Source organism: Alkalibacterium iburiense, assembly GCF_039521845.1.
Taxonomy (GTDB): domain Bacteria; phylum Bacillota; class Bacilli; order Lactobacillales; family Carnobacteriaceae_A; genus Alkalibacterium; species Alkalibacterium iburiense.
The window spans coordinates 1-57671 of sequence record NZ_BAAACW010000017.1; the positions used below are offsets into that span (position 1 = coordinate 1).

Sequence of the window (57671 nt, forward strand, 5' to 3'; positions counted from 1 at the left end):
ATGTTAATTATAGGATACTCTCTCTTTTCTGTCATGGCTTAGATTGCGAAGCAATCATATTGTTTTTTATTTTTAGTCATCCCCTATAACAAAAAAAATACTGATCAGCAAAAGAAACTGATCAGTATTTTTGAAATTATAAACCTAAATAGGGTGCAGGATTAATTAGATTGCCATTTTTACGTAACTCTAAGTGTAAATGGACACCTGTTGCTGTCCCTGTTGCTCCCATTGTTCCAATCACTTGTCCACGAGACACTCTCTGTCCTCTGCTTACAACGATATTAGGTTGTAAGTGAGCATAAAGTGTTTCGTATCCATTGCCATGGTCAATTCTTATATAATTTCCTAAACCAGGGCTCACTGCAACAGTTGTGACTATTCCACTATCAGCGGCTGTAACAGGTCCACTTCCTGCGATATCTATACCATTATGCATCGTATAAACACCATGAATCGGGTGAAGTCTCATTCCGAAACGGGACGTTACTCTACCAGTGGCAGGGACATGCAACTTAGTAGAATGGCCTGCTGATGCAGGTGTTTTGGTCGAACTAGACGTTCCCACTTCTCCACTTGATACAACTAATCGCTGACCCACAAAGATAAGGTCACTTCTTAGATTATTGTCTGTTCTAATTTGAGAAACTGTTGTATTGTGTCGTCTAGCAATATGACTTAACGTATCACCAGCCATTACAATATATTCTCCAGATGTTTTTGGTGTTTCAACTGGTTTAGGTGTTGTGACAGTTGATTCACTCTTAATACCTGATACAACCAAGCGTTGATTTACAAAAATAATATCGCTACTTAAGTTATTATCTTTCATCAACTGAGCTACAGTCGTTGAATGTCTACGTGCGATTTGACTTAAGGTATCACCCGCTACTACGACGTATTCCCCGGATGTTTTAACTGTTTCTTCAGGCTTTGGTGTCTCAACTGGTTTTGGTGCTGGTACAGTTGGTTCACTCTTAGCGTTAGCTACAGTTAGACGTTGACCTATGCGAATAACATCACTCGTCAAATTATTGTCTGTTCTAATTTGAGAAACCGTTGTGTTATGTCTTCTAGCAATATGACTCAAAGTGTCACCAGCTACTACAACGTATTCTCCTGTCGATTTAACTGTTTCTTCAGGTTTTGGCGTTTCAACTGGTTTTGGTGTTGTGACAGTTGGTTCACTCTTGGCATTGGCTACAGTCAGACGTTGGCCTATGCGAATGAGGTCACTTGTCAAATTATTGTCTGTTCTAATTTGAGTAACTGTTGTATTGTGTTCTCTTGCGATACGACTTAATGTATCACCAGCCACTACAACATATTCTCCTGTTGTTTTTGGTGCCTCAACAGGTTTTGACGTTTCTACAGATGGTGCAGCTTTTGCATTAGCCACTATAAGGCGCTGACCTATTCGAATGAGATCACTTGTCAAATTATTATCTGTTCTAATCTGAGTAACTGTTGTATTGTGTCTTCTAGCAATATGACTTAACGTATCACCAGCCACTACGACGTATTCGCCAGTTACTTTTGGTGTTTCAACAGGCTTGGGCGCTTCTACAGATGGTTCAGCTTTTGCATTAGCCACTGTGAGACGTTGACCTATGCGAATGAGGTCACTTGTCAAATTATTATCTGTTCTAATCTGAGTAACTGTTGTATTGTGTTCTCTTGCGATTCGACTTAGTGTATCGCCAGCCACTACTATATATTCTCCAGCTGTTTTTGGTGTTTCAACAGGCTTGGACACTTCTACAGATGGTTCAGTTTTTGCATTAGCCACTATTAAGCGTTGACCAACAAAGATAGTATCTCCTGTTAGTTTATTATCGGCTTTTAATTTAGCTACCGTTGTTTTGTAATCTCTAGCAATTTTACTTAGAGTATCACCTCTGACAACAGTATAGGTTCCTTCAGCGACTGATGTTTCCTCTGGCTTGGTTTCAACAGGCTTCGCTGTCTCTCCTGCCACTTCTGGAACACGTAGTTGCTGCCCCACTCTAATTAAATCAGAAGTTAGAGTGTTTAACTCTTTTATTCTATTTACCGTTGTTTTATACTGCACGGCTAAGTGACTCAGTGTTTCACCTGATTTAACTGTATGAGTGGTTTGCTTTCCATTATGAACAGACGTATCAGGTTTGTCCTCTGGTTGAGGAGCCGGTGTTTCCACTTCTACAGTTCCCGGAACAGTTAATCTTTGGTTGACAAAAATCAAATCACCCGTTAGGTTATTTAATTTTCTAAGCTCCCCAACTGTTGTGTTAAAGCGACGAGCAATATGGGATAAGGTGTCCCCTCGTACCACAGTATAAGTTTGAGCAATTGGATTTGTCTTCTCTTCATCTACTGGCACGTCTGGTTTTTGAGTTTCTGGTTTTGGTGTTTCCGGTTTGCTTTGTTCAGGCGCTGGCTCAACAGGTTTAGGTGTTTCTGGTTTGGGTTGAGTTTCCAATTTAGGAACAGTTAATCTCTGATTCACAAAGATTAAATCTGATTTCAAATTATTTGCTATTTTCAAAGCTTGAACCGTCGTCTTAAATTCTCTAGCTATCTTAGATAGCGTATCTCCTCTCACCACTGTGTAAGTCGTCGTTTCTCCAACTGGTTTGGAAGGAGTCGTCGTTGGTGGTGTCGTCTCTGGTTTCGGAGCTGGGTTTGGTACAGGTTTAGTTGTGCCGTCTCTAGGTACATCAAAACGAGTAAGATTGTACAAAGATATAATATTGTTTAGTTTATTGGCATACGTCGGATCTGTTGCATATCTTCCTTGAAGCCATTGAGTAGCATCTTTATAGGAAGAAGTATTTTCAATCCAAGTACCGGAATAAAATTGCGGATTCCAACTGGTTCCTCTTCGAAGCAACCCGGCGTAATCTCTTAATGACTCTTCATAAGACGGGTACTTTTTGAAGTTATCAGTAATTGTTATCCATCCAGTATGCGAGTAATACTCTCGCGTACGCATAGCTACAGATTGTCCATTATAAGAGCCTTTTATTCCAAATAAATTGTGATTTGGAGGAGCGGATAAGCTGCTTCCTCCATAACCAGATTCTAAAATGGCTTGAGCAATCATGACTGATGCATATAAATTATGCTCAGCTGCAATTTCTTGAGCAAAACCAGAAATCTGGTTAATAAATCCTTGTGGTGTTTTAGCATTATGTAAATCACCTGGTGTAGAGGGCTGAGTTTTACCCGCTTGGGACACACCTGCTTCATTAATTGCTAAGACTTGACCAACAGAGATACGATTGACATTTTGAATGTTATTCAAAGACGCAATTTTACTTGCAGTAGTACCATATTGCTGGGCAATACGATTTAACGTATCACCGGATTTCACCACATAAACAATGGCTTTAGCGGCATCTTCTTTTGGAGTCTCTTTTTTCGGTTCTTCTTTTGGTGTTTCTTTTGGAGTCTCTTTTTTAGGTTCTTCCTTAGGAGCCTCTTCCTCTACTTGTTCCGGTTCTTCCGGTTCAGTTGCTTCCGTCTCATCTACGGGTTCTTCATCGTTAGTGACTTCATCAACGATTTCATCGGATGAATCCTCTTCCTCTGATTCTTCTTGAGCTCCGACTACTTGGTCTAGTTCTAAATCTTCTTGAACTACCACTTCTTGGTCTTGTTCTGAATCTTCTTGAAGTGTGTCATCTTCCTCGGATACTATGTCTTCAGTTTCCTGAACCTCTTCACCTTCAATGCTTGGATCACTCAATAAGCTGGAAGTGTCTTCTTCACTATCAGAGTCTTCTTGTATGTCTTCAGATAAAGAACTAAGCGTTTCTTCTGTTAATAGCTCTTCTTCCGTTATTTCCTCAGATACGAGAGATTCTGATTCTTCTTCCAAAGCTTCTTCTGCTTCTGGAGTATCTTCTGTATCGAGATTAGACACAGCTACAGGTGTCTCTACTTGATTTTCTAGCAAAGCGTTAAAGATAGTATCTAATTGGTTATAAGATAAACTATGCTGAGATAATTGATCTAAAATCTCTTGGCCGCCAGCTAGCTCTATCATTTTAACTAGTTGCGCTTTAATATATTCTAATTCCTCTGCCTCTTCATCAGATAAGACAGGTTCTTTTTCTTCATTTAATTCGTTAGATTCATCCTGCTTTGCATCTTCCATTGATGCTTCTAAAGCAGTATACTGTTCATGTAATTGGTGTAATTCCTCTTGGTTTATATTTAATTCTTCAGCATTTACTGCTTGAGAAAAACCACTTGTTGCGACAATTCCTGCTAAAAGACTGGCAGAAATTGAGACGGGTTTCGACATTCTTCTCTTTTGAAAAGAGGGTTGAAGGGGCATATATTTTTGTTTGCTCACGTTTATTCTGGCTCCTTTCACTTATGTAACAAGTTATTCTCTTATTATACCCTCACTTTATTTATTCTGGAACGGAAAGTTTGTTCTTTTTCACATTGTTATCAAATTGAAACACTAATCGTCACTTTTTGGACGAATAACGGGCCGTTTTAACATTAAAAAAACGGTTTGGTCTATTGTTTTGCATTTTATTTTATATTTATTAGCTATATTTTTAAAACTATTAATGGAGGTTGTCATAATTGTTACATAACAGTTTAGAGTTCACACATGAACTGATAAAGAAAAGGGTTAAGACTGGAGATACAGTCATAGATGCCACTGTTGGCAATGGAGGAGACACTCTTTTGCTCGCGCAATTAGTAGGAGCAGATGGAAAAGTCATCGGTTTTGATATTCAAGAAGAAGCCATTAACAGAACAACCGAAAAACTGAAAAATCACAATCTATTAGATCGCGTGGCTCTCTATCAAAAAGGGCATGAGCAGTTGCTATCAGTCTATCCGGAACGAGATTCTGTTTCAGCTATCGTCTTTAATTTAGGGTATTTACCTAAAGGAGATAAACGGATTATCACCTCACCGGATACTACCATTAAAGCTATTGAGGACGGATTGACTGTTTTAAAAGAGAATGGAATCTTACTCATCATGATTTATTATGGGCACGAAGGTGGCTTATTGGAAAAAGAAGCAGTTCTTAATTACGTGACTTCTCTTCCCCAAACCAACTATCAGGTGTTGAAATACGAATTCATTAATCAGAAGAACAATCCTCCTTTTTTACTTGCAGTAGAGAAAAGATAACAGTTTTTATTTGTCACTAATTTAAGAGGTTCTTTGTTTGGAGCGCTTATTCCTTTATGTTAGAATAATGTAGAAATCAAGACATTATTCTAGTTGAAGAAGGAGATTATTATGGACAGATGGACAGTCCTAGTAACATCAGTCGGAACGCCGATTGCCCATGGTATACTTAAAGGACTAAGAGAAATGAATGAAGATGTTACTATTATTGGTATTGAATCAAGAGCGGTGACAGCTGGAAACAAGTTTTGTGATCGAGTGTACCAAGTTCCTCGCTTTACTAAAGATAAAGAAGGCTACTTCAAACACTTAAATGACATCATTGAAAAAGAAAATATAGACGCTTTATTTTCATCTCATCCTCCAGAAATTTACCTCTATGAAGACTATAGTAAAAGACTTTCCATCCCCTTTGCTTTACCCAGTAGTCCCCATTACAGCAGGTTAAGAAATAAAGAAGCCTCCTATCAATGGCTCTTGGACAATGGGATGGAGAAGTATGTACCACGTTACTAAAGTTTCAATACAAATGACGAACTACTCAAAATTAAAGCAGACCATTTCCCCAATGAAAAACACATCATCGTCAAAGAGGTAGAGGGATACGGTGCTACCGGTTTTGCTTTATTAACTGATCGGGAAGAATTTTTACAGGCAATTAGAAAACAACAAACGCGTATTTATGATATAGAAGATTATGTAGAAGCCGCACCTGAAAGACGCCGCTTGGTGATGAAACAATTGGAAAAACCAGAATATAGTGTGGATACATTTGTACACAACGGTCAAATGGTTATCGCTGTTCCAAGAAACAGATCAGGGGTTTCCAGTGGTTTAGTCATTGAAGGGTCAGTCGTAAAGCAAGAAGAATTAATCGCTATTTCAAAAGAGATTGTGGAACTTTTTGTTGACGATGGCTTTATCAATTTACAATTCATGAAAGAGGACGGACAGTTTAAGTTAACCGATGTTAATCCGCGCTTTTGTGGAAGTCAGATCATGTCTTTAGGGGCAGGAGTTAATTTCCCTGAACTCTTTTTAAAGTATACCTTAACCGATAGCCGACCTATTCCTGAACCTATTTGGAATACACGCATGTATAGGTACCGAGACAGTTACTTTTATCATGAACCTTCTGAAAAAGCTAATGCCGATATAAATAAAGGCGCAGAAGTCTTTCCTCTTAAAAATATGTGAAATAAAAAATGACTATCAGCGTGTGATAGTCATTTTTTTTATTTTATTTAGATTTAATAAAAGTATTTCCTAAATCCTTAGGTGCTTCCGAACGTCCCACTACACCAACTAGGATAATGATGGTTAGTAAGTAAGGAAGGACTTGTAACCAGACAGATGGCACATCTTGAATGATTGGAATATAGTTTCCTACCCGGGCTAAACTTTGAGCAAAACCAAAGAATATAGCTGCTCCCATCGCTCCAAGTGGATTCCATTTACCAAAAATCATAGCGGCCATCGCGATAAATCCTTGTCCAGCAACGGTTAAAATTCCGAACTCATTATGAATCGCTTGAGCTTGAATGGCCCCACCAATTCCTCCTAAGAATCCTGAAATCATAACACCTGCATACTTCATCATATACACATTAATACCTAGTGTTTCTGCAGCATGAGGGTGTTCCCCGACTGAACGCAGTCTCAAGCCAAAACGCGATTTATAAAGGATAAACCAAGCAATAATGGCTGTTAAAATACCCAGAAAAGCTGGTCCTGATGTGTTTCCGAATAAAATCGGTCCTATTACAGGAATACGATGAAGCAAAGGTATATTAGAAAAGCCAAATGAACGAGCTAAAGGTCCTGTTTGAGCTGCGCCGTAAAAAGCTCTCGTTAAAAACACAGCTAATGCCGGAGCAGCCAAGTTAATAACCGTTCCAGATACAATATGATCAGCACGTAAATGAATAGACGCTACGCCATGAAGTAAGGAGAATAGTAAGCCAATAACTCCACCAGCTAGTAAGCCTAACCAAGGCGTCATATTTCCGAATGTACCGTAAAATTCTAGGTTAAAGATAGCTGACATAAAGGCACCCATCACCATTATACCTTCTAATCCGATATTAACGACACCACTGCGTTCTGAGAATGTTCCGCCGAGGGCTGTAAATATTAATGGAGCGGCATACATTAGCGAACTGGATACAATTAACTGTAAAAGTGTAGGTAAATTCACGCCTCTTCTCCCCCTTCTAAATCAGATTTCTTATTTGTTTTTACTTTATCAATAAGCAATCTGATGACATAATTGGCTCCTACAAAGAATATGATAGCTGCAATAACGATACTGGCCATCTCATCTGGTACGCCAGCACGGTTTGGCATAAAGCCTGAACCGACATCTAAAATACCAAATAAAATAGAGGCAAGGAAGGTCCCGAATGGATTACCTAATCCAAGCAGTGCAACCGCAATTCCATTGAACCCAATATTTGGAAGAGCATTTTGGGTAAACAAGTTCCCAAATGTTCCGATTCCGTGAATAGCTCCACCCAAACCAGCTAATCCCCCACTGATAAGCATAGATAATATAATATTTTTCTCTGCACTCATTCCAGCGTAAGTCGACGCATTAGGGTTTAAACCTACCGCTCGCACTTCAAAACCTGAAGTCATGTGAGTCATAAAGACCCAATATAAAACAACAACGGCTATAGCGATAAAGAATCCCAGGTTCAAGCGTGATCCTGCAGTTAAATTGGTTAACCAGTCAATCCTTAAACTGGCATTTTCACTGACTCGCTCTGTTGTGTTTCCTACAGCTAAGAAATTACGAATAATGTAGTTAGTTGTGTGAAGAGCTGTATAGTTTAACATAATAGTAACGATAACTTCACTCGTTCCAAAATAAGCTCGTAAGGCTCCGGCAATCCCTGCCCAAATAGCTCCAAACACCATACCGATAATTAATGTTGCCGGTACGAGAATGAGTCTTGGTAAATCAGGAAAGGCTAAAGCAAACCAAATGGCGCTAACCCATCCTGCCAATAATTGACCAGAAATACCGATATTAAAGAATCCTGCTTTAAATGCAATCGCAAAACCTAATCCGGAAAAGGTTAAGATTGTTGCCTGTCTTAATGCCTCACCAAAGAAATAGGGACTACCAAATACGCCCATTATCATGGCTTCATAAGCCGTAATCGGATTATATCCAAAGGCAAGCATGAGTATTGCTCCCAATATAAACCCGAAAATGATGGACAAGATGGGAACCAGTATGTTGTTTAATCGGTTTCTACTTACTTTTAGCAACGGTCTGTCTCTCCTTTCCATTGGAACCAGATAATTCTTCTTGTACTCGATCAGGAGAGACTCCTGCCATAAGCAATCCTAGTTCTTTTTCACTTGTTTCGTCTGCATTGACAATAGCTATGATATTGCCGTCATACATAACCGCAATCCTATCTGAAACATTCATAATCTCATCTAGTTCGTAACTCATCAGCATAACAGCTTTCCCATTATCTCTTTGTTCAATCAGACGTTTATGAATGTATTCAATCGCCCCAACGTCTAATCCTCGTGTTGGTTGTGCGGCAATTAATAAAGAAGGGTCTCTGTCGATTTCTCGAGCTATAATCGCTTTTTGCTGATTTCCTCCTGATAAGGAGGCCGCTGGTGCTTCTTCACTTGTGGTACGCACATCAAATTCTTCAATCAACTTTTTAGAGTACTGTTTAATTTCTTTATGCTGCAAAAATCCGTTTTTACTAAATGGTTCGTGATAATACGATTGAAGTGTCATATTTTCTTCCAAAGTCATTGGTAGAATAAGTCCGAATTTTTGTCTATCTTCTGGAATATGACCTAAACCTGTTTCTGTAATTTTTCGAGGTTTCATGTTCGTAATATCTTTTCCATCAAGTGTGATTGTCCCAGAGTCTACTTTTGCTAACCCTGTAATCGCCTGAATTAACTCAGATTGTCCGTTTCCATCCACCCCGGCAATACCTAAAACTTCTCCGGCCTTCACTTCTAAATTTATACCTTTAACGGCATCATACCCTCTTGCTTCTTTTACAACGAGGTCTTTTATAGACAAGACGGGTTCCTTCGGTTGGGAAGCACCTTTTTCCACTTTAAAGGAAACCGAACGTCCCACCATCATATCTGCCAGTTCTTGCTGAGAGGTTGTTTGAACATCCACTGTATCAATACTTTTTCCTCTACGGATAACTGTACAACGATCAGCTACTTGCTTGATTTCATCTAATTTATGAGTGATAAGAATGATAGATTTGCCTTCACTCACTAATTTTTTCATAATACCCATTAATTCTTCAATTTCTTGAGGTGTTAATACGCCAGTCGGCTCATCGAAAATTAAAATATCTGCCCCTCGATACAAGGTTTTTAAAATTTCCGCTCTTTGTTGCATCCCTACTGTAATTGATTCGATTCTTGCTTTAGGGTCAACACTTAAACCGTATTGATCAGATAGCTTTTGGACGTCTTTTTCAGCGTCTTTTTGGTCAATAAAACCAAAACGATGCTTTTCTTTCCCTAACATTATATTTTCTGTTACCGTAAATTTATCTACTAACATGAAGTGCTGGTGTACCATTCCAATCCCTAGTCTGTTGGCCGTATCTGGGGAATCAATTGATACAGTTTCACCATTCACTTTTATTTCACCGGATGTCGGTTCCAATAATCCAGACAAAATATTCATTAGAGTCGATTTTCCCGCACCATTTTCACCTAATAAAGCGTGAATTTCTCCTTTTCTAACTTCCAAATGAATATTATCATTCGCTTTAAAATCACCGAACATTTTAGTAATTCCTTTCATTTCGATGACTTTTTGAGTCTGTGACATTACCGATCCCTCCCTCTCTTCATATAATATAATACAGTCATTATTATTACTCATTCGAACCCTCTATGCAAGGATTCTCCAGTTATTTATGTGAAAAAAGCGCCAGCCCTCAGACTAGCGCTTAGTTTTATTCATTTTGTAAATTACTCGTTACACTATATTATTCTGATTCTTCTGCTTCTGGACCACTGTATGTGAATTCAGGCACTTCGATTTCGCCATCGATGATTTGTTGACGGGCTTCTTCTACAGCTTCCCACGCTTCATCTGACATGTTCCCGCGTACTAAGTCAACACCTTCATCTTCTAAACCGTAAGCGATATTTTCTGCACCAGGGAAACCTTCTTCAATTGTTTGGTCAGTTGCTAAGATAATGGATGTTCCTACACCTTTAAGTGTTGAAGTAAGAGTGAAGTTTCCACCTTCCCAGTTTCCTTCTTCTTCTTGGTCACGGTCAACACCGATTACCCAAAGCCCTTCTTCACCAGCTTCTAAACGGTTACGAGCTTCTGTAAATACTCCATTACCAACAGCTCCGGCTGCGTGATAGATGATATCTGCTCCATTTGTAAACATACCTGCTGCGATTTGTTGCCCAATTCCAGCATCACTAAATGATTCTGCGTATTGAACATCTACTTCAATGCTTTCGTCTACGTGAGCAACTCCAGCTTCAAAACCTGTTTGGAAACGGTCGATAACTTCTCCAGCAATTCCTCCAATGAAGCCAACTTGACCTGTTTCAGTCGTATGAGCCGCTGCTACACCAGCTAAGAATGCTGCTTCATGGTCACGGAATGTCAACGAAACGACGTTTTCACGGTCAGAAATAGCATCCACTAAGCCAAACCATTGATCTGGGTTTTGGTCAGCTACATCATTAACTGAATCCTCTAATAAGAACCCAATTCCGTAAATAATGTCATGACCATTAGCTACAGCTTGATTTAAGTTAGGTACGAAGTCTGCTGAGTCATTTGATTGATAATACTCAATACCGTCTCCACGTTCTCCACTGTACCCATTGTCTTCTGCCCATTGCATCATACCTTCCCAGGCTGATTGGTTAAATGAACGGTCGTCTACTCCACCTTCATCTGTTATCATTCCGATAGAGAAATCTGTCGTTTCAGTGACGTCCCCGTTGTCATCTGTCTCTGTATCTTCTCCGCCTTCGTCTACAGTTGTATCTTCTGTATCAGGATCTTCTGGTGTTGGATCTCCAGCGTCTTGCCCCTGACATGCTGCTAATACAAAAGCTGATGATGTTAAAGCAAGTAACATCTTTAATTTTGTCTTTGTCACAGTGTATTCCCCCTATAATTTTATGTAACTCTGAGAAAACTGTTCCTTCCCCATTCTCATTTAAATTTAGTGTAAAGAATGTTTCCGTTACCAGTTTCCTTTCAAAGTCATAGTAACACTTTCGTAATAAAAAGAAAAGTTAGAAATTAATAATTATTCTCATTATATTTTCGTTTTTGAAGAGCGGTTTAAGCTCCCTCTTCACTCGGTTCCTCTAACGACTCTTGTTGCACCAGTACTTCTCTCGGTTTAGAGCCTTCCGAAGGACCGACAATTCCTCTCATCTCCATCTCATCTACGATACGCGCTGCACGATTATAACCTATTCTAAATCGTCTCTGTAACAGAGAAATACTAGCCGTCTGCATTTCAACAACTAAAGCCACCGCATCGTCAAAGTGCTCATCTTCTGATTCTCCGGTACTTGTTTTCGGTTCATCTTTTGGAATCATTTCTTCCACATAATTGGCTTCTTGCTGTTCTTTAACGAAACTCACGACTGCTTCTACTTCTTCGTCTGAGATAAAGGCTCCTTGTACACGGTTCGCTTTATTCGCTCCCATAGGTTGGAATAGCATATCTCCTCGTCCTAGAAGCTTTTCCGCCCCGTTACTATCCAGAATGGTACGGGAATCCGTTCCACTTGATACAGCGAAGGCAATACGTGAGGGAACATTAGCTTTAATTAATCCGGTTATGACATCCACACTTGGTCGCTGGGTCGCTAGTATCATATGAATACCAGCGGCACGCGCCATTTGAGCCAATCTTATAACGGCGTCTTCCACCTCATTGGAGGCTACCATCATTAAGTCAGCTAACTCATCTACTATCACAACAATATAAGGTAAAGGAAGCAACCCTTCATCGGTTTCCTGGTTTTTCTTTTTAATAAAGGTGTTATAACCTTCCATATTACGTGTGCCACTTGCCGCGAATAATTCGTAACGGCGTTCCATCTCCTGCACCACTTTATGAAGGGCTTGGGCAGCTTTTTTAGGATTGGTCACAACGGGTGTCAGTAAATGAGGTATCCCATTGTACATATTTAATTCAACCATTTTCGGGTCAATCATCATCAGCTTCACTTCGTTTGGTTTAGCCTTTAATAATAAACTCGTAATCATTCCGTTAATGGCCACTGATTTTCCTGAACCGGTTGCTCCTGCAACCAGCAGGTGAGGCATTTTCGATAAATCAGCCATGGCGACATTTCCGGCAATGTCTCTTCCCAGAGGGACTTCCAGTAATTTGTCTTTATTATTGACTTGTCCTTCAATGACATCTCTAAAGGATACCATACTGACTTCTGAATTCGGCACTTCAATACCAATAACAGCTTTACCTGGAATGGGTGCTTCCATTCGAATATCTTTCGCTGCTAAAGCCAGCGCGATATCATCTGTCAGACCCACAATTTTACTCACTTTTACACCTGTTGCTGGCTGTATTTCATACTTCGTAACAGCTGGTCCAAGATTGGCTTTTGTGACTTTTGCTTTAACTCCAAAACTCTCAAAGGTTTCTTCCAATTTTTGAACATTTTGTTGAATAATCGTGTATTCATCCGACTGATCCACGGCTTCTCTTTTATTTAAGAGTGACACTGGCGGCAGTTTATAGGCTTCATTCTCTTCTTCTCCAATTTCAAAATCGACTGGTGAATCGTCTCCGTTATCCGGTTCTTCCGTTGCCATCGGTTCTTCTTGAGAAGAAGTCTGATCGGCTGCTTGATTTTCCTGCTGTTTCTGTAACTCTTGGTACCCCTCAATTTCAAGGACAGTTTGCTCAGAAGCTTGTTCAGGAAACTCTTGGACAGTTTGTTCAACTGTTGACTCTTCTTGTGCTTCTTCCTTCTGTTTCTTCTCTTTTTTCTTTTTCGGTTTCTTCGTTTGTTTTCTGTTCTTTATTGCTGAACCTATTTTTGACGCTATAGATTTTCCTGATTGCACGAACCAGGAGAAAATCGCTTTTAGTCCATGTCTGATTCTGTCAAACAGTTTTCGGTAAGACAATTGGAAAAATGTCATGATCCCTAAAAAGACTAAAGTCAAAATCATGATATAAGTCCCTACATAAGAAAACAAGAAATAACTGACGCTGAAAAATAATGCGCCTATCATTCCTCCTCCTAGGGTATTGCCTACACTATTGGAAGTAAACTGTGGCCAGAAAAAGCGCCACGTCGCCACTACGCTGTTAATGGATTCGTTCATAATAGGAGCGAACCATCTGGAATGTAGAAACACCAGCCATGCTGTGTAAAGTATGGCAACTCCTTTTGTTTTTGCCCCTTTATAACTGGGCCATGCTCCCTTTAAAATTAAATACACACCTGATGCTAATAATATAATAGCTAATAAAGTAAAGGTTTCCCCTACAAAAAATCTCAGGACATTTGTAAAGAACCTTCCTACAAATCCAAAGGATCCTAAAGCAAGCAAGCTGATAAATGATAAAATAAATCCTAATAATTCTGGTGCGACTGTATGCTGCTTTTTCTTTGGTCTCCCTCTTTTTCTTTTTCGTGCCATTTCGAAACTCCTTTCTCCTTTTCTGGTCTAGTATACCATGAATAAAAGGCTCAAGGTAGACTGCACTTTACTGTTTACATGATAGGTACACCTTATCTTTTGACCAATGTTCACTCCTAAAGGTACACTAAAGATAGAAGAAAAGGAGGCGGAGAAAATGGGTTCATTTTTTAAAGAGTTTTTGAATAAGGGGAAAAATAGAGAGTCTAATGGAGAAGTCATCTATACAAATGATCCGCAAACGGAAGAGGGGAAACAAAAAGCACGCATGGAGATTTCCGGAAAGGTTCAAGGTGTCGGCTTTCGGTTCTCTGCTAAGAATGCAGCAGATGAATTAGGGATTAAAGGACTGGTCCGTAATGAAAGTGACGGAACGGTGTATGTAGAAGCTATAGGGGATAAAGAGAGCTTATCCTCATTTATTGAAGCGATGCGCAAAGGACCTAGCCCAGCAGCTGATGTAGACAAGGTCGTAGTGACTTTTGATTCAAATATTGAAGAAAAACCTAATTTTTCTCAAGCGAATTGAATTTCCTTTTCCTTTAATGTATAGTGTGGAGTAGCGTGTTATCCAATAGCACAAATCAACTATTATTAAGGGATTGAATTATTTTGACAAAACGAATGAAACGGTGGCTCCTCTCCGGTGGAATGCTTACAATTGTACTCTTCTTATCCGGATGTATGAGAGTCGATCAGGAAGGAAATCCGACAGGTGGATTTTCACAATTTTTATATGACTATCTGGTTATCCCCACTCAGCAGTTTATTGAAATACTGGCTGATTTTTTTGGAAGTTACGGATTGGCTATTATTGCCATCACAATCATTGTCCGTATTCTGATTTTACCTTTATCTATTAAGCAACAACGTTCCACGATGGAACAGCAGGTAAAAATGGAAGCTATCAAACCAGCTACTCAAGAGATTCAAGAAGAAATGAAAGAAACAGATGACCCACAAGAAAAACAAGAATTGCAGCAAGAACTGATGGAAGTCTATCGCGAAAACAATGTAAGTATGCTCGGTGGCTTATCGGGGTGTTTGCCTCTCTTAATCCAAATGCCGGTCTTTACTGCGATGTTCCAAGCGATTCGAATGTCTGAATCCATCGCTTCTGCGACATGGTTAGGGATTCAATTAGGAGACAGAAGTGTTATTTTAGCTGTTGTGACTGGTCTTTTATACTATGTTCAATCAAGAGTAATGATGATGGGGATGCCTGAAGAACAGCGTAACCAGTCTAAAACAATGATGCTGATGAACCCAGTCATGATACTGATGTTTTCTATTACAGGTCCAGCTGGTTTAACTCTTTACTGGTTTGCAGGTGGAATCGTTGCTATCATCCAATCTCTCGTGACTAACTTATACTACAAGCCTAAATTAGAAAAAGAATTAAAAGAAAAACACGGAGACGTACAGGTTGTCGAACGAAAAAGACGCCCACGCAAACAAACGAAACACGTTCAGCAAGAAAGAACAGGAGCAAATCCAGCTCCTTCAGCACGTGACAGACGTCGAAATCAAAGTCCCTTTGAACAAAAAGGACGAAGAAACGCTGGAAAACAACAACGCAATAGATAGTCAGTCGTTTAAACGGATGACTCTCTGGCTTCTAGCCTAAGAGTCATCCGTTTTTTTTGTGTGAAAAACCCTCTTTAAAGTATGATTGTTTCTCACACTTCAAAGAGGGTGTTATTGCGTTTCATCTTCTTCGGTTAATTTAGGGAATCTCACTCTGAAGATGGACCCATGATCGAGTACACTTTCAGCCGTAATCCTTCCATGGTACCCTTCAACCAATTGCTTGGCGATGGATAAGCCTAGACCGTTTCCACCTTTATGGCGGCTTCGTGCTTTGTCCACTCTGTAAAATCGGTTGAATATTTTTTCTGTATCTTCTTGGGTCATCCCTTCCCCATAGTCTTGAATGGCTATTTGTATAGTCATTCCGTTGTCAGATACACTCAGATGTACTTCTTTGCGGTCTGTAGAATACTTCACAGCATTATCTAACAGAATAATTAAGATTTGCTCCAAGTGATTCCTATAGATGTTAATGGTCGTATCGTCGTCAATGTCATCGTCTAAAATGAATGTGAAATCCGGATGGACCAATTTGAAATTATTAAAAGTCTGAGTGACAATGTCTTTTACGACTGTCCGCTCGTGTTTGTAGTGAATTTCTACTTGTTCGGCTCGTGATAAATCAAGCATTTCCTGCACTAAACTCTTCATGCGTTCCATTTCTTGAAGAGATGCGCTCAAGGATTCTTCTAAAATAGCAGGATCATCCTTGCCCCATCGATTGAGTAATTTCATATGCCCCTCTACAACTGCGACAGGAGTTCTCAATTCGTGAGAGACGTCTTCCACAAACTGTTTTTGCTGTTCAATATTTCTTTGCATGCGGTCCAGCATAGCGTTATAGGCATTGGCTAATTCAGTCAGTTCATCATTTCCGTCTCCGACATCTATACGTTCATCTGATTCCGGTTCTTTTTCAATGATATGCATCGCTTCTGTTAATCGACGAATCGGCTGCAAGAAAGAAAAGGCAATGATATACCCTATTATTCCACTAAATAATAAAGCAATGACTCCTGTCAGCAAAATAGCTCCCAGAATGCTCTGAAACAATTGATGATAGGATGACAAAGTATTGATGACTTGAACATATCCTATACGTTGGTTGTTAAAAAAAGAGTTTATGGGAGATACGGCTGACAAGGTTTCCCCGTAAGGGCCGTCTTCAATCATTTCCATCTGCATCGTATCTCTAGGCACAAAATCAACGGAGTCCAGAGAGACTGTTTCATAAAGGGGTTCCCCATCTGAATTAAATATTCGGATGACAATACTGCCTTGGCTGCTACTCATTCTTCTATTTCTAAGGTTAGTTGACTCTTCGATGATGGGAAACTCAGGTGTAAAATAAAAATCCTGCTGATTTAACATCGAATTGACATCATCTTCCGACAAGTCATAGTAATTCTGACCAAGCCGTTCCGTTATATTATAAACGACGTTTCTAACAGCTTGCTGTTCATCATCTATCATAATTTGCTGAAACGTAATAAACAGAATCGCTGAAAAAATAGTGTACGTTAAAAATAGTGCAATTGCAGCCCCGATAGTCCACTTCCATCTCAATGAAATGCGTTTTGTTTTATTTATATTCGTCGTATCAATGGCTGCTTGTGTTCTCACGTACGCATCACGTATCCTGTTCCTCTTACGGTCTGGATGTAACTCTCCTTACCAGGGACATCTATCTTATTACGTAAATAACGGATATACACATCCACCACATTTGTTTCTACTTCTGTTTCGTAACCCCACACTTTATTCAAAAGAACTTCTCTTGATAAAACAATATTGACGTTTTCCATCAATTCAACCAGCAATTCGTATTCCCGTTTGGTTAACTCGATGATTTCATCTCCACGCTTCACCACTCGGTTCTCTTTCTCTACAACAATATCTCTGTACGTAATCGTTGTTTGACGGCTTACATTTTCTTCAGATTCAATATCGATTCGACGAAGTAAAGCACGCATGCGAGCAAGCAATTCTTCAATTGCAAAAGGTTTAACGACATAGTCATCTGCGCCATGATCAAAACCTGAGACTCGGTCAATGACAGAATCTCTCGCTGTCATCATAATAATAGGGACATTGCTGACTTGTCTAATACGACGAGCAACATCAATCCCATTTAATTCTGGGAGCATTAAATCGAGTAAAATAACATCCCATTTGACGTTTTCATTGGTCGCCGCTTCTAAACCAGATCGTCCATCAAAACGGACTTCCGTTTCAAATCCCTCATGAGTTAACTCTAACTCTACAAAACGAGCCAAGTTCTTTTCATCTTCAATAATTAATACTTTTGCCACCGGCTTCACTCCTACATTTTTCTATACTGTTTTTATCCATTCATCAGTTTACAATCCTATTATCATGCTCTTTTAGTTTACCATAATTTATTCATTTAGGAAATCGAAGAACTTTCAACTTAAACATGAAAATAGCAGGTTTCTAGAAAGAAACCTACTATTTTGTCTTGATTAAATTTTAGTCCCAGCGTTCTTCGCCATTGTCTCCGTACCAGTCAAAGTGGTAGCTTCCTTCTTTATCCACACGTTCATACGTATGAGCTCCGAAGTAGTCTCTTTGAGCTTGAATAATATTAGCCGGAAGACGTTCAGAACGGTAAGAATCATAGTAAGCAATCGCTGATGAAAAGGCGGGTACAGGAATACCATGTTGAACCGCTAAGCCAACCAAATCCCTAACGGACTGCTGGTAACGTTCAGAAATATCCATAAAGTATTCATCCAGTACTAAGTTCTTCAACTCCGGGTTGCGTTCATATGCTTCTGTTATTTTTTGTAAGAAGCGGGCTCTAATGATACACCCTGCTCGGAAAATTTTGGCAATTTCTCCGTATTGAAGGTCCCATCCGTATTCTTTGGAAGCAGAACCCATTTGAGCGAATCCTTGAGCATAACTCATAATTTTACTGAAGTACAGCGCCTCTCTCATCTTTTCAATGAGTTCTTTCTTATCTCCCGTGAATGCTTTCTTCTCAGGTTTAGGCAAGACTTTGCTGGCTTCTACACGTTCTTCTTTCATTGCTGAAATGTAACGAGCATAAACGGATTCTGTAATTAACGGCAGAGGCAAGCCTAAATCTAGAGCACTTTGAGATGTCCATTTTCCAGTTCCTTTACTTCCGGAACGGTCTAGAATAATATCAACAACCGGTTTGCCTGTTTCCGGATCGACTTTCGTCAAAGCATCCGCAGTAATTTCAATTAAGAAACTGTCTAATTCACCTGTGTTCCACTCTCTAAAGACTTCAGCCATTTCGTCGTTTGACAAACCGACTACATCTTTAAGCAAGTGGTAGGATTCAGCAATCAACTGCATGTCTCCATACTCGATGCCGTTATGCACCATTTTAACATAGTGTCCGGCTCCATTTGGACCAATGTACGTCACACACGGCTCTCCGTCTGCAGGAGCTTTAGCCGAAATTTCTTCTAACATCGGCGCGACTAAATCATACGCTTCTTTTTGTCCGCCCGGCATAATAGATGGGCCTAAAAGGGCTCCTTCTTCTCCACCGGATACCCCTGTTCCTATAAAGTTAATACCTGAGTTCGCTAACTCTTCACTGCGTCTCATTGTATCCTTATAGAATGTATTTCCGCCATCGATTAAAATATCCCCTTTATCCAAATAAGGCAGTAACTGCTGAATCACAGCATCTGTTCCTTTTCCAGCTTGAACCATTAATAATATTTTTCGAGGAGTTTCTAAAGAGTTAACGAACTCTTCAATATCATAGGTTGCGACAAGCTTCTTATCTGGATGTTCTTTCATGACATCATCTGTCTTAGCACTTGTACGGTTATAGATAGAGACTGAGTACCCTCTACTTTCGATGTTTAAAGCTAAATTTTTTCCCATTACCGCCATTCCAATGACGCCAACTTGCTGCTTGGTCATTATAAATCCCCTTCCGTCACATAAATAATTTAAAAAGCTCTTTCATTGACCACTCACTGTTCACTCCTTATAGTAACAAATATTGAACACTTTTGGAACTATCTTCTGAGCGCTTGCATTCTTTTCCCTATTTCAGTAAACTGTTAGGTGAATACGAAGATAAGAAAGTTGGTGTCAACTTATGTCTAAAAAAACAGATAAAAAAAGTTCAAGTAGTCTCGCTTCTAAATTAATTATATGGGTATTAGTTATTTCTATGGCCATTCCAGCCATCGCATCTTTCCTAGGTGTTATTTTAAACTAAGAATGAAAGCCTTCTGTTTCTAAAAAGAACAGGAGGCTTTTTTAATTGTCCTTTTAAGCTTTACGTCTTTCTTTTTTCTGCTCCGCAATTTTTAATAATTCTTCTGCTGTTTCAATCGTTAACTGGGTCAGTTCTTCACCAGACAACATGCGAGCGACTTCTTCCGTTCGCTCTCGGCCCGTAATTATCTCCACCAACGTACGCGTTCGATCGTTTTCTATTTTCTTCATAATATAAAGGTGCTGGTCAGCCATAGCGGCTACTTGAGGCAAGTGAGTAATACATAAAACTTGTGAATGCACTGCGACAGAATGAATCTTGTCCGCAATAGCTTGAGCCACACGTCCGCTGACACCCGTATCCACTTCATCAAAAATAATGCTGGTAATTCCTTGAGACTGAGAAAAAATGGTCTTCATCGCCAGCATCATACGCGATAACTCTCCACCTGAAGCCACTCGGGCCAAAGGTTTTAACGGCTCGCCTGGATTCGTCGCAACGAAAAATTCTACCTTATCCTGTCCATTCTCATTTAACTCTGAAGCTTGGTTGAAAACGACAGAAAACGTCACTTTTTCCATGTACAACTCTTTCAACTGATCTAAAATCGACCGCTGCAACTGATGAGCCGTCTGTCTTCTAAGTTCCGTCAATTCTTCTGCTAAAAGCAGAGCCTCTTCTTTACGGTCCTTGATTCGTTTACTCAAGTAGTCGACTTGTTCTTCCCTATTAGACAGTTGGTTCAATTCCGCTTCGGCCTGTTCGTAGTGAGTTAATATCGCTTCGACTGAGTGACCATACTTTCTTTTTAATTGCTGAATGAGATTGAGTCGCTCTTCGATTTCATTCAAACGTTCTTCATCATACTCCAACTGATCTAACTCATTATAAATCGCACTCGCAATTTCTTGCAGCTGGAAAAAAGTAGAGGACAAATGCTCCGATACATCCTTAAACTTCCCGTCCATGTCTTCTATGCTTTCCATCTGCTCCATCGCTTCGCCTACCAGGTCCAATCCTCCGCTGATTTCTTCTCCCTGCAAGGCCTTGTAACTGGCTGATAAAGCTTCCACAATGGATTGATAATTCGCTAGCAATTTCTCTTCTTCCAGTAATTCTTCTTCTTCGTTTGGTTGAAGCTGGGCTTCTTTAATTTCTTCTACTTGGTATTCCAGTATGTCTAACCGTTGAGCGAGTTCTTGTTCATTAAACTGCCAGTTTTTTCTTTCTTTTACGAGTTCTCTATATTCTCGGTACACTTTCTGGTAAGCTGCTTTTTTCAATGCCAATTCTTCTGATCCATACTGATCGAGCAGATGGATATGATTGTCGGTCACCATTAATTCCTGATGTTCATTTTGACCATGAATATCAATCAAATGGCTCCCCATTTCTTTTAAAGCCGCAATGGTTACAATGCTTCCATTCACCCGGCAGACATTTCTACCACTCGCAAAAATTTCTCTTTGAATAAGTAAGGTCTGGTCGGCTTCTTCAATTTCATACTGCTTAAATAAGCGTGTTAAAGCGGCCGTAGGGCTATAGGTGAATTGCCCTTCCAGCACACATTTCTTTTTGCCGTAGCGAACAAACTCAGTTGATCCTCTGCCACCTGCCAGTAAGCCTACCGCATCAATAATAATAGATTTTCCTGCTCCTGTTTCCCCTGTCAAGACAGTCATGCCTTGATTAAATTCCAGTGCCATTTCTTTAATGATGGCAAAATCTTTAATACGCAATGATTCTAACAAAGATACACCTCTATTCTTCACTATCTTCCTACGTGTGTTATTTATCTATACATGACATCTAACACTCTTAGCTTACCTATAATGATGTCTATACATAAGCCAAGAGTGTTAGGTCGTTTAAATAAAGGATATGATTCTTCTCTGGAAACGATTGGAACTGTCTTCATCCCGACAAATAACAAGGACCGTGTCGTCTCCTGATATACAGCCAAACACTTCTTGGTATTTAGCCGTTTCTATTAAGGTGCCCAATGCAAAGGCATTTCCCGGAAGAGTTTTAATCAGCACAAATTCCTTTTGAGTGTCAATGGAAACAAAGGCATCTTTCAAGAGACGTCCCAATTTTTTCGAAATGTTGTAATTCATTTCCGGCGGCAGATTGTACTGATAACCTCCGCCTTTCGCAGGCACTTTTATTAATTGCAGTTCTTTAATATCTCTTGAAATAGTGGCTTGAGTGACTTCAATGCCTCTATCTTGCAAAATAGCTACAAAGTCTTCTTGTTTTCTAATTGTTTCTTGTTGGACTAATTGTCTAAGCAATTGGTGCCGTTCTTTCTTTTTCAAGCTCCTTCACTCCTCTATGCTCGATGACTACTGGATTTAGACCAGTATAAATATACAGTATACTCTATTTAATTATACTTCTTTTTTAGTAAGGTTCCAATCATTAGCTTTGTTCTTAATCATTTATATTAATCATTCTATGCATAGAAGGGATGGCTCTGTCACCTATTACAGGGATTCATCTGTTTCCTTGAACACGATATTTTGGGTTGCTTGTTCGAGATGCTTCTCTTTAGTCAGTTCTTTTAAAGAGGTATTCCGAATATACGCAAGGAACTCTGTGTTCCCTTTTCCACCTTTTATAGGCGACGGTATAACCTCTTCCACTAAGAAACCTAAATCATAAAGATAATGAATGAGGGTCTCTACTACACGTCGGTGAACCTGTCCGTCTGTAATGATTCCCCCTTCACCTACCTCTTCACGGTCTGCTTCAAATTGAGGTTTGATTAAAGCCACAACCTCTCCTTCTTTTTCCAATATCGTTTGAAGGACAGGGAATATCTTTGTTAAGGAGATAAAGGAAACATCGATAGTAGCAAAAGTCGGCTTCCCTTTTTTAAAGTCTTCAACAGTCACATGTCTAAAATTCGTTTGCTCCATGACGACCACTCGCTCATCAATACGCAGTTTCCATGCCAGTTGGTTTGTCCCTACATCTAAGGCATAAACTAAACGGGCTCCATTTTGTAAACAGACGTCTGTAAAACCTCCTGTGGATGCGCCAATATCCAATACAATCTTATCCGTGAGGTCAATGGAAAAATGCGCGATGGCTTTTTCCAGTTTAAACCCACCTCGGCTCACATAGAGCTGTTCAGCTCCTTTAATATAGACTACTGTATTAAAGGGCCACTTTTCACCAGAGGTCTGGATTTGTTCTTCTTTTTCCGTATAGGCTTTTCCTGTCATGATGAGTCGTTTGGCTTTTTCTCGGTCTTCTGCCCAGCCTTGTTGAATGAGTAATTCATCTGCACGCACTTTTTTCATTTAGACACCTCTTTAGTAAATAGCCAAAGAATCAATAAAGGAGGCTAAAATTTCCTCATCATAGTCTGTTTCTCTTGATTTAATCAGTCGATTTAAAGAGTGGGCATCTTTTAATCTCTCTTCGAAGTAAGCTCGAGCTTCTTCTAAGCCCAGTAGTGCCGGGTATGTGCTTTTACCTAATTTGGCATCGGCGCCAACTCGCTTGCCTAGCTCTTCTTGATCGCCTTCGACATCTAAAATATCATCTCGAATCTGATACGCTAAACCTAAAATATAGGCCATTTCAATTAAATCATTTAACGTGTCTTCTTTCACTTCTGCCAACACACCTCCAGCAAAAAAGGCAAAATGGATGAGCTGACCTGTTTTACGCGCATGAATCGCTTCTAATTCGTCTAGTGTTAAATCAGCATGTTCGCCATCCATATCTGCATGCTGGCCTCCAACCATGCCTTCATTACCAGAAGCAAAGGCTAACTCTTTAATCAGTTTCACTTTTGTTTCAGCACTATGTTGACCCGTTGTCATCAGTTCAAAGGCTTTCGTTAATAGGGCATCTCCTGCCAGAATGGCAGTAGCTTCAGAAAAAGCAATATGGTTCGTTGGTTTCCCACGACGTAAATCATCATCATCCATTGCTGGAAGATCATCATGAATGAGAGAGTAGGTATGAATCATTTCCAAGGCTGCTGCATAAGGAAAAGCTTTCTCTACCTCTTTATCAAAGGCTTTTACTATAGCAAACAGGATTAAGGGTCTTAATCTCTTTCCACCTGCTTCTATTGAATAACGCATAGATTCTTCTAATTGTGTGCCGCTTGCGTCTTTTACTTGGCTAATCATGTAATCAATAAAAGCTGAGGTATACTGGTCAGTTAGTGTTTGAAATTTCATAAGTTTCTCCTTTATATAATCTGATTTTTAATCCAGAATGTCTTCTTGGCCATTCTCATTTATCATAGTCGTCACTGTTTTCTCAGCTTCTTCCACGATACGTTTGCAGTAACGGCTGAGCTTAATGCCTTCTTGGAACTGATCTAATGCTTTTTCTATAGGAACATCGCCTTGTTCCAGCTGATTAACGATGGATTCCAATTCTTTCATGGCTTCGTCAAAAGTTTTTTCGTTTTCCATTAGTTTTCTTCCTCCCTCTCTTCAGTCGATTGCACTTGAGCAGTTATCTGGCCATCTGATACGGTAATGGCTAAGACATCATTTTCTTTGACTTGCTTAATGGATTTGACGACTGTCCCTTCTGTCTGAGCAATCGCATATCCCCGGCTCAGTATTTTTAATGGGGATAGATAATCCAGCGAGTCGATTAAGTGATTGATTTGCTTGTCTTCATTTTGTATGACCTGCTTTGTCGCTCGAGTGAGTTGATGCGTCAGTTGAGTGATGTCTCTGTTTGCTTGATTCAAATGAGCGGAGGGGTTGTACCCCTTCAACTGCTGATTGAGCAAAGCCACCTGCTGTTTTTCATCTTTTACCTGCTGGTCAACAATCTGTATCAGTTGGGTCGTCAGCTGATCCAAATTCTGACTATAACCGTCGTATAATCGTCTAGGCTGTCTGAAAATATAGGACTGTTCAAGTCGGTCTACTCGCTCCTTTTGATGTCTGATTAAAGCCGTCATCGCCTGTATGAGTCGTTGTCTGGTCAGGTCTATTTTTCCGTTTTCTTCAATCAAAACGGGAACAGCCAGTTCAGCAGCTGCAGTCGGTGTCGCTGCTCTGACATCTGCAGCCAAATCAGCTAGAGTCGTGTCCGTTTCATGACCCACTGAAGAAATAATAGGCGTTTGCGCGTGGGCAATGGCTAAAGCTACTCTTTCTTCGTTAAATGGAAACAGGTCCTCAAAAGAACCTCCCCCACGAGCAACAATCAGTGTGTCCAAGTCGCCCATCTGATCAGCTTGTCTGATACTGTTCACTATGGAATCAGCGGCTTTATCTCCTTGTACGACAGTCGGAAAAAGATACAGCTGGACAATCGGAAACCGTCTTTCAATGGTTGTGCGAATATCTTGGATCACTGCCCCGCTCTGACTGGTGATGATTCCTATTTTTTTAGGAAAACGGACAAGAGGTTTCTTCCGTTCCGCATCAAACCATCCTTCTTCTGCTAATTTTTTCTTCGTTCGTTCATAAGCGGCGTATAACTGCCCCAGTCCCTCGGGTTCAATATGGTCAATGTATAATTGGTAGACGCCCGTTTTTTCATAAACAGACAAACGTCCGACTGCCAGTACGCTCATGCCTTCTTCAAGTTCAACAGCCAATCTTCTTTGTTCTTTTAAAAATAAAACGGCTGATAATTTGGCTCCCTGATCTTTAATGCTGAAATATTGATGACTGTTTCGTCTTTTGGGATTGTAATTCGATATTTCACCTTTAACAAATACCCTTTCTAAATAAGGGTCATAATCAAACTTTCGTTTCACGTAAGTGGTGAGCTGACTGACGGTTAAGTAGTCTTGTTCCATTGTTTTCATGCCTCCTTTTCCAAATATATAAAGAAGGGGTATATAAAAAGAGCAAAAAAATAGAATGCCTCGCACACTCTATTTTTCCGCCCTTACATACTGCCATCTCATTACTTTTGTATATGAACATCTAAATAGTCATACGCTGTTTGTTTCGTAGACAGCTAACGTGCTTACATCTGATTAGCGATACTTTGAAGTACGCCGTTAACAAACTTACTTGCTTTTTCATCGTTGTACAGTTTAGTGAGCTCAATCGCTTCATTCATGACGATACGCTTATCCACTTCCGGCTGATAAAGCAGTTCATACACAGCCAGTCGCAGCAACAATAAGTTGGTTCGCTCCAAACGGTTCAGCGACCACTTTTTTAAATTCTGACTAATGGCTTGATCAATCGCCTCTTTATTTGCCTGTACACCCGACACAAGTGTGTGAAGATAGCTCAAGGCATCTGTCACGATGTTATCGGTGCTTTTATCTTCTGGTAAAACTAATGACATAGCCTCTTCAGGCGTTCTTTCTTCATTCAGTGTCAACGTGCTGTCTAAAGATAATTGAATGGCTTCTTCAATCGTTAAATCTTCATGTGTAGATAGCTGGAAAAGAGACTGAAAGGCTTTTTCCCTAATTACACGCCTTACAGTAGTCACTATTCCTCATCTTCTTCCGTATCCAAGTCTAATAAATCTTGGAAAACTGTTTTTTCAGGCACGATATCAGCAATATGGATGTTGACTTCTGCTAAAGTGATATCAGTCATGTGCAGAACCTGCTCTCGTACCTTTTTTTGAATCGTTCGTGCTACTTTTGGAACGTTCACTCCAAATTTTAAGTAACAGTATATTTCGACTTTCAACCCATCTTCGTCGTTGACTAGATAGATGCCTTTTTTGTGGTTCGTTTTACCAAAAACATTCTTCATTTTCTTGGTTATCTTTCCTTGCATGGCATAAACGCCTTCTACTTCATTGGCCGCAAAGCCGGCAATGACTTCTAGTACTTCCGGAGCTACTTCAATTTCACCATAAGGATTGCTTCTGTTTGTGTCTCTTATTGTTTCAACCATTCTCGTTCCTCCTTTTACTTCATAGCTTATATAGGTTTATGCGCGAGAATCATAGCTGCCTTCAGCCGTGTTAATCACAAGGACATCATCTACGTTTACAAATAAAGGAACAGTTACGACAGCTCCTGTTTCTAATTTAGCTGTTTTCGATCCACCAGATGTCGTGTCTCCACGGATTCCCGGTTCTGTTTCTACAACTCTCAATTCGACCTTTTTAGGTAAGTCTACTCCTAAAACTTCAGATCCAAACATCATAATTTCGACATTCATGTTTTCTTTTAAAAATTTTGTTTCTTCAGTGATGCGTTCTCCAGGAATTTCTAATTGCTCAAAGGTCTCTGTATCCATAAACACGAAGTTTCCACCGTCTTCATATAAAAACTGCATCGTTTTGTGCTCGATATGCGCGGTTTCCATTTTTTCTCCAGCACGGAAAGTCTTATCTTGTAGAGCACCTGTACGCAAGTTTTTCAGTTTGGAGCGAACAAAGGCTGCTCCTTTTCCGGGTTTAACGTGTTGGAATTCGACTATTCTCCATAATCCCCCATCATATTGGATAGTTAATCCGGTTTTAAATTCATTTGTTGAAATCATTCATTTTCCTCCTAGTACTCAGTGCTTTATCATTCAAGAAGCCACACTTTTATGTAGTCTATTGTACCATGATTCAGCCCGAAAACCTATTTTCAAGTGCATAAATTATGGCTCAACTGATGTGTGTTTACAGTTGAATTAACTCTTTGGAAACAGTCATCAAGTTTCTGTTTCCATCTTTAGTAATGAGCAAGTCATCTTCAATTCTGACTCCACCTAGTCCTGGTATATAAATTCCCGGTTCATTCGTAATCACATTACCTTCTACTAATATTTTTTCATTACGGAAATGAATACCAGGCCCCTCGTGCACTTCTAACCCAATGCCGTGCCCTGTTGAGTGTCCGAACTGTTCCCCGTACCCTTTTTCAGTAATATAATCTCTTGCGACAGCATCCAATTCTTTCCCAGTGATTCCCGGCTTGGCTGCTTCAGTTACCCTTAAGTTGGCATCCAATACGATTTGATGAATTTTCTTAAGCTCTTCGCCCGGATCACCTAAAGAAATTGTCCGTGTCATATCGGAAACATAGCCTTTATAGTAACAACCGAAGTCAAACGTGATCATATCGCCTTGTTCGATTTTCTTCTCACTCGCTACGCCATGAGGCATGGCTGAGCGTTTGCCACTTGCGACAATGGTGTCGAAGGATACGCTGGTTGCCCCTTTTTCTCGCATTAAGAAATCCAATTTGTTTGCGACTTCAATTTCCGTTACACCTGGTTTAATAAAATTCAGTATTTCTTCAAACGCATATTCCGTAATCTTAATGGCTTCTTGGATCGTTTCAACTTCAGCCTCTTCTTTAATTTCTCTCAGCGATTCGACTAAGCCACTTACAGGCTTCAATTGAGCGGATAGTTTATCTTTCAACATTTCATATGTTGAAAACGTCACAAAGTCTTTTTCAAATCCTACTTCACTTATTCCTTTTTCCTGAAGAATTTTATCCACATCTTCATATGGATTGCCGCCATGTTTAATAATCTCAAACCCAACGGCTTGTTCGGCCGCTTGTTCTGTGTATCTAAAGTCCGTAATAAAATACGCTTTCTCTTTCGTTATCAAGCTGACTCCCGCTGTCCCTGTAAAACCAGAGACATAACGTAAATTATATGAACTGGTAACTAATAATGCTTCTAATCCTTCTTCATTCAATTTTTTTTGTATTGCTGATACTCGTGACATATAAACACCCTATTCTATTATTTTATTTCAACTGTCGTTTCTTTTCATTTATAGTAACAAACATTCCTTACTAATTATAGCAAAGTGAAACTTAAATTTGAACCTTTCCTTATGAGGTACTCCTTATTTCGTGCTTTATTTTAAACCAATGATACGTTACTCTCAGCAAAACGAAGTCAACACAGTTAAGACATTGGAAAGTCGGTAGGACTCTCTATCTTATACGCCCTCTCATCTAAACGATGACCCATTGCGGTCGCTTAACTATCTTTTATTCGACCGGTCACCCTCCCTACCTACTCGTGTCGTCTGATAAAACCGACTTATACGACCTGAATATACTTTTCTGACACTTTAGGTCGTATAAATGATTGCCATCAAAAGAACACCTACTCATCAAAGTAGGTGTCTTCATCTATTGGGGTCGTTTCTTCTATCACTGCTTCTGGCAAAATAAAAACAGACCGGCTCGTAAAATTGTTATTTAGGGTTGCTTCTATAGAATACTTTCGCTCCCCCGTTTGCTTAATTGTGACTGTTCCGTTTGAAAAAGCGAGACTCCCGCTGCTAATTGCTTCATTATCCTCATCCACTAATATCTGTTTGGTCATTTCTATCATGGCCTTGGCTTCATAGGTTTGGCTAATCAGATTATACTGGACGACTTGGTGTTTAATGACCAGAGAAGCGGAAGTGATCAAAAAGGAAATAAACAAAAGCAGCGCAAATGTAGACACTAAAATGCTCCCTTGATCGTCCTGTTTTAAATTCATGGATTGGCCTCATTTACTTTAATATTAGCCGTAAATTCTTCTCCATTATGAAACGTCACATTTAAACGCACGCGTTGATCGGATAGTTTTTCGTAATGTGCTTTTGAGACATTGATTAAAATGGGTTCATACCCACCCGTTACACTGCGAATCATTTCATCTCTATTTAATCGATACGTAACAGTCACTCTTTTATTCGTTTTCTCATCAACCGTGTAGACTGACAAGCTGGTCTGAGTCATCTGCCTTAATTCTGATTCTTTCATATCATTCTCCATACTGTTCAGAAACAAATGCCATTCGATTTGACGGTCATCTTTAACAGAAGCTCGGACTGTTTTAAATTGAGTCAGAGCTAATGAAAAGAAAAGGACGCAAATGCTCATAATAGAAAGAGTGAGTAACACTTCTAATAAAGTGAAGCCTTCTTCTTTATTCCGTCCATTTAATCGACTGGATTTTAGTTGACACACGTTCTTCTCCCTCCCAGATAATGGTGATAGCATTGGATTGATGTAGACTGTTGACTTCTACTCCATTGGAATGAAAAGACTCTTTTTTGACTCCTTCTCTCTCCCAAAATAAGGCACTTTCATATAAAAAACGTGTACTCTCAACCTGGGATTTAGCCAAGTTTCTTATTGAAAAAACACCCATGAAAAAAGGCAGGACAGCCCCCACAAAAAGAACGAGTATACTTAAACTGACTAGGCTTTCTAAAAGGACGAAGCCCTCTTCTCTAATCGTATTCAACTGTGAACCGTCCTTTCCCAAACTTGAATCTCACGTTGACTCTTCCCTTTGCGGTGTCGAATGGGATAGGAGAGATATTCGACTGATTGCCTGTGCTAGATGAGAATCGAAATTCTCTAGTTCCTCCTGGCATGCTGATTGAGTCCGGGAAAGAGATCCTGTGATTTATTGGATGATTATCCGTCCGCTTTCCTGCTCTGAATGACACCTCTCTCGTGTCCGGTTTGAATTCTATAAGGGGCCAGTCCTGATTTAAAATGGCATAGCTCTGGGCAAGTGTCAGGCTTGATCCTAATGTTTCAAAAAAGAGTTGGGTTTCAGCCTCAACTTGTAATGCTTTAAAGTGAACAATCGGCAGACTGAGGATAATAGAAACGATACTTAGAACGAGTGCGGTTTCAATTAACGTAAAGCCTTCGGATTCCTTTATATTATTCAGCATTTTTCACGACTATGCCTTTATCGTTAATTGTGTAATTTTTTGTATCTTCTAATTGTGCCGGTGTTAGATAGCCTTCTCTTTCCATATCTGCGAAACTGAATTCTCCGCTTCCATTATCCATTACGTACATTTCAACTTGTGACTGAAGAACAGTCTGAAAGGCTTGATTGCCAGTTGAGGCAGCACTTTCTTTATTACTGGACAAGTTAGGAATAAAAAGCAACAATAGAGCTGAAATGATAAACAGTACCAGGGACATTTCAATTAAAGTAAAGCCTTCTTCTTTGTTAAATAGTCTTCTCATTTTTTACTTTCCTTTCTCATTTTATTATAGTGTGTCCATCAAGCTGAAAGTCGGAAGCAACAAAGCAGCATAGATGGCGATGATAATCACTGCTACAAATATAAAAATAAAGGGTTGAATTCTTTCCATATACGCTTCTATCTGTTTATCCATTTCCTCCTCACAATGTTCGGCATAGAGTTCCAATTGGTAACCCACATTTCCTGTTATTTCTCCATGTCGGATAACTTCTATCAGTTCGGGTTTAAAGAAGGACAACGGACTTAGTGCTTCATGGAACTGTTGTCCCTTCTTCATTTCTGATTCTATCCATCTCCCCATTTCATTTATCAAGGGGGATAAGTTATTTCCTTTCATAATGCTGATAACTTCCAGTAAACTGCACTCACTTTTTAATAGGGTGCCCCATTCGTGAGCGAAAAACTGTGTCCAATATAGTTTAAAGAGGGATAAAGGAATAAGCTGACTCAAGAAGGTTAATCTGTCTAAAGGCTTTTTCCGATCTAAAAAATGTCTGAACAGGGTGTAAGATAAAGTCAAACCAACTAGACTGCCCATAATGAGTAATGGAGCCTGATACACGGCTTGCACAATGAAGCGGGTGCTGAAAGGCATCTGATTTCTATCAACCGTTAGAATGTGTTCAATATGAGGAATAAGAATATACCGCATGGCAAACAGCATCATGGTGATAAAAAGGAGAAGCATAACCGGGTAGTGAGTGACGGCTTTTAATTTTTTCTTCTTCTCGGCTTGCTGAATCAGATGTTTGCCAGCTGTGTAGACCGCCTGAGCAAACTGCCCATGATATAAAGAGAAATATATCTGGGAACAGGTTGAGTCCGGAAAGCCCGCTTGTTTTAATACAGTAGAAAACTCAATGCCTAAAGCTGTCTCTCTTATGATTTCTTGAAGAATCGGCTTAGATTTTTTATCTGCAATGGTTTCTAAAAAAGTGAGAGCTTCTCTCAACGAAAAACCATCTTCTAACAACTGACCTAAACGCGAAAGTAAAAGGCCCTTCTGGTTCAACTCTTTATTCGTTAGGGATAAGGTAGCGTTTGTACGTTTTTTCGGTAACATACCCATAGGTGTACACCTTCTCTAATAGTCGATTGAATTCCCTTTTCATGGGTGGTGTTGTCATAGACTCCTGCTGTCTGAGCCTTTCAAACAGTTCTGATAGACTCTCGTTTGCTTTTACTTCATATAAAGCGGCCCGCTTTCTGTCGCGCGGGTGATTCGTACAGTAGGTTTGGCAGTTGGCCTCACACAAAGGACAGTAAATGGGGAGAAGATTTTGGAAAGCTATGCCAATGAGTGTTTGTTCAAGTAAAGTTAAGCTGACTCCCAACTCCATCATGCGAGATAAGACTCCTTTTGCGTTTTTGGCATGAATAGATCCAACTATAAGGTGACCCGTTAATGCACCTCGAACGACCATTTTAGCTGTTTCTTCGTCTCTTATTTCACCCACTATGAGGACATCGGGATGATGACGAAGGGAACTCTTTAAGAGATGCTCGTAAGTTATCCCCGCTTTTTCATTCACCTGCACCTGTAAAAAGGAAGTCTCTTCTATTTCAACGGGATCTTCAACTGTAATGACCTGCTGCTTCTCTCCTTTCATTCTGTTTCTTACGAGATGATACATAGTTGTCGTTTTCCCAGAATCAACAGGTCCTGAAAAGAGTAAAAGGCCCGATTTGGATTCAATTAATGATTCTAATTGCTTCCATTCTTTTGAGAAGAATGAGGCTGGTTGTTGATTCCCTGTCTCTTTCTGCTTTAATAATCGAATCACTAAGGATTCCTGCGAATGATAGTTACTGATTGTTGAAAAGCGACAGTCCACTGATTTTTCTTTCAAAGCAAAGGTAGTCGAGCCACTTTGAGGCCGTCTCCTTTCTCCTACATCCATATGAGACAAGAACTTAAAATAAGAAATTAACTGAGTTCCTTCCTCTCGAGTTAAATAATACTGCTTTTCCATTTGTCCATTTAAGCGAAAGTAGACATCGTAATGCTTTTGTTCCGGTAATATATGAATATCACTTGTTTGATAAGCGCTGGCTATGGACAACAAATGGGTCGCAAATGATTCGGTATCCATCCCTTCCTTCCTCTCTCTTTTTGATTTTAAAAAATGTCTTACTATATATATTGTCTAAATAAATCGAAATCCACGAAAGAAAATAAAAAAACTTCAAAAAGTAGATTTTTGTCTACTTCTTGAAGTTATCCTTCATTCTTTATTATAGTTCAGCGTTGTGGTAAACCTCGTTTACATCATCATCGTCTTCTAAAGCTTCAATCATTTTTTCAAATACACTTATTTTGTCTTCTGGAACAGGAATAGTCGTTTGAGGAATCATCGTCAGCTCTGCACGATCTAGTTCAAAGCCTTCTGCAATTAAAGCGTCTCTAACGGCTCCAAAGTCTGTTGCTTCAGTATAGATTTCAAAGACATCATCAGATACCTCTAGGTCTTCTCCTCCTGCTTCCAGTACATGCATGAGCATAGTATCTTCGTCTACATCTAGCCCTTCACGCGCGATAGCAAGATAGCCTTTTCGGTCAAACATATAATTAACCGACCCTTTTTCTCCCATCGATCCGCCGTTACGGTCGAATGCAACGCGAACGTTCGTTGCTGTACGGTTAACATTATCCGTTAGTGTGTACACTAAAACAGCAATACCGTTCGTACCGTACCCTTCATAGATGACTTCATTATAGTCGTCACCCTGGCCTGCATCTGTTGCTCGCTTGATGGCCCGTTCAATGTTGTCATTTGGCATATTATCGGATCGAGCTTTATCTACAGCCAATCTCAATGCAGCGTTCATCTCAATATCTGATCCGCCGTCTTTAGCTGCCTGGTATATTAGTTTTGAATGTTTTTGGAAAATCTTTCCACGTTTCGCATCTTGGGCACCTTTACGATGCTTGATGTTACTCCATTTTGAATGTCCAGCCATTTCAATTCCTCTTTCCTGAATGTGTTTGCGTTATCCTTTGTTATTATACCAAATTTCGCTGTCGATTCAAGGTTTCCTTGAAAATGTGTCAACGATTGAATCGTATTTTCCGCTTACGTTTTTTGGGACCTCCTGTGGAAAAGAAAGCCATGAGTATTCCCGTTAATCCGCCTACTGTATCTAAAATGACATCTTGCATTAAAGCAGTCCGATTAGGATGGAAATTCTGTCTTAATTCGTCAAACGAGGCATAGCCTGCTGTTAATAGAAGAGACAGCAAAATAGATAAATAGATATTATTTACTCTGTTTCTTAAGCCTAGAAACCAAAAGAGTCCTAACGCAAAAAAGGAAAAAAAGTGAGCTCCTTTTCTGATGAAAAATTCGATAAAAGCTATATAACCACTAGACTCTACACTAACGACACTTCCAGCGTATGTAAATTCAATGCGTTCAAGCAAGCCTCTTAATGGTTCATTTTCCAACCATTGATGAAGCAGTGGTTGAACATTTTGTTCCTCATATCCCATGGACGAACTGTAATAAAGGATACCCATAATGGCAAAAGCCAAAAGTAAATAAATCGTATCTGCTGTACTTGTTTTTCTGTTCATTCTTCTTCTCCTTTTCAAATCTCCTTCCATTTTAACGGATGGTTCTGGATATGGAAAGGAAAAAACGGTACAATTAATTTAGTTTAATTAAGGGGAGAGATGAATCAATGACAAATAACATGAAATGGGACATGGAATCGGTATTCAAAGGGGGAAGCCGTTCCGAGGATTTACAGGAAAAGATGACGCTTTTGGGGAAGGCGATTGAGAGTACATTAGACTTAATCCAGCAATGGTCATTTGAAGAAGATAAACCTGAATATAATCAACTACATACGTTCCTAAATGAAAGAGAACGCATTTTTGATGGTTTAGCTGAAGCAGGAACATTTGCAAGAGGGCTCGCTTCAGCTGACTCGAAAGATACCCATGCTGCAAAAGTAGTCAACCAACTCAGTCAAGTGGGTAGTCAGTTAAGCGAAGTTGAAACACTATTCATGAAGAAAATTAAAGACATCCCTCAAAGTGAATGGAATGACCTCGTTGCTCTGGACGCATTTAAGCAAAGTGCTTTTCCATTAAATGAAAAACGTGAACAAGGACAAAAATTACTTTCTGAAAAAGAAGAAAAAGTGATTCAACAGTTATCATTGGACGGGATTCAAGGGTTCGGAAATATGTACCAGTCCTTAGTTGCTAGTGTGAAAGTTCCTTTTGAAGAAGATGGAAAAGTGTCTTATCTGTCTGCTGGACAAGCGGCTAACAAATTATCTGGTTCACCTGATCCGAAAGTGCGTCACCAGATGCTTGATGTATGGGAAAAAGCATGGAAAGAAAAAGCACCTCTCTTTTCTGACACTCTAAATCACTTGGCTGGTTTCAGACTTCAGACATATAAGCTTAGAGGCGAAGACGATTTCATGAATCCGCCACTCGAATATAACCGCATGAAAAAAGAAACATTGGATACGATGTGGAACACGATTACCGAAAACAAGCCGCGAGTGGTTGACTTCTTAAACCGCAAGGCGAAGTTAATGAATCAGGAAAAACTAACTTGGGCTGATGTCACCGCTCCTGTTTCCGTTGGGAGCTACGTTCCTAAGAAATATTCCTTTGAGGAAGCACAAGACTTCATCGTTGAGAACTTTGGAACCTTTAGTACCGAAATGAAGGATCTGGCTCAAAAATCCTTTGATGAAAACTGGGTTGAAGCAGAAGACAGAGACGGAAAGCGTCCGGGAGCTTACTGTGCTAATTTGCCTGAAAGCAAACAGTCTCGTATTTTTATGACTTTTTCTGGAACAGCTAATAATGTGTCTACTTTAGCACACGAATTAGGCCATGCTTTTCATAGTCATGTGATGCGTGATTTACCACTATTGAACCGTCGATATGCGATGAACGTAGCCGAAACCGCTAGTACGTTTTGTGAACTCTTAGTTTCAGATGCGACTGTTGAGGCTGCGGCTTCAAAAGAAGAAAAGATTGCTTTATTAGACAGCAAAATTTCACGTGCAGCTGTTATGTTTATGGATATTCACAGCCGTTATCTATTCGAGACTCGCTTCTATGAGAAACGTCAACAAGGATTAGTAGATGAAGAAGAACTGTGTCAGTTAATGGAAGAAGCACAAAAAGAAGCTTTCCAAAATGCTTTAGAAAACTATCACCCAATGTTCTGGGCAAGTAAATTGCACTTTTACAGTACAGGTATTAGTTTTTACAACTTCCCTTACACTTTTGGTTTCTTGTTTAGTTTAGGTATTTATTCAAAAGCGAAACAAGAAGGCCCTTCATTTGAGACTAACTACCGCAACTTACTAAGAGATACAGCGAGCATGACTACTGAAGACCTAGCTGCTAAACACCTAGATGTGAACTTAACACTACCTGACTTCTGGCAGTCAGCCATTGATGAAGTGTTAAAAGATATTGATGACTACATGACACTTACAGAAGAATTAGCTAAAGAAAAATAATCATCTACCAGCAAGGTTTCGTTTAAACGGAACCTTGTTTTTTTTGTAAAAATAAAGCACCTCATCACTAAATGTGACAAGGTGCTAGTTTAATAAATTATATTAATACCTTCCGTATCCTACAAAACGTGATCCCCAATAATAAGGATCATTAACGCTTGCATAGGCAACACCAGTACTTGACTGCGAACCAATAAATTGTCCGCCACCGACATATATACCTACGTGAGTAACACGACCGCCACCTTCTGAGAAGAATACTAAATCTCCTGGCTGTGGATTAGATACTTTTTGAGCTCCTGCATATTGACCTGCAGCTGACCTTGGTAATGATTTTCCAACTTTATTAAACACATAGCTTGTGAAACCTGAACAATCGAAACCTGAAGTTGTCGTTCCACCATATCTATATCTTATTCCTAATAAAGCAGTGGCGTGTGGTGATAAAGCTGACCAACTTGTTCCTCCACTTGGCGCAGGTGCTGGTGCTGGAGTTGGTTTTGGTTTAGCTTGTTCCTTCGGCTGACTTTGAGCCGGAGGGGTTTGAGTTTGAGATCCAGTTGATGAGTCGCTAGACAACTCATTTGATTCAGATCCGCTATTTGAAGCTGGCGGTGTATTATTAGTCTCTGTATTAGACTCTGACGAACTTGCATTGCTTGAGCTAGCCGTTGATGGCTCTGACGCATTCGTATTATTTGAGCTGGATTCTGTTTGACTAGATGATGCACTATTATCTGATGTAGAAGCTGATTCTCTTCCAGATGAAGCCACAGTCACTTCTTGCTGCGCTGCTTCTTGTGCTTGTCTTTCCGCTTCAGCCTCTGCTTCCGCTTGAGCTAGGCGCGCTTCTTCTCTTCTGCGTTCTTCCGCTTCACGCGCTGCCTGTTGGGCTTCTTCACGAGCAGCAACTAACTGAACAACTGCTTGTTCTGCTTCTGCTTTTTGAGATAAGAAACGGTTACGGTCTGCTTCTGCCGTTGCTCGTTCAGCGGCTAATTGAGCGACCAGGACTTCTTTTTCTAATCTTTGCTGATCCAATTCCTCAGAAATCATTTCTAATTCGGCGGCCAAAGCATTTTGTTGAACAATGGTCTGTTCTGTTCTATCTTGCTTTTCAACTACAGCTTCTTTATCTCTAACTTGCGCTTGAACGAGTTTACGATTGGATGAAACAAGACTAGCTACAACATCAATACGTCCAAAAATATCCGTTAACGATTCTGCATCAATAATGAATTCAATGTAATTCGTTGTTTGTCCTTCTACTTGAATTGTACGAGCTTGATTTTCTAATTGCTCTGTACGTTTCTCAATCATTTCTTCTAATTCCGCAATTTCTTCAAGCAACTGATTCATTTCAGCATGAGCTTTCTCTAAACGCTGAACTGTTTCTTTTATTTTATCTTCATTTTTTGCAATATCCGAATTTATGTTTGATAATTCTTCTTCGGTGTTTTGTACTTCCACTTGTAGAGATTGAATCGTCTCTTCCAAAGTATGTACTTGGCTTTCTGATTCCTGTATTCTATTTAAATTCTCTTGAATGTCATTTTCAAATTCATCCGCAAATACCTGTGGTGTGGCACCGATAGCTCCTAGTAGTAACGTGCTTGTTAATGTCGTTAAAATGAACTTATTTTTCAAGGTTTTCCCTCCATATAGACTTTCCTTTTGACAGTTTCGACAGTAATATATGCTATGATAAATCTTTCAGTTAGTCTGTTTGTTAATCTAACTTGGCTAAAGTATAGCACTTATAGGTCATAAATACGTTTCAGTTCTATTACACTTCAATTTCAGAGCGTGTAATTCACATTCCGTTCACAATTTGTCACATTTAGTCTTTTTAGATTACTTGCTTTTTATAAGTGAAAATACTATACTTTTTAATGATTCCATTCAGTGGAATAGCACAGTTACTCGAAATAGGAGGAATTTAAAATATGAGTGATTACCGTGTATTGTTGTATTACAAATATGCCAAAATTGATAATCCAGAGCGCTTTAGATTGGAACACCTTGAGCTCTGCCGTCGTTTAAATTTAAAAGGTCGCATTTTAGTGTCTGAAGAAGGTTTGAACGGAACGGTCTCTGGAACAACTGAAGAGACTGAACGTTATATGGAAGCTGTTCATTCCGATGAACGCTTTGCTGATATGATGTTCAAGATTGATGAAGCGGACGGTCATGCTTTTAAGAAAATGCATGTGCGTTATCGTCCAGAAATTGTATCTTTAAAATTGGGCGAAGATGATTTAGATCCAAACGAATTATCCGGTCAGTATTTAAAGCCCGTAGAATTTAGAGAAGCTTTAGAAGATGAAAACACGATTGTCTTAGATGCAAGAAATGACTATGAATATGATTTAGGCCATTTCAGAGGGGCTATTCGCCCGGATATTCGTAATTTTAGAGAATTACCTGAGTGGATCAAAGAAAACAAAGAAAAATTCATGGACAAAAAGGTCGTTACCTATTGTACAGGTGGTGTCCGCTGTGAAAAGCTAACAGGCTGGCTTTTAAAAGAAGGCTTTGAGGATGTAGCTCAATTGCATGGTGGGATTCATAACTACGGGACAGACCCAGAAACTCAAGGAGAGTTATGGGATGGTAAAATGTATGTCTTTGATGAGCGCATCAGTGTAGATGTTAATAGAAAAGAAAAAACAATCGTAGGAAAAGACTGGTATGATGGGACACCTTGTGAACGCTATGTCAACTGTGGTAACCCTTCATGTAACCGCCAGTTCATTACTTCTGAAGAAAATGAACACACTTATTTAAGAGGATGCACACATGAGTGTCGAGTGTCTCCTGAAAACCGATATGTCAAAGAGCATCAGTTAAGCCGCGAAGAGGTTGCTCAACGCTTAGAAGCCATTGGTGAATCTTTGCCAGAAACAGTTTAATTCACTTCTCCCCTGTAAAAGGTTTCATCCCTTTTATAGGGGCTTTTTCTTTTTCTCCTTAACATTTTCGCCATACTCAGCAGAATTTCACCCAAAAAACGCTTCCTATATTTTACTTTTAAGCTGGTTTTGCTATAATGTAGCAAGCTATAAATAAAAATAGACATTTTTAAAAAGGAGTCAAGAATGAAACGTACTGATAAAAACAATCATACAGATACAGAAGAAACTAATGAATCATCCCGTTTCCAATCTTTCCTTTATTACTTTGACATTTTCTACCGAGTGGTAAAAGCACTCGTTATTTTACTTGTAGTCATTCTATTAATTGGAGGAGCTCTTGGAGCAGGCGCAGGTCTTGGTTATTTCGCGTCGCTTGTACATGATACTGAAATTCCTGATCAAGAAGTCATGGCTGAGCAAATTAATGATTATAATGAAAAGTCGACCATGTATTATGCTGGCGGAGAGGTCATCAGTGACTTGCGTTCTGATTTGCTTCGGACACCCATTAGCTTAGACGAAGTCTCCCCTTTCCTAGTAGAGGCACTCGTCGCAACAGAGGATGAATACTTCTTCGATCATGAAGGAGTTGTTCCTAAAGCAGTTGCTCGTGCTTTGATACAAGATATCACGGAAACAGGTTCCACTGGCGGTTCGACTTTAACGCAACAGTTAGTTAAACAACAGATTGTTGGTGGAGAAGTCTCCCATGAACGTAAAGCGAACGAAATATTATTAGCGATGCGTTTAGAGAACCACATGGATAAAGATGAAATTTTGGAAGCATACCTAAACGTATCCCCTTTTGGACGAAATAATAAAGGTCAAAATATTGCAGGGGTGGAAGAAGCTGCTCAAGGAATCTTTGGCGTTCCTGCTTCCGAGGTAACGTTGCCACAAGCAGCCTTTATTGCAGGCTTGCCTCAGCGGCCCATTGTATACAGCCCATACACACAGTTTGGCGAGATTAAAGAAAGCCATAACTTGAGTATTGAAAGACAAAGTGAAGTTTTATTCCGAATGTATCGTGAGGGCTACATTACGTATGATGAATACCAAGAAGCTTTAGCCTATGACATTACTCAAGACTTTATCAGTCGAGAGGAAGTTGAAGAAGACGGTTTATCATATGCGTATGATATCGCAGAATCAGAAGCAAAAGTTTTATTGATGAACAGCTACCTAGAAGAAGATGGGATTACCTCTGAAATGCTTAATGATGACCCTGATATTCGAGCTGAGTATTATGAGCGAGCGGATTATGATTTAAGAAATCGAGGCTATAAGATCTATACTACTCTAGATCGTACCGTTCATCATACATTAGAACAAGTAGTTTCCGCTAACTTAGACTATCTAGGTTCGGAACAAACCGTAACTACGACTGATGATGAAGGGAATACGCATACTGAAACTTATCCAGTTCAAATTGGAGGAGCTTTAACTGATAACGCTACAGGAAGAGTTATCGCTTTTATTGGTGGTCGTGATTATGAGGAATCTCAGTGGAATAATGCCTTTCAAAGCAGACGTAGTCCAGGTTCAGTCATAAAACCATTAGCTGTTTTCGGACCGGCTATTGAAGAAGGCCTTATTACCCCAGCTACTATTATTCCTGATACTGAGTATGCCGTACCTAATTGGGATGCTACAATAGGGGATTATGTTGATTTTTACCCTAGTAATTACGGAGAAACAACTGATATTTGGATGTCTGCACGTGAAGCCCTTTACCGTTCACAAAATATTCCAGCCTATCGTCTCTACATGGAACTGCTGGAAGGTGAATATGATATTGGTCAATATATCCGTCGAATGGGATTAGGTCCGGAAGCTATCCGAGATAATGAATTTCAGAATCCTGCCTTTTCAATTGGAGGAACAGACGAGGGACCGACCCCAGTTGAATTAACAAGTGCTTTTGCCTCTATTGCAAATAACGGTGTACAAGTTGAACCCTTTATTATAGAACGAATTGAAAATAGTTCAGGTGAAGTGGTCTATGAACATGAATTAGCAGAAACAGAAGTATGGAGTCCTGAAACAAACTATTTATTACTAGATATGCTGCGCGATGTTCAAACTGAAGGAACAGCTAGAGATGTTAGAAATCAAATTAATTTCAATGCAGACTGGATTTCCAAAACTGGTACCACACAAAATTATACAGACGTATGGTATGTTGCCAGCACACCTCGAGTCAGTTTTAGTACGTGGTTAGGTTACGCTAATCAACAAGTTCAATTACGTCGTGATAATGGGATACACCCGAGTTTGAGAGTACGTGCTATGTGGGCTCGCCTTGTTAATGCGATTCATAATACGAATCCAGAAATATTTGGTGTGGATCAAACCTTTACTCGTCCGAGTGGTATCACGACAGATTCTGTTATCCAAGCGACCGGTATGAAATCCGGAACAGTTGAAACTCCCGATGGAGACACTTTCTCTTATTCTGGCCCAACCTATACCGAAATATTTGATTCAAATAATATACCGGGGTCAACCGTTTATGATTTTGCTATTCAAGCATCAGATGAAGATTACGAAGATTTTTGGAGTAACTATATTCGATCTAGTTCTCAAGATGATGATGATAGTATTGAAGAATCGAATGATTCTTCTCCTGCTCCAGACACATCTAATGATGAACTTTCTGACGAGGATGACGATTCTTCTGATGAGGAAGAAACATCTAATAATGGGAACAATAACGGAAATGGTAACGGCAGTAACAATGATAATGGGAATGATAATTCCAATAACAACGACAATGATAATGGAAATGGAAATGCCAATGGCAATGATAATGGCAACGGGAATGGTAATGGGAACGGAAACGGCAATACCGATGACGGTGACAATTCCAATGGGAATGGGAACGGAAATTCTAATGGAAATGGCAACGGAAACGGGAATGACGATGAGGAAGACGACCCAGCCGATGAAAATGGCGACAGCGACGAGGAATAAATAGAAAAAACCTTTCAGAAGAAAATTTTCTGAAAGGTTTTTTTAGATTATAAGTTAGGTGATTCTTTAGTTGTTCCTTTTGCTTCGATACTATAAGGTAAAGTGACTGTTTTTTCGTCTACTTCTTCTTTGTTCATCATTTTTGTTAATAGACGCATCGCCACGGCCCCTATGTCATATAAAGGCTGAACAACAGTACTCAACTGTGGACGAGTCATCTCAGTTAAACGAGAATTATTTGAAGTGATGATTTCAAACTCTTCAGGTACTGAAACACCTCTATCTAAAGCCGCATTTAATACCCCAACAGCTAACTCATCATCAGCTATAATCGCTGCTGTCGCACCTGTTTTAGTGATTTGGTCATATACTGCTTCTCCTACTTTATAGGTATATTCAGATTGCAAGACCAGACTTTCATCAAAGTCAATAGATGCTTCTTCTAAGGCTTTTTTATATCCGTTTAAGCGGTAGATACCATTAATTGGCTCATCATGGCTTTCAGAAACAAAAGCAATTTTTTTATGGCCATTTTGGATGAGTAATTCTACACTGTCTTTCGTTGCAGATTCATAATCAATGTTTACACTGCCTACTTGCTGATCTGGATCAACTGTACCAGCTAATACGACTGGTGTGCGTGAACGTGAAAACTCTGCACGTAACTCATCTGTAATCGTGTTACCCATGAAAATAACACCATCTACTTGTTTCGCTAATAATGTGTTTAGCACTTGTACTTCTTTCTGATCGTTTTCATCAGAGTTAGCTAAAATGATGTTATACTTGTACATTGTCGCTATATCATCGATTCCACGAGCTAGTGACGAGAAGTATAAATTAGTTACGTCAGGAATGATAACCCCAACAGTGGTTGTTTTCTTGCTTGCTAGTCCTCTTGCTACTGCATTCGGACGGTAATCTAAACGGTCAATAACTTCTAACACTTTTTTTCGTGTAGTTGGTTTTACGTTTGGATTCCCGTTTACTACACGAGAAACCGTAGCCATTGAAACGCCTGCTTCACGGGCTACATCATAAATAGTAATAGTTTGCTTGTCCATTTGTAAGCTCCTTTATGTCTATATTTTTTAAGATTGCCAATTTTCTTTGTTAGCGCATACTTACCTAACTAGAATAACAGCAAACCTCCTAAATAGCAATCATAAACAATCAATTTTCATGTAATTTTCATAACTCATTTTCAGAAAAGGCTTACTTTGAACTCTTTTCGCATTACTCCTTCATTTTTGATAAACTATAAATCATATATTAACGAGGAAGAAGGTTCATTAATGACTATTATTGCTCAATTACAAGATGAAATGAAAAGCGAAAACCTAGATTTGCTCTACTATGATGACCCTCTAGTGGTTTCTTATCTGACCGGATTTGAAAGTGATCCGCATGAACGTGTATTAGCTGTTCTCTTATTTCAAGATGCCCTATGGATGATTTGTCCAGCTATGGAATATCCCAGTGTAAAAACTATAAAAGAAGCTCAACTGGTTTTGCCTTATAAAGATGAAAATTCCCCTTGGGCTATTTTAAAGGAAGCTTTAGACCATTCTCCTAAACAGGTGACCCGAATCGGAATCAGTGAGGATACTTTATCTGTCGCCCGTTATCACTCACTCCGTTCCGTTTTCAAAGAAGCAGAGTTTGAAAACAGCACCTCACTTATTCAAAACAAGCGTGTCATCAAGCAGCCTCATGAGATAACCATCATGAAAGAAGCTGGCGACCTTGCTGATAAAGCTTTAAAAGTAGGAATGGACTACTTGAAGAATGGTATTAGCGAAGAAGAAGTTGTGGCAAAAATTGAATATGAGATGAAAAAAATTGGCGTAGCAGACATGAGTTTCTCCACTATGGTCTTGTTCGGCGACCACGCTGCCAGTCCCCATGGTACCCCTGGAAAGAGGCAATTACAGCCTGGAGAGCTCGTTTTATTTGATTTGGGTGTCGTTCATAAAGGGTATACAAGTGATGTGACACGAACCGTTGCTTATGGAGAAGTCAGTGAGAAAGCCAAAGAGATTTATCATATTGTTTTAGAAGCTCAGGAAATGGCTCAGAAAGCTGTTAAAGCTGGAATGACAACGGGAGAATTGGATGCCATTGCCCGAACTGTGATTAAAGAAGCTGGTTACGGAGAATACTTCACCCATAGATTAGGACATGGTCTTGGTAAATCTGTCCACGAATTCCCTGATGTAGCGCCAAATGTAACAGTCGAATTGAAAAACGGTATGTGCTTCTCCATTGAACCAGGCATTTATATAGAAAACTCTGTCGGTGTTCGCATTGAAGATTGCGTTTATGTCACAGATAATGGTGCCATTCCGTTCACTCATACCCCTAAAGAGCTGATTGTTTTACCTGTTAAAGAATAATATCATGTTATCTCAATTCATTCAGATTTTTTTGGATTATGATTTAATCGAGCTGGTTTTATCTCCATTCACTCAAGTGAAAATATGAAATGAGTTGATTGAGCTTGAAAGGGTAAGCATAAAAAAGGAGCGCATTTCCGTGTGCTCCTTTTTCTCTGTTTAATTATCTACACCAATTGTTTCTGTCGCTCCATTTTCAGCAGCATTAAGTAACATAGCGGCATATCCTTGGAACTTTTCCGATGTTCCTGTCGCCCCTGAAACAACATCCACTTCAGCCACATCCTGAGTGCTCACCAGCTGATCATTTAATTCTGGTATTACATCTTGAGGGCCTACACCCGTTTCGGCTGCCATCGCTTCCTGGTAAGCGTCATCCTCTGTTTTAGGGTTTCCTTCTTCGTCGTATTCGTTATAGTCAGAAGAGACGACTTCACCCTCTTCTACTTCAATGGTAAACTCTACTCTCCAACCATTTTCATCCGTGTTATTTTCTACCAGTTCGTACGTGCCATCCAGGAGAGTCCCGTGAGTCACTTCGACATCAGTGGTTCCTTCTTCTACCCCAGTCTCTCCGTCTCCTACTTCAGACGTTGGTTCATGATCTTCAACTTCATTGTCACAAGCAGTTAAAAGCAGTCCTGAAAAAGCGACTATACAGATTCCTTTTACCCATTTCATGCCTGTCTCACTCCTTTTAATAATCGAAAAAAGGATGCCAAAACTCGGGCATCCTTTTAGTTTACTAATTAATTATCTGAGTCGTAGTCGACACCTTTTGTTCGAGACGTTTGTCCCGGTTTATTCGCTTGTAGTGAGTCTTCTTTATCTTTACTATTCATTGAGCCTTTATTTGGACCAAAATCTGAATCTTCTCTCGCATCTTCTTTTTCTGGTTCTTTAGCTTCTCTTGTATCTGTTACGTCTAAAGGACCGTCTTCCTTTGATTGAGATGAAGAATCGGAAGAAGAATGAGATGCTTCTTTTTTCCCGTCTTCTACTGTGTCCTTCATTTCTTTTCCGGTTTCTTTAGTAATTTCCATACCTCTTTCGGTTCCCTCTTTAAGGGTTTCTTTCATATTTTCAGCCGTTTCTCTTGCTTCTTTTTTAATTTGATCCAAGTTCTTTTTGCTCTCGTCCATGTCAGAGCCTGCCTGATTGGTTAATTGTTCATATGTGGCAGAAGCATTTTCTAAATACTCTGATCCTGCTTTATTAGCTGTATCTTTTAATTCTAATCCTTTATCTTTAGCTAGTTGAACATAATCTCTTGCCTGATCTTTGGCCTTATCTGCTTGCGTGCCAATTTCATGGCGCATATCTTTACCTGATTTTGGCGCAAATAGTAAAGCCGAGATTCCTGCTACTGCTGCTCCTACAAATGTCCCTAATACAAAACTCTCTGTGTCAAACTGCTTCTTCATTATTGATTATCTCTCCTTCATTTCTTTTAAGTGATTTTAATCTTTAACTGATGAGCTGACTTTTTTCGCAATGCCTAAAGACGCACCTTTTTTAGAAGCACTGGATAAGTGAGTAGTTAAATTACGAGTAGACGCGTTCAAGCTAGATACCGATTCTCCTAAGTCGCCTATCGCTCGGAATAGTGGGTCTGTTAAACCAAGTTTCCCATTCACATCATCCAAGGTCGTATTTGATTTATTTAATAGTCCTTCCACCTCGATGAGTAAATGATCCGCATCTTTTGTTATCGTGCTAAGGCTCTTATTCGCTTCCTCAATCGTTGTATTCAATTCTTTTACTACATTGGCTACTTTAAATAAAACATAGCACAATCCTAACACGAGTACTGCAAAAGCAATTGCGGCAATTAATGCTGCTATTTCTCCACCTGACATAATTATCCCTCTTTCTGTTTTCTGATTCTTTTATAAGATAAGAGTACCACTCTCTTAGGATTAAATGCAAACAAGAGGGGTTATGAAAATTAAAATAATTGAAATTGAATCTTTTTCAAAACCTGTTAAAATGTAAGAAATACAAAAGGATTTTTTCAGAAAGGATAATAGTATGGACAATAGACCAGAAACGATTGATAACATTGGAGATGGAATAGGTGAAGACCTTGGGGCTTTTGAAGAATTCTGGAATGCTATTGATTGGAATGCTCTAGCCGCGAGTGTTATTATCGGCGCCTTGAAAATACTTCTTGCTGTTATTCTATTTTTTGTGGTGAAGAAAATAGGTAATGTCGTAATCGAATCTGTTTTTAAACGCTATATGAAAAATAAAAACACCGTACCTAATCGTTTAAACACCTTATATAAATTAGCTAAAAATATCTTTCATTCCATTCTCTATTTCTTTTTAGTTTATTCTATATTAGAAATTATTGGAATTCCTGTCGGTACACTTGTAGCCAGTGCGGGAGTCATCGGATTAGCTCTATCCTTAGGAGCACAGGGTTTTGTTTCTGATATTGTCAATGGATTTATGATTTTATTAGAAAAACAACTGGATGTGGGTGACGTGGTGACGGTTGGGGATGTAACGGGGACGGTCGAAGATGTCAATTTAAAGACCACAAAATTAAAAGACTTCGACGGGACGGTTCACTTTATACCTAATCGGGTTATTGAAGTCATAAGTAACCAGTCACGCTCGGATATGCGGGTCCTTATATTGCTCCGTCTTTACCCTTCGACTAATTTGGATAAAGTAAGAGAAGTACTGGAACAAGTCAATGCCGAACTGATTCCTAATCAATCGGATATAACAGCCGAACCAACCGGCGTCTCTTTTGTTCCAGTTGGTTCTGGACAAATGGCTGCTCAAGTGATTATGTATACGAAAGCCGGCAGTCAATGGGGTGTCAGAAATTTGTTCTTTGAAGAGTACGTGGAGGCTTTAAGCCAAAACGGCATTGAACTGCCCGAGATTAATCTGGATCTAACTGGTCAATAATTAAAAACAGGCCTCATGCTTTCGTTTAGATAAAAACGAAGAATGAGGCCTGTTTTCTTTAATGGGCAATCGTCTCTTTTTCAGTTACATGATAAACTTTTTCAAAGTCGTGCGCTATCCGATTGGTTCCTTTGAGTATTTCGCTCCGGGTGATAATCCCCTTGAAGTAATTGTCGTCATCGACAACGGTAATGAATGCATGATTGACTAGCATCCGTAAAACATCTTCCAATTCAAAATCTTCTTTAACGGAAGGATAATCTGTATCCATCACTTCGCCTACTTCAATTTCACCTAATTTTTCAAAATGGACATCTTCTATATCCATTATCGCATGCATGATGGTCGGCATGGAGATTAACCCTTTCATTTTTGAGTCACTGTCCAAAACCGGCACCACAGCATATTTATCCGTTGTTAATAAAAGTAAGGCATGATTCAGTCTGTTTTGCAAGCCAACAACAGCTACTTCATTAGCGGGTTTAACTAAGCTATTTTCATCTTCAACCAAAAAACGTTTCATTTTATCACTAATCATTTCTTCACTCCTTGTAAACGCTCTATTCTCCTTTATTCTACCAATAATCCGACGGTTTCCAAAATAATCCCGGCAATTAAGAGAAAATTCTTAGATTCAGTTAAAAGAGGATTATCATAATTCCAAAAACATAAGGATTATATCATTATAATGATTGGAAAATAATGAGAGATATTTAAGCGATTAGTTCAAATGAATAGACTGGCTTATTTCTGGAATGCTGTTGTGGTCCTTATCATAGAAATCAAAAGTGGCTGTCGTTTTATCTTCATCAATAGTGAGTACAAGATATGTACCTTTGTGTCGATCACGGGGCTGAGTCAAACTGCCTGGATTGACAAAGTAGATGCCTTCTTCTTCCGCTACTTTTGCAACGTGGGTATGTCCATAGAACACAAATCGGCATCCGGCTTTCTTAGCTTCTTCTTTTAACCGATCATAAGACTGTTTCACTTTATGCTTATGCCCATGAGCAATGAGAAATAACTCTCCTTGTATTTCTTCTAAGCGACTTAATTTTAATTTGTTTGCAAAATCCATGTTGCCTTCTACTGTTTGGTAATTCTGGAAAAGAGGATGATCTTCAGGCAGTTCTGAGTCCCCGCAATGAAACCAAGCATCTGTATCTTCTGAGTGAATAGATAGCAATTCTTCCATGTAATACGTATCTCCGTGATTGTCGCTTACTACAACGATTTTCATCCTGTTCCGTCCTTCCTATTTAAAAATCCTTCATCCAATCTGACCAGTTCTTTTCCAATTTTTCTAATGCTCGTGCTCGGTGACTGATTTCATTTTTTTCCTCTTCTGATAATTCAGCTAAAGTCTTGTCTTTTTCAGGCACATAAAATAAAGGATCGTAGCCAAAACCGTTCAATCCTCTTGGCACACCAGCTATTTGTCCTTCTAATTTACCGTCAACCACTAGAGACTCTTTTTCAGGATGAGCGATGGCTAGTGAACAATGAAAGGTTGCTTTGCGATTCTCATCTTTTACATCAGCTAGTTCGTTCAGCAACTTCGCATTGTTTCTGGCATCATTCTTTTCCTCTCCGGCATATCTGGCAGAATAAACTCCAGGCTGGCCATGTAACGCTTCAACAGCTAATCCAGAATCATCTGCAATAACAACTGTTTGCAGTTCTTTTGCAATGGTTTCAGCTTTTAAGAGAGCATTTTCTTGAAAGGTCTCTCCCGTTTCTTCTACATCTTCCAACTCTGGAAAGTCAAGGAGAGTTTTAATACTGTATCCGTATCTTTCAAATAACGCTTCAAACTCTTTTGCTTTTCCTTTATTTTTTGTTGCTATAACAACGAGTTTATCCTTATTCATCTTTTTCCAACCTTTCTAAAGAGACCGTTTGACAATCAAATTCATCCGTCCCCATCCAGTCTGTTGCAATACGCTTAAATAGGTCAACCGATTCATCTGTTGTATATAACTGTATTGTAGATGGAGACAGACTGTCTGCTAATAAGTCTTCTGACGTTAAAATATCTTCTATCTTTTCTGAAGTTAGAACACCCGGATCAATTAAGGTGACCTCTTCCCCCATGGCTTCTTGGATAAAAGGAGACAAGAGAGGAAAGTGTGTGCAGCCTAATATGAGCGTATCCATGTCTTCTTTTTTAAACGTATCCAATTGAGCGAGTACCGCTTCTCTCGCTTGTTCTGATTTGTAGAGATTGCTTTCTACTATATCTACAAAAGATGGACAGGCCATTTGTGAAAGGACCACATCCTCACTGAACTGATGGATGGTTTTGGTATAAAACCCGGATTCCACTGTGCTTTTTGTTGCTAGCACTCCAATGTGTTTAGTGGTGCTCGTCTTGACAGCTGCTTCACTCCCAGGTGAAATCACGCCAATAACTGGAACAGACACGTGCTCTTTGACTCTGTCCAAAGCTTGAGCTGTCGCCGTGTTGCACGCAATGACAATCATTTTGACATCACATTGCATTAAAAAATCAGCCATTTCCAATGTGAAAGCAATAATTTCTTCATTTGTTCGATTTCCATATGGACATCTGGCTGTATCTCCCATATATACGTAAGACTCATGTGGCAACCGTTCTTTTGCTGCTTTTAAAACCGTTAAGCCGCCTGCACCTGAGTCTAATAACCCTATTGGTTTATTATTCATTTTATTTCAACCTATTCTATATCTATCTCTATTTTTTACTTATAAATTCACATTATGTGTAGTATCACCTGTCAAAAAAAGGTAAAATAAGTAAGTATGGTTTTACCCTCTCTTATTATTATAAAGAATTATTTGAAAAATATAAAGGTAAACTAGGTTGAGTGAGATAAAGTTCGTTAAAGGAGTACATTGAAGCATGGAACAGGAAGCAACCCCTCACGTGCAGGGCATTACGTTACTTAGAGATCAATTATTACCGAAATTATTAAAAGAAGACGAAGAAAGCATATTATATTGGGCTGGGAAAGAACTCGCTCGCTCATATGACTTTTCATCCGTAGAAGATATTTTACAGACGATGGAAGAGGTTTCTTTTGGAACAGTCGAAATGGTGGAAAAGAAACGCTCCTCTTATCGTTTTCATTTATTCGGGTCTGTTGTTACCAGTCGTTTAAATGGCAACAAGAACGCAACGTTTGATCTGGAAACAGGCTTTTTAGCTCAAGCGGTCCAACAGGTGAGCCAGGTTTATTCTGAAGGAACGTATCGCCTAATAAAAAAAGGAAGCCGAATAGAAATACTCATACAGACAGACCGGAAAGAATCCCTTACTGAATAGTAAAAGCCTTAACGCTCAGTTCAAACGGAGCGTTAAGGCTTTTTTATATTACAGATGCTTCTAGCATAGACTGCACCCCAGTTATAGCACTTTGAGATACCAAATCGACATTCGTATTGCCGATTTGTATACCTGAAGCCAATTGACCATATACTTTAAAGAAGGGGCGGACTTTACCTGTGCCATCCTTTATTGACATAGAGGGATAGTCAATAGCTACTCCACCAAATGGGTAGGGTAAGACGAGTTTATCCTCCAATAATTGTCTGATTAAAGGCTGTTGATGTTCTGTTTGAGAAAGAAGATGAGTTCTCTGTCCCGTTGCATTAATTAAATAATCAATCTGTGTAGGCTTCTCATTTTGCGTGTGGATTAAAAATTCTTTTTCATTATGATTGATAGAAGTGATGGCATTATGCATACGAATCTTTCCTTCTTCATGCCCATCGAGTATGTCTTGTGCTACTTTTTGAGGAATGGGAATTTTGAAACGAGAAAAATGGAGCTCTCTGTGTTTTTTAAACACCCTTTTTTCACTATCTGGCAAAGCTAACCATATATAAGGAAAGGTCTCTTTCAATTCCCCAATCAATTTCTGAAATCGGCCTAATTCTTTTAGATGATGGAGGTCTTTTTTCAACCCCTCTATATCTCCCGATCCAAGATTCTCCCATATCCATTTTATATTAATCTGGTAATCTAGCCCTATCTTGATAAACCATTCTTCAACACCCTTTAAGGTGAGTGTCCTGTCTGTTTGAAGTAAGGCATTCAGATAAGCATCCTTTTTTTCTTTTGTGAGTAGGGTGTCAGGAAAATATCCTCTAATGGAAGAAAACTTACTGTCCAATGAAAAAAAGTGAAATGTCGCTTCTGGATTTTTCTTTTTTAAAAAGTGCATCGCGTCCAGTGCTGTTAACCGAGACCCCAGTATGCCGATGGATGCCTTCTTTGTTTCAAACGCTAACTGCTTAGTAGCCGGATAAGGATGATACACATACTGGGATAGTCCTTTTAACTGGAAAGGATCCTGGTAAGCCAAATGACCGACTGCCAGGTGCACAACGTCGACTTTTTTTATATAGTCTTTTGTTTCAATAAGATAAGAAGCATGATCCCCTATTGCCCTGATACGTGTCACTTTTTGATAAATAACTGTCACAGGTAAGTCAATAAGCCACTCCTCCAGTCTTTCTTTTACATACTCACCAAACCATGCTCTGGGAACGTGAAGAGACTTCGCATCTGTGATAGGTTTGTTTTGTTCAATCCACTGTAAAAAGTCAGTGGGATGTGAAGGGTCTATGGTCATGGACTCTGCGTACTGATTCAATACTAATGCAGAGTCATCCTGCTGATAAGGAAGACCTGTTCCAAATAATTCACTATCAGAAAAAATTATGAGTTCTACTTTTTTTAATTGAGTCTGACTCAATTGCTTTTTTATTTCTCTTATTAAACTGACACCTGCTACTCCCATGCCAATGATGGCTATTTTCATATAAATTGACCCCCTCTTTCTGTTCTTTTATAGTTTATCAGATGACGTGTAAATTTATAGTAAAGGAGTTAACGAGACCATTACAACTTTGCTCCAATTGAACATAAAAAAACGTTCTCTTACTCTTTCTTTTCAGAAAATAAGAGAACACTTAACTCAAATATTAATATTCATTGGAATGCGGTTAATAATAGACAAGCCTTCTTCCATTACTTTCACAAACCTAATCTCTATTGCGTCCCATGTCATCAAATCATTAAACGAGTAGTCATTTTTACGCAAGACAACATCAAGCGGGCAGTCGATTTCATCATCTGCATTTTGAATGACATCGCGGTCATCCACTTCTAACTCCACTGTTTTCTCTTTGCATTCAATTATATATCTGTACTCAACCATTTTTACAGGTGCCGAGGGACTCATTCCATTTTGTGACATACCATCACTCTCCAACATTACATTTTCATTTGAATCATTGAATAGGATTTCCACTTACTGCTTGGAAAAAAACAACACTTAGTTTCTTACCTTTTATGTGACACCATTCTATATCAGATAATAGCAAAAAGACAGAACTTTACAACGAAATATGTATGATAGTTCGTAAGTGTCATAGAAAAGTCACAATTCTCCCTTAATTCTTCCCTTTTATTGTCCGTACAGCGGCCCAGACTGCCTACACGATTCGTGTTAAAATATTAAAAAACGAGGCTTAATTAAAAGCCTCGTTCACTCGGTATTATTGATGCTTCGCTAGGGCTGCTTCGATTTGCTCTTTGCTGTGGTAGCCGATTAATTTATCGACAACTTCCCCATCTTTTGTCACAAGTAAAGTCGGAATGCTCATGATGCCAAACTGACTTGGTGTTTCTTTGTTAGCATCCACGTCCATTTTGAAATAATTAACACTGCCATCTGATTCTTCATTTAATTCATCAATAACAGGTGACTGCATACGACAAGGTCCGCACCATGTTGCCCAAAAGTCCGTTAAAGCTAAGCCAGAACTTGTTTCTTCATTGAAATTTTGATCTGTTAATTCTCTTACCATTGTAAAACCTCCTATTAATTCCACTTACTTATTAAAAGTAAGTTTCCCGCTTAATTTTCAGTATAGCAAAATTCACTCTCTTTGTCCATAAAGGAATACTCAATCTCTTATTTAAAGGTAACGATAGTCGCTCCATTTCCCCCTTGGTTAGCAGGAGCATCTTCAAATTTTTTAACTTGAGAATGTTTCTGCAAGAATTGATGGACCCCTTTTCTGACGGCCCCAGTGCCCATACCATGAATGATTGTCACTTTAGGGTAATTTTGTAACAGCGCCTGGTCAAGATAGCGGTCGACTTGTTGAACAGCTTCTTCTACTCTTTCACCCCGCACATCAATTTCTGTCGATACACCTGGACCAGAAGAGCGACGGATAGAAACTCGCTGTTTCGGCGCTTCCTCTTCTTCAGACTGAACTAAATCGGCTTCTGGTAACTTCATTTTCAGCATACCCATTTGAACGACCCATTGGTTCGCATCAGCTTTTTCAATGATTGTTCCCTTCTGTCCAAAGGACTGAACATGTACAGCATCTCCGACTTTTAACGTCTTTTTCTTTTTCTGTTTTTGGAGAACCTTGTTTTTTCTAAGAGACTCTTCTTCTGTCTTCAATCGAGACAATCTGGTTTGTGCATCAATAAATTCATGCTCTTTCAAAGGGCCTTGATGCGTTCCTTCAAGCTGCTTATCTCTTAATTCTTTAATGATAGCCTCTGCTTCCGATTTTGCTTTTTCCACAATCGCATTGGCTTCTGTTTCAGCTTTTTTCTTTAAACTCACTTTTTCATTTTGGTACTCTTTATGTGCTTCTTTTAATTCTCTATGCAGTTTTTCTGCTTCTCGTAATTCCACTCGTGCTTTTTCCGCTTGATTTTCTGCAGACTTCCGTTTGGCTTCCAAATCTTCTATCATGTGATCGACGCTTTGACTTTCGCCACTCATTAATTGCTTGGCTGTATCAATAATACCATCCTCTACGCCAAGGCGTCTGGCAATTTCAAAGGCATTACTCCTACCGGGTATCCCAATAAGCAAACGATAAGTCGGGCTTAAGGTGTCGACATCAAATTCCATACTCGCATTAATGGTTTCTGGGCGATTATAGCCATAAGCTTTCAATTCAGGATAGTGAGACGTAATCATGACATAGCTGCCTTTTTGAGCAATCGCATCTAGCAAAGCTATAGCCAAGGCGGCTCCTTCTTGAGGATCCGTCCCTGCTCCTAACTCATCCAGTAAAATCAAACTCTGATTATCCATCTGCTTTAAGATAGAGACAATGTTTGTAAGATGAGAAGAGAAAGTCGATAAGCTTTGTTCGATGGACTGCTCGTCTCCGATATCCGCAAAGACACTTGAGAAGATACCCATCGTACTGTCTTCCTCTACCGGCAAGAATAAGCCAGCCTGACCCATCAACTGAAGAAGACCCAATGTCTTCAGAACGACGGTTTTTCCCCCTGTGTTGGGTCCTGTCACTATCATGGTTTTGTAGTCTTCTCCCAGAATAATATCGTTGGCTACCACTTCTTCTTCCGTAAGTAACGGATGACGGGCTTGGAAAAGGGACACAGCATTCTCTGTGCTGACACGTGGTTTGACGGCTTTTATGCTTCGAGCGTATCGCGCCTTGGCTTGAATAAAATCTAATTCAACTAGCAAAGAGAGATGCATTTCCAAGTCTTCTCTGTAAGGCGCAATGTCTTGTGTGAGTTCTGATAGTATCCGTTCTATTTCTGTTTTCTCTTCTACTTGGTATTGGCGTAATCGGTTATTCAAATCAACAATACTTTGCGGTTCAATAAATAATGTCTGGCCTGTTGAACTTTGGTCGTGGACCACTCCCCCAAAAGTCGTACGGTTTTCCTGTTTGACGGGAATCACGTACCGGTCATTTCTCATTGTAATAATCGCATCGGTTAGAAAGCGTGCTTGGGGCCCTCTGACAATGCTTTCCAGCTTTTGACGTGTACGGCTTTCCGTTAATTTGATGCCTTCTCTAACCCCTTTTAACTTAGCACTGGCATCGTCAAGGACGTATCCCCCTTCGTCAACTACACGATTAATCTTTCTTTCTAAAGAAGAGAAGGCATCCAGGTTTTCCACCTTATCATACAGACGATGTAACGTAATGGCCTCTTCTTTCGCTTGATTGAAAAAGCTCTTGATTTCTCTAAGGGTGCGGATAATTCGTCCAATTTGAGCGACTTCCTGCCCATTGAGAGTGCCATGGATACGTACGCGTTTCAGATGAGGACGAATGTCTTCAAAAGCCGCAACCGGAATCCCTCCTTTTAATCTCAATAATAAATAAGCATCGTCTGTTTCTTCTAATTGTGTTTTGATTTCCTGTTCTTCTTTTGTAGGAAGAAGCGTCAGGGTCTTTTCTTTTCCCAATCGGGAAACAGTATGCTCTGCCAATTGACGAATGACTTTTTCATATTCTAATTTTTTATAGGATGATTTAAATGGTTCTGTCACTATTTTCTCTCCTTCAATTTGATAAAAAAGTTGATTGTAAGGAATAGGCTCATTCCCCTCAATCAACTTTCACTTTTTTATTAACTTTCTTCGACTGCTTCCTCTACCCACCAATCATAAAACTGGGTAGACAATTCTGGAGTAGTGGTCACTATTCCTCTCGCTAAACTGCTGGTTTCAAACTGATTTTGAATAAAGTCAATAGGTATCGTAGATAGGACAAATAAAATAAGAAACAGTCCCACATAATGAACGAATAAGCTGACAATTGCTCCTCCTATGGCATTTACGACGCGAATGACGGGTAAGTCAGCCAGGAAGTTTATAAGACCGCCTATCAAACGTGTAGCGAGCCAACCGGCAAATAAGATGAGGATAAAGGACAGCCCTCTGTAGAAGGCCCCATCCAATTGAAATAGCAAATCCATCCCGTATAACACAAATGGATTTTCAGACGATGAACCAGGTGTCGGGTACGGCACAATCATTTCTACGTAATCACTGACAAACTGGTAATAATTTAAAGCAAACCAGAAGGATACGGCATAGCCTATGGTCAGGATAAGCTGAAGGATGAGCCCTCTTCTGGCTCCACTGTATAATGCAATGAATAAGATAAATAATATAAGTCCGTTAAATAACATACGTGTCTCCTTGTTTCAAACAGAGTCAGTCCCTCTGTTTATTTTCTGAATCTTTGATTTTCTCTTTTATTTCTTCTAACTCTTTCCGCATAGCCAATTGGTCAGAAACAGCATTGATAGCCAGTAAAACGGCTCGCTTTTCTTTACTCATGCCTTTAGTCATTTCTTTTAATTGAGCTAATTGTTCATCAACAGTTTCCGCTACGACTTGCATATGCTTTTGAGATTTAGGACCAACAATCGTATACGATTCCCCGTCAATAGTTGCTTTATATCTGCTCTTTTCTTCCGGCATAAAAAAGCCCCCTTGCTACTCAAATTCTTTATTATAATACCATGAATGGTTTGTTTATGCATTATCTAGAAGGATTTATTTCGTAGAGTTCAAGCTTTCTTTTTTGAACAAACCCAAAAATAAAAAGCAAAGAGGCCCTCTCTGCTTTTTATCTTTTCTTTAATTATCTAATTTCTGCCTGGAAGGCCTCTATCAGTGCATTCTTCACCGCTTCAAAGTCTCTAGTGACTTCTTCTTCTTTCAGTGTCGCCTGCGGGTTCAAGTAAGCTAAGCTATACGCCATGGACTTTTTACCCTCTTGGATATTCTCTCCCTGGTATAAGTCAAACAAGCGAATAGACTGGAGCCACTTTCCTCCGTGCTCTTTCATCACAGATACAATCTCTTCATGCAAGACGCTTTCCTCTACCACTAGAGCAACATCTCGTGATGTACCCGGGTATTTCGGCACACTTTCGTATTTAACGTCTCCTTTATCAATAGCAAACAATTTCTCCATATTGATTTCAAATAAGACGGTGTCTTGCAAATCACGCTCAGCGGCTTCAACGGGATGAAGCTGTCCAATGAGTCCCACCACTTGATCTTTCCATTTGATCTCAGCTGTTCGTCCTGGGTGCATTTTCTCATAAGATTTCGTTGGAACATAGTGTATATCTTCCGTTAATCCGAGATGATCCAGCCATTCATCTACAATGCCTTTCATAGCAAAGTAGTCAACCGGCTGTTCAGTCTCTTGCCACGTATTGTCTACTACATTTCCGGTCATCATGCCCGCGACATGATTGATTTCGTCCGGCAGAGTGCTGTTTGGATTGTGATGGAACACATGTCCGATTTCGTATAAAGCAACATTTTTAATCTGACGCGCCACGTTATACTGCACGTTATCCAACAGACCGCTTAGCAAACTCTTACGCAAGGCGCGATGTTCTTCACTCATCGGCCAGTCCAACTCAATCGGATCACCTGGTTCCATCGAAAAGTCCTTTGCTTCTGCTGATGTCGTAAGAGCGTAACTGATGGCTTGCGTTAAGCCGGCTCCTTCCATGTAATGGCGGGTCAAGCGCTCAAATTTCTGTTCTCTTGTTAATTCTC

General features: G+C 39.6%; 54 protein-coding genes and 1 pseudogene (1 of these 55 running past the window's edge). 11 read left to right on the forward strand and 44 right to left on the reverse strand.

The window, feature by feature from the left end; genetic code table 11:
• Nucleotides 1-136 precede the first annotated feature (136 nt).
• Nucleotides 137-4342 (reverse strand): LysM peptidoglycan-binding domain-containing protein, encoded by a 4206-nt coding sequence (locus ABDZ53_RS00880; RefSeq protein ID WP_343753039.1) that lies wholly within the window; start codon nt 4340-4342, stop codon nt 137-139.
• A 242-nt stretch (nt 4343-4584) separates the two neighbouring features.
• Between ABDZ53_RS00880 and mnmM the strand changes: the two genes are divergently transcribed.
• The 3 genes from mnmM (at nt 4585) to ABDZ53_RS00895 (ending at nt 6345) form a co-directional block, all read left to right on the forward strand.
• Complete coding sequence (gene mnmM, locus ABDZ53_RS00885; RefSeq protein ID WP_343753041.1) at nt 4585-5148, forward strand: tRNA 5-(aminomethyl)-2-thiouridylate-methyltransferase MnmM; 564 nt, start codon at nt 4585-4587, stop codon at nt 5146-5148.
• A 111-nt stretch (nt 5149-5259) separates the two neighbouring features.
• Nucleotides 5260-5664 (forward strand): ATP-grasp domain-containing protein, encoded by a 405-nt coding sequence (locus tag ABDZ53_RS00890; protein ID WP_343753043.1) that lies wholly within the window; start codon nt 5260-5262, stop codon nt 5662-5664.
• A gap of 30 nt (nt 5665-5694) precedes the next feature.
• Entirely contained in the window at nt 5695-6345 is a 651-nt protein-coding gene (locus ABDZ53_RS00895) for an ATP-grasp domain-containing protein (RefSeq protein WP_343753174.1), read from the forward strand.
• A gap of 43 nt (nt 6346-6388) precedes the next feature.
• On the opposite strand, the gene ABDZ53_RS00900 is transcribed toward ABDZ53_RS00895, so the two are convergent.
• The 5 genes from ABDZ53_RS00900 to ABDZ53_RS00920 all read right to left on the reverse strand — a co-directional run bounded on the left by ABDZ53_RS00900 (nt 6389) and on the right by ABDZ53_RS00920 (nt 13831).
• Complete coding sequence (locus ABDZ53_RS00900) at nt 6389-7345, reverse strand: ABC transporter permease (protein WP_343753045.1); 957 nt, start codon at nt 7343-7345, stop codon at nt 6389-6391.
• Entirely contained in the window at nt 7342-8424 is a 1083-nt protein-coding gene (locus tag ABDZ53_RS00905) for an ABC transporter permease (RefSeq protein WP_343753047.1), read from the reverse strand. Before ABDZ53_RS00905 ends, ABDZ53_RS00900 begins: the two co-directional genes overlap by 4 nt.
• Entirely contained in the window at nt 8408-9991 is a 1584-nt protein-coding gene (locus ABDZ53_RS00910; protein WP_343753049.1) for an ABC transporter ATP-binding protein, read from the reverse strand. Before ABDZ53_RS00910 ends, ABDZ53_RS00905 begins: the two co-directional genes overlap by 17 nt.
• Before the next feature lie 160 nt (nt 9992-10151).
• The gene (locus ABDZ53_RS00915; protein ID WP_425541663.1) at nt 10152-11276 is read right to left on the reverse strand and encodes a BMP family lipoprotein; all 1125 of its coding nucleotides are present in this window, start codon (nt 11274-11276) and stop codon (nt 10152-10154) included.
• Nucleotides 11277-11485: 209 nt separating this feature from the next.
• Nucleotides 11486-13831, reverse strand: coding sequence for an FtsK/SpoIIIE family DNA translocase (locus ABDZ53_RS00920; protein WP_343753053.1), 2346 nt, complete (start codon nt 13829-13831; stop codon nt 11486-11488).
• A 157-nt stretch (nt 13832-13988) separates the two neighbouring features.
• On the opposite strand from ABDZ53_RS00920, the gene ABDZ53_RS00925 reads away from it, so the two are divergent.
• Both ABDZ53_RS00925 and yidC read left to right on the forward strand, forming a co-directional pair.
• Nucleotides 13989-14360 (forward strand): acylphosphatase, encoded by a 372-nt coding sequence (locus tag ABDZ53_RS00925; RefSeq protein ID WP_343753055.1) that lies wholly within the window; start codon nt 13989-13991, stop codon nt 14358-14360.
• Between the two features lie 83 nt (nt 14361-14443).
• Entirely contained in the window at nt 14444-15418 is a 975-nt protein-coding gene (gene yidC, locus ABDZ53_RS00930) for a membrane protein insertase YidC (RefSeq protein ID WP_343753057.1), read from the forward strand.
• A 111-nt stretch (nt 15419-15529) separates the two neighbouring features.
• Here yidC and ABDZ53_RS00935 read toward each other — a convergent pair whose 3' ends face one another.
• From ABDZ53_RS00935 to ABDZ53_RS01040, 22 genes are all read right to left on the reverse strand, one after another.
• Nucleotides 15530-17044, reverse strand: a complete 1515-nt coding sequence (locus tag ABDZ53_RS00935; protein WP_343753059.1) for a HAMP domain-containing sensor histidine kinase — start codon at nt 17042-17044, stop codon at nt 15530-15532.
• Entirely contained in the window at nt 17041-17733 is a 693-nt protein-coding gene (locus ABDZ53_RS00940; protein WP_343753061.1) for a response regulator transcription factor, read from the reverse strand. The genes ABDZ53_RS00935 and ABDZ53_RS00940 overlap by 4 nt, the downstream gene beginning before the upstream one ends.
• A gap of 178 nt (nt 17734-17911) precedes the next feature.
• Nucleotides 17912-19351, reverse strand: a complete 1440-nt coding sequence (gene gndA, locus ABDZ53_RS00945) for an NADP-dependent phosphogluconate dehydrogenase (protein ID WP_343753063.1) — start codon at nt 19349-19351, stop codon at nt 17912-17914.
• Nucleotides 19352-19708: 357 nt separating this feature from the next.
• Nucleotides 19709-21406, reverse strand: coding sequence for a DNA repair protein RecN (gene recN / locus ABDZ53_RS00950; RefSeq protein WP_343753065.1), 1698 nt, complete (start codon nt 21404-21406; stop codon nt 19709-19711).
• Between the two features lie 117 nt (nt 21407-21523).
• Nucleotides 21524-21973 carry an arginine repressor gene (gene argR / locus ABDZ53_RS00955; protein WP_343753067.1) on the reverse strand — a complete coding sequence of 150 codons (450 nt, stop codon included), beginning with the start codon at nt 21971-21973 and terminating at the stop codon, nt 21524-21526.
• A 168-nt stretch (nt 21974-22141) separates the two neighbouring features.
• Nucleotides 22142-22963: a TlyA family RNA methyltransferase gene (locus ABDZ53_RS00960; RefSeq protein WP_343753069.1), complete on the reverse strand. Its 822-nt coding sequence runs from the start codon at nt 22961-22963 to the stop codon at nt 22142-22144.
• Nucleotides 22964-22975: 12 nt separating this feature from the next.
• Entirely contained in the window at nt 22976-23857 is an 882-nt protein-coding gene (locus tag ABDZ53_RS00965; RefSeq protein ID WP_343753071.1) for a polyprenyl synthetase family protein, read from the reverse strand.
• 27 nt (nt 23858-23884) lie between these two features.
• Nucleotides 23885-24097 (reverse strand): exodeoxyribonuclease VII small subunit, encoded by a 213-nt coding sequence (locus tag ABDZ53_RS00970; RefSeq protein ID WP_343753073.1) that lies wholly within the window; start codon nt 24095-24097, stop codon nt 23885-23887.
• The gene (xseA, locus tag ABDZ53_RS00975; protein ID WP_343753075.1) at nt 24097-25449 is read right to left on the reverse strand and encodes an exodeoxyribonuclease VII large subunit; all 1353 of its coding nucleotides are present in this window, start codon (nt 25447-25449) and stop codon (nt 24097-24099) included. Before xseA ends, ABDZ53_RS00970 begins: the two co-directional genes overlap by 1 nt.
• A 173-nt stretch (nt 25450-25622) precedes the next feature.
• The gene (nusB, locus tag ABDZ53_RS00980) at nt 25623-26102 is read right to left on the reverse strand and encodes a transcription antitermination factor NusB (protein ID WP_343753077.1); all 480 of its coding nucleotides are present in this window, start codon (nt 26100-26102) and stop codon (nt 25623-25625) included.
• Nucleotides 26102-26518 carry an Asp23/Gls24 family envelope stress response protein gene (locus tag ABDZ53_RS00985; protein ID WP_343753079.1) on the reverse strand — a complete coding sequence of 139 codons (417 nt, stop codon included), beginning with the start codon at nt 26516-26518 and terminating at the stop codon, nt 26102-26104. Before ABDZ53_RS00985 ends, nusB begins: the two co-directional genes overlap by 1 nt.
• Nucleotides 26519-26554: 36 nt before the next feature.
• Nucleotides 26555-27112 carry an elongation factor P gene (gene efp, locus ABDZ53_RS00990; protein WP_343753081.1) on the reverse strand — a complete coding sequence of 186 codons (558 nt, stop codon included), beginning with the start codon at nt 27110-27112 and terminating at the stop codon, nt 26555-26557.
• Nucleotides 27113-27239: 127 nt separating this feature from the next.
• The gene (locus ABDZ53_RS00995) at nt 27240-28301 is read right to left on the reverse strand and encodes a M24 family metallopeptidase (protein ID WP_343753083.1); all 1062 of its coding nucleotides are present in this window, start codon (nt 28299-28301) and stop codon (nt 27240-27242) included.
• 389 nt (nt 28302-28690) lie between these two features.
• Complete coding sequence (locus tag ABDZ53_RS01000; RefSeq protein WP_343753085.1) at nt 28691-29074, reverse strand: hypothetical protein; 384 nt, start codon at nt 29072-29074, stop codon at nt 28691-28693.
• The gene (gene comGF, locus ABDZ53_RS01005) at nt 29071-29547 is read right to left on the reverse strand and encodes a competence type IV pilus minor pilin ComGF (protein ID WP_343753087.1); all 477 of its coding nucleotides are present in this window, start codon (nt 29545-29547) and stop codon (nt 29071-29073) included. Before comGF ends, ABDZ53_RS01000 begins: the two co-directional genes overlap by 4 nt.
• Nucleotides 29507-29827: a type II secretion system protein gene (locus ABDZ53_RS01010; protein ID WP_343753089.1), complete on the reverse strand. Its 321-nt coding sequence runs from the start codon at nt 29825-29827 to the stop codon at nt 29507-29509. The genes comGF and ABDZ53_RS01010 overlap by 41 nt, the downstream gene beginning before the upstream one ends.
• Complete coding sequence (gene comGD, locus ABDZ53_RS01015) at nt 29814-30269, reverse strand: competence type IV pilus minor pilin ComGD (protein WP_343753091.1); 456 nt, start codon at nt 30267-30269, stop codon at nt 29814-29816. Before comGD ends, ABDZ53_RS01010 begins: the two co-directional genes overlap by 14 nt.
• Nucleotides 30259-30573: a competence type IV pilus major pilin ComGC gene (gene comGC, locus ABDZ53_RS01020; protein WP_343753093.1), complete on the reverse strand. Its 315-nt coding sequence runs from the start codon at nt 30571-30573 to the stop codon at nt 30259-30261. Before comGC ends, comGD begins: the two co-directional genes overlap by 11 nt.
• A 24-nt stretch (nt 30574-30597) precedes the next feature.
• Nucleotides 30598-31662, reverse strand: coding sequence for a competence type IV pilus assembly protein ComGB (comGB, locus tag ABDZ53_RS01025; protein WP_343753095.1), 1065 nt, complete (start codon nt 31660-31662; stop codon nt 30598-30600).
• Complete coding sequence (comGA, locus tag ABDZ53_RS01030; RefSeq protein ID WP_343753097.1) at nt 31610-32686, reverse strand: competence type IV pilus ATPase ComGA; 1077 nt, start codon at nt 32684-32686, stop codon at nt 31610-31612. Before comGA ends, comGB begins: the two co-directional genes overlap by 53 nt.
• Nucleotides 32687-32828: 142 nt before the next feature.
• Nucleotides 32829-33554, reverse strand: coding sequence for a YebC/PmpR family DNA-binding transcriptional regulator (locus tag ABDZ53_RS01035; RefSeq protein ID WP_343753100.1), 726 nt, complete (start codon nt 33552-33554; stop codon nt 32829-32831).
• 88 nt (nt 33555-33642) lie between these two features.
• Nucleotides 33643-34167 (reverse strand): VanZ family protein, encoded by a 525-nt coding sequence (locus tag ABDZ53_RS01040; protein WP_343753102.1) that lies wholly within the window; start codon nt 34165-34167, stop codon nt 33643-33645.
• A 107-nt stretch (nt 34168-34274) separates the two neighbouring features.
• Here ABDZ53_RS01040 and ABDZ53_RS01045 point away from each other — a divergent pair, with 107 nt between their 5' ends.
• Complete coding sequence (locus ABDZ53_RS01045) at nt 34275-36089, forward strand: M3 family oligoendopeptidase (protein WP_343753105.1); 1815 nt, start codon at nt 34275-34277, stop codon at nt 36087-36089.
• 102 nt (nt 36090-36191) lie between these two features.
• Here ABDZ53_RS01045 and ABDZ53_RS01050 read toward each other — a convergent pair whose 3' ends face one another.
• Entirely contained in the window at nt 36192-37736 is a 1545-nt protein-coding gene (locus ABDZ53_RS01050) for a C40 family peptidase (protein ID WP_343753107.1), read from the reverse strand.
• Nucleotides 37737-38035: 299 nt separating this feature from the next.
• Here ABDZ53_RS01050 and trhO point away from each other — a divergent pair, with 299 nt between their 5' ends.
• A complete protein-coding gene (gene trhO, locus ABDZ53_RS01055) occupies nt 38036-39001 on the forward strand; it encodes an oxygen-dependent tRNA uridine(34) hydroxylase TrhO (protein WP_343753109.1) in 966 nt (321 codons plus the stop codon).
• A 186-nt stretch (nt 39002-39187) separates the two neighbouring features.
• On the forward strand, nt 39188-41977 hold the full coding sequence (locus ABDZ53_RS01060) for a transglycosylase domain-containing protein (RefSeq protein WP_343753111.1): 2790 nt from the start codon (nt 39188-39190) through the stop codon (nt 41975-41977).
• Nucleotides 41978-42024: 47 nt separating this feature from the next.
• Here the strand turns inward: ABDZ53_RS01060 and ccpA are convergent, their stop codons facing one another.
• On the reverse strand, nt 42025-43041 hold the full coding sequence (gene ccpA, locus ABDZ53_RS01065) for a catabolite control protein A (protein WP_343753113.1): 1017 nt from the start codon (nt 43039-43041) through the stop codon (nt 42025-42027).
• 231 nt (nt 43042-43272) lie between these two features.
• On the opposite strand from ccpA, the gene ABDZ53_RS01070 reads away from it, so the two are divergent.
• Nucleotides 43273-44373 carry a M24 family metallopeptidase gene (locus tag ABDZ53_RS01070; RefSeq protein ID WP_343753115.1) on the forward strand — a complete coding sequence of 367 codons (1101 nt, stop codon included), beginning with the start codon at nt 43273-43275 and terminating at the stop codon, nt 44371-44373.
• A 159-nt stretch (nt 44374-44532) separates the two neighbouring features.
• On the opposite strand, the gene ABDZ53_RS01075 is transcribed toward ABDZ53_RS01070, so the two are convergent.
• The 3 genes from ABDZ53_RS01075 to ABDZ53_RS01085 all read right to left on the reverse strand — a co-directional run bounded on the left by ABDZ53_RS01075 (nt 44533) and on the right by ABDZ53_RS01085 (nt 46232).
• On the reverse strand, nt 44533-45054 hold the full coding sequence (locus ABDZ53_RS01075; protein ID WP_343753117.1) for an FMN-binding protein: 522 nt from the start codon (nt 45052-45054) through the stop codon (nt 44533-44535).
• 68 nt (nt 45055-45122) lie between these two features.
• Nucleotides 45123-45797 carry a YtxH domain-containing protein gene (locus ABDZ53_RS01080; protein ID WP_343753119.1) on the reverse strand — a complete coding sequence of 225 codons (675 nt, stop codon included), beginning with the start codon at nt 45795-45797 and terminating at the stop codon, nt 45123-45125.
• Between the two features lie 36 nt (nt 45798-45833).
• Nucleotides 45834-46232: a DUF948 domain-containing protein gene (locus ABDZ53_RS01085; RefSeq protein WP_343753121.1), complete on the reverse strand. Its 399-nt coding sequence runs from the start codon at nt 46230-46232 to the stop codon at nt 45834-45836.
• Nucleotides 46233-46404: 172 nt separating this feature from the next.
• On the opposite strand from ABDZ53_RS01085, the gene ABDZ53_RS01090 reads away from it, so the two are divergent.
• A complete protein-coding gene (locus tag ABDZ53_RS01090) occupies nt 46405-47298 on the forward strand; it encodes a mechanosensitive ion channel family protein (RefSeq protein WP_343753123.1) in 894 nt (297 codons plus the stop codon).
• Nucleotides 47299-47356: 58 nt separating this feature from the next.
• On the opposite strand, the gene cbpB is transcribed toward ABDZ53_RS01090, so the two are convergent.
• From cbpB to murI, 4 genes and pseudogenes are all read right to left on the reverse strand, one after another.
• The gene (gene cbpB / locus ABDZ53_RS01095; RefSeq protein WP_343753125.1) at nt 47357-47836 is read right to left on the reverse strand and encodes a cyclic-di-AMP-binding protein CbpB; all 480 of its coding nucleotides are present in this window, start codon (nt 47834-47836) and stop codon (nt 47357-47359) included.
• A gap of 183 nt (nt 47837-48019) precedes the next feature.
• The gene (locus ABDZ53_RS01100) at nt 48020-48538 is read right to left on the reverse strand and encodes a metallophosphoesterase family protein (RefSeq protein WP_343753127.1); all 519 of its coding nucleotides are present in this window, start codon (nt 48536-48538) and stop codon (nt 48020-48022) included.
• A 19-nt stretch (nt 48539-48557) separates the two neighbouring features.
• Nucleotides 48558-49163: pseudogene (locus ABDZ53_RS01105) on the reverse strand (XTP/dITP diphosphatase); the annotation flags it as partial.
• Nucleotides 49162-49983 carry a glutamate racemase gene (gene murI / locus ABDZ53_RS01110; protein WP_343753129.1) on the reverse strand — a complete coding sequence of 274 codons (822 nt, stop codon included), beginning with the start codon at nt 49981-49983 and terminating at the stop codon, nt 49162-49164. The gene murI and the pseudogene ABDZ53_RS01105, both read right to left, overlap by 2 nt.
• A 196-nt stretch (nt 49984-50179) precedes the next feature.
• Between murI and ABDZ53_RS01115 the strand changes: the two genes are divergently transcribed.
• Entirely contained in the window at nt 50180-50602 is a 423-nt protein-coding gene (locus tag ABDZ53_RS01115; protein ID WP_343753131.1) for a DUF2507 domain-containing protein, read from the forward strand.
• Nucleotides 50603-50645: 43 nt separating this feature from the next.
• On the opposite strand, the gene ABDZ53_RS01120 is transcribed toward ABDZ53_RS01115, so the two are convergent.
• From ABDZ53_RS01120 to pheT, 7 genes are all read right to left on the reverse strand, one after another.
• Complete coding sequence (locus tag ABDZ53_RS01120) at nt 50646-52103, reverse strand: FAD/NAD(P)-binding protein (protein WP_343753133.1); 1458 nt, start codon at nt 52101-52103, stop codon at nt 50646-50648.
• Nucleotides 52104-52259: 156 nt separating this feature from the next.
• On the reverse strand, nt 52260-52541 hold the full coding sequence (locus ABDZ53_RS01125; RefSeq protein ID WP_343753135.1) for a hypothetical protein: 282 nt from the start codon (nt 52539-52541) through the stop codon (nt 52260-52262).
• 301 nt (nt 52542-52842) lie between these two features.
• On the reverse strand, nt 52843-53154 hold the full coding sequence (gene trxA / locus ABDZ53_RS01130; protein WP_343753137.1) for a thioredoxin: 312 nt from the start codon (nt 53152-53154) through the stop codon (nt 52843-52845).
• A 107-nt stretch (nt 53155-53261) separates the two neighbouring features.
• Nucleotides 53262-55634 carry an endonuclease MutS2 gene (locus tag ABDZ53_RS01135; protein ID WP_343753140.1) on the reverse strand — a complete coding sequence of 791 codons (2373 nt, stop codon included), beginning with the start codon at nt 55632-55634 and terminating at the stop codon, nt 53262-53264.
• A gap of 80 nt (nt 55635-55714) precedes the next feature.
• Nucleotides 55715-56278: a CvpA family protein gene (locus ABDZ53_RS01140; RefSeq protein ID WP_343753142.1), complete on the reverse strand. Its 564-nt coding sequence runs from the start codon at nt 56276-56278 to the stop codon at nt 55715-55717.
• A gap of 25 nt (nt 56279-56303) precedes the next feature.
• The gene (locus ABDZ53_RS01145) at nt 56304-56573 is read right to left on the reverse strand and encodes a cell division protein ZapA (RefSeq protein ID WP_343753144.1); all 270 of its coding nucleotides are present in this window, start codon (nt 56571-56573) and stop codon (nt 56304-56306) included.
• A gap of 163 nt (nt 56574-56736) precedes the next feature.
• A protein-coding gene (pheT, locus tag ABDZ53_RS01150; protein WP_343753146.1) for a phenylalanine--tRNA ligase subunit beta crosses the window boundary here: on the reverse strand, nt 56737-57671 show its 3' end. The gene runs 1483 nt beyond the window's last position; 935 of the gene's 2418 nt are visible here — the last part of the coding sequence; the start codon falls outside the window, past its right edge; its stop codon occupies nt 56737-56739.

Excerpts from the sequence above, each read along its gene's own strand:
- ABDZ53_RS01000 (WP_343753085.1), bottom strand. The coding sequence starts at position 29,074 with ATGAATTTAAAACAGGACGATCAAGGGAGCATTTTAGTGTCTACATTT.
- comGB (WP_343753095.1), bottom strand. The coding sequence starts at position 31,662 with ATGGGTATGTTACCGAAAAAACGTACAAACGCTACCTTATCCCTAACG.
- ccpA (WP_343753113.1), bottom strand. The coding sequence starts at position 43,041 with ATGGACAAGCAAACTATTACTATTTATGATGTAGCCCGTGAAGCAGGC.
- ABDZ53_RS01120 (WP_343753133.1), bottom strand. The coding sequence starts at position 52,103 with ATGAAAATAGCCATCATTGGCATGGGAGTAGCAGGTGTCAGTTTAATA.
- comGC (WP_343753093.1), bottom strand. The coding sequence starts at position 30,573 with ATGAGAAGACTATTTAACAAAGAAGAAGGCTTTACTTTAATTGAAATG.
- ABDZ53_RS00920 (WP_343753053.1), bottom strand. The coding sequence starts at position 13,831 with ATGGCACGAAAAAGAAAAAGAGGGAGACCAAAGAAAAAGCAGCATACA.
- ABDZ53_RS01145 (WP_343753144.1), bottom strand. The coding sequence starts at position 56,573 with ATGCCGGAAGAAAAGAGCAGATATAAAGCAACTATTGACGGGGAATCG.
- ABDZ53_RS01075 (WP_343753117.1), bottom strand. The coding sequence starts at position 45,054 with ATGAAATGGGTAAAAGGAATCTGTATAGTCGCTTTTTCAGGACTGCTT.
- ABDZ53_RS01035 (WP_343753100.1), bottom strand. The coding sequence starts at position 33,554 with ATGGCTGGACATTCAAAATGGAGTAACATCAAGCATCGTAAAGGTGCC.
- ABDZ53_RS01060 (WP_343753111.1), top strand. The coding sequence starts at position 39,188 with ATGAAACGTACTGATAAAAACAATCATACAGATACAGAAGAAACTAAT.
- ABDZ53_RS00960 (WP_343753069.1), bottom strand. The coding sequence starts at position 22,963 with ATGAAAAAAGTGCGTGCAGATGAATTACTCATTCAACAAGGCTGGGCA.
- cbpB (WP_343753125.1), bottom strand. The coding sequence starts at position 47,836 with ATGATTAGTGATAAAATGAAACGTTTTTTGGTTGAAGATGAAAATAGC.
- ABDZ53_RS00910 (WP_343753049.1), bottom strand. The coding sequence starts at position 9,991 with ATGTCACAGACTCAAAAAGTCATCGAAATGAAAGGAATTACTAAAATG.
- comGD (WP_343753091.1), bottom strand. The coding sequence starts at position 30,269 with ATGCTGAATAATATAAAGGAATCCGAAGGCTTTACGTTAATTGAAACC.
- gndA (WP_343753063.1), bottom strand. The coding sequence starts at position 19,351 with ATGACCAAGCAGCAAGTTGGCGTCATTGGAATGGCGGTAATGGGAAAA.
- ABDZ53_RS01125 (WP_343753135.1), bottom strand. The coding sequence starts at position 52,541 with ATGTCACAAAATGGAATGAGTCCCTCGGCACCTGTAAAAATGGTTGAG.
- efp (WP_343753081.1), bottom strand. The coding sequence starts at position 27,112 with ATGATTTCAACAAATGAATTTAAAACCGGATTAACTATCCAATATGAT.
- ABDZ53_RS01040 (WP_343753102.1), bottom strand. The coding sequence starts at position 34,167 with ATGAACAGAAAAACAAGTACAGCAGATACGATTTATTTACTTTTGGCT.
- ABDZ53_RS00995 (WP_343753083.1), bottom strand. The coding sequence starts at position 28,301 with ATGTCACGAGTATCAGCAATACAAAAAAAATTGAATGAAGAAGGATTA.
- ABDZ53_RS00965 (WP_343753071.1), bottom strand. The coding sequence starts at position 23,857 with ATGAAATTTCAAACACTAACTGACCAGTATACCTCAGCTTTTATTGAT.
- ABDZ53_RS01100 (WP_343753127.1), bottom strand. The coding sequence starts at position 48,538 with ATGAAAATCGTTGTAGTAAGCGACAATCACGGAGATACGTATTACATG.
- comGA (WP_343753097.1), bottom strand. The coding sequence starts at position 32,686 with ATGGATACCGAATCATTTGCGACCCATTTGTTGTCCATAGCCAGCGCT.
- trxA (WP_343753137.1), bottom strand. The coding sequence starts at position 53,154 with ATGGTAAGAGAATTAACAGATCAAAATTTCAATGAAGAAACAAGTTCT.
- xseA (WP_343753075.1), bottom strand. The coding sequence starts at position 25,449 with ATGGAACAAGACTACTTAACCGTCAGTCAGCTCACCACTTACGTGAAA.
- ABDZ53_RS01085 (WP_343753121.1), bottom strand. The coding sequence starts at position 46,232 with ATGTCAGGTGGAGAAATAGCAGCATTAATTGCCGCAATTGCTTTTGCA.
- ABDZ53_RS01080 (WP_343753119.1), bottom strand. The coding sequence starts at position 45,797 with ATGAAGAAGCAGTTTGACACAGAGAGTTTTGTATTAGGGACATTTGTA.
- ABDZ53_RS00985 (WP_343753079.1), bottom strand. The coding sequence starts at position 26,518 with ATGGTTGAAACAATAAGAGACACAAACAGAAGCAATCCTTATGGTGAA.
- ABDZ53_RS00925 (WP_343753055.1), top strand. The coding sequence starts at position 13,989 with ATGGGTTCATTTTTTAAAGAGTTTTTGAATAAGGGGAAAAATAGAGAG.
- ABDZ53_RS00890 (WP_343753043.1), top strand. The coding sequence starts at position 5,260 with ATGGACAGATGGACAGTCCTAGTAACATCAGTCGGAACGCCGATTGCC.
- trhO (WP_343753109.1), top strand. The coding sequence starts at position 38,036 with ATGAGTGATTACCGTGTATTGTTGTATTACAAATATGCCAAAATTGAT.
- ABDZ53_RS01090 (WP_343753123.1), top strand. The coding sequence starts at position 46,405 with ATGGACAATAGACCAGAAACGATTGATAACATTGGAGATGGAATAGGT.
- ABDZ53_RS01045 (WP_343753105.1), top strand. The coding sequence starts at position 34,275 with ATGACAAATAACATGAAATGGGACATGGAATCGGTATTCAAAGGGGGA.
- ABDZ53_RS00970 (WP_343753073.1), bottom strand. The coding sequence starts at position 24,097 with ATGGAAAACGAAAAAACTTTTGACGAAGCCATGAAAGAATTGGAATCC.
- murI (WP_343753129.1), bottom strand. The coding sequence starts at position 49,983 with ATGAATAATAAACCAATAGGGTTATTAGACTCAGGTGCAGGCGGCTTA.
- ABDZ53_RS01115 (WP_343753131.1), top strand. The coding sequence starts at position 50,180 with ATGGAACAGGAAGCAACCCCTCACGTGCAGGGCATTACGTTACTTAGA.
- ABDZ53_RS01070 (WP_343753115.1), top strand. The coding sequence starts at position 43,273 with ATGACTATTATTGCTCAATTACAAGATGAAATGAAAAGCGAAAACCTA.
- ABDZ53_RS01140 (WP_343753142.1), bottom strand. The coding sequence starts at position 56,278 with ATGTTATTTAACGGACTTATATTATTTATCTTATTCATTGCATTATAC.
- ABDZ53_RS00915 (WP_425541663.1), bottom strand. The coding sequence starts at position 11,276 with ATGTTACTTGCTTTAACATCATCAGCTTTTGTATTAGCAGCATGTCAG.